48 protein-coding genes and 1 pseudogene (1 of these 49 only partly in view) are annotated in these 57671 nt (G+C 67.0%); 19 read left to right on the top strand and 30 right to left on the bottom strand.

Going from position 1 to position 57671, the window contains the following annotated elements:
- On the bottom strand, positions 1-970 hold the 5' portion of the coding sequence (locus EDF27_RS18765; RefSeq protein WP_123656424.1) for an MFS transporter. 281 nt of this gene lie to the left of the window's left edge; only the first 970 of its 1251 coding nucleotides appear in the window; its start codon is at positions 968-970; its stop codon lies off the left edge, out of view.
- A gap of 90 nt (positions 971-1060) precedes the next feature.
- Positions 1061-1717 carry a GntR family transcriptional regulator gene (locus EDF27_RS18760; protein ID WP_165931573.1) on the bottom strand — a complete coding sequence of 219 codons (657 nt, stop codon included), beginning with the start codon at positions 1715-1717 and terminating at the stop codon, positions 1061-1063.
- Between the two features lie 135 nt (positions 1718-1852).
- On the opposite strand from EDF27_RS18760, the gene EDF27_RS18755 reads away from it, so the two are divergent.
- Complete coding sequence (locus tag EDF27_RS18755) at positions 1853-3085, top strand: MFS transporter (RefSeq protein WP_123702729.1); 1233 nt, start codon at positions 1853-1855, stop codon at positions 3083-3085.
- A 7-nt stretch (positions 3086-3092) separates the two neighbouring features.
- On the opposite strand, the gene EDF27_RS18750 is transcribed toward EDF27_RS18755, so the two are convergent.
- From EDF27_RS18750 to EDF27_RS18740, 3 genes are read right to left on the bottom strand one after another with little or no spacing between them, the layout of a single operon-like run.
- Positions 3093-5135 (bottom strand): hypothetical protein, encoded by a 2043-nt coding sequence (locus tag EDF27_RS18750; protein ID WP_132050512.1) that lies wholly within the window; start codon positions 5133-5135, stop codon positions 3093-3095.
- A gap of 49 nt (positions 5136-5184) precedes the next feature.
- Positions 5185-5850: a TetR/AcrR family transcriptional regulator gene (locus EDF27_RS18745; RefSeq protein WP_132050510.1), complete on the bottom strand. Its 666-nt coding sequence runs from the start codon at positions 5848-5850 to the stop codon at positions 5185-5187.
- Positions 5847-7286, bottom strand: a complete 1440-nt coding sequence (locus EDF27_RS18740) for an MFS transporter (protein WP_123656419.1) — start codon at positions 7284-7286, stop codon at positions 5847-5849. Before EDF27_RS18740 ends, EDF27_RS18745 begins: the two co-directional genes overlap by 4 nt.
- 752 nt (positions 7287-8038) lie before the next feature.
- On the opposite strand from EDF27_RS18740, the gene EDF27_RS18735 reads away from it, so the two are divergent.
- Complete coding sequence (locus EDF27_RS18735; protein ID WP_132050508.1) at positions 8039-8218, top strand: hypothetical protein; 180 nt, start codon at positions 8039-8041, stop codon at positions 8216-8218.
- A 198-nt stretch (positions 8219-8416) separates the two neighbouring features.
- Here the strand turns inward: EDF27_RS18735 and EDF27_RS18730 are convergent, their stop codons facing one another.
- Positions 8417-12664, bottom strand: a complete 4248-nt coding sequence (locus EDF27_RS18730; protein WP_132050506.1) for an ATP-binding protein — start codon at positions 12662-12664, stop codon at positions 8417-8419.
- A 21-nt stretch (positions 12665-12685) separates the two neighbouring features.
- On the opposite strand from EDF27_RS18730, the gene EDF27_RS19880 reads away from it, so the two are divergent.
- Positions 12686-12823: a hypothetical protein gene (locus tag EDF27_RS19880; RefSeq protein WP_165931572.1), complete on the top strand. Its 138-nt coding sequence runs from the start codon at positions 12686-12688 to the stop codon at positions 12821-12823.
- Positions 12824-13430: 607 nt separating this feature from the next.
- On the opposite strand, the gene EDF27_RS18725 is transcribed toward EDF27_RS19880, so the two are convergent.
- From EDF27_RS18725 to EDF27_RS18700, 6 genes are all read right to left on the bottom strand, one after another.
- A complete protein-coding gene (locus EDF27_RS18725) occupies positions 13431-13691 on the bottom strand; it encodes a hypothetical protein (RefSeq protein ID WP_132050504.1) in 261 nt (86 codons plus the stop codon).
- Between the two features lie 96 nt (positions 13692-13787).
- Positions 13788-14048 carry a hypothetical protein gene (locus tag EDF27_RS18720; RefSeq protein WP_132050502.1) on the bottom strand — a complete coding sequence of 87 codons (261 nt, stop codon included), beginning with the start codon at positions 14046-14048 and terminating at the stop codon, positions 13788-13790.
- Positions 14049-14277: 229 nt separating this feature from the next.
- Positions 14278-14643 (bottom strand): hypothetical protein, encoded by a 366-nt coding sequence (locus tag EDF27_RS18715; RefSeq protein WP_132050500.1) that lies wholly within the window; start codon positions 14641-14643, stop codon positions 14278-14280.
- A 42-nt stretch (positions 14644-14685) separates the two neighbouring features.
- A complete protein-coding gene (locus EDF27_RS18710) occupies positions 14686-15354 on the bottom strand; it encodes a hypothetical protein (protein WP_132050498.1) in 669 nt (222 codons plus the stop codon).
- A gap of 1158 nt (positions 15355-16512) precedes the next feature.
- On the bottom strand, positions 16513-17211 hold the full coding sequence (locus EDF27_RS18705; protein WP_132050496.1) for a hypothetical protein: 699 nt from the start codon (positions 17209-17211) through the stop codon (positions 16513-16515).
- 365 nt (positions 17212-17576) lie between these two features.
- On the bottom strand, positions 17577-18101 hold the full coding sequence (locus EDF27_RS18700; protein WP_132050494.1) for a hypothetical protein: 525 nt from the start codon (positions 18099-18101) through the stop codon (positions 17577-17579).
- Between the two features lie 289 nt (positions 18102-18390).
- Between EDF27_RS18700 and EDF27_RS18695 the strand changes: the two genes are divergently transcribed.
- The 11 genes from EDF27_RS18695 to EDF27_RS18650 all read left to right on the top strand — a co-directional run bounded on the left by EDF27_RS18695 (position 18391) and on the right by EDF27_RS18650 (position 25397).
- Positions 18391-18945, top strand: a complete 555-nt coding sequence (locus tag EDF27_RS18695; RefSeq protein WP_132050492.1) for a hypothetical protein — start codon at positions 18391-18393, stop codon at positions 18943-18945.
- 172 nt (positions 18946-19117) lie between these two features.
- A complete protein-coding gene (locus EDF27_RS18690; RefSeq protein ID WP_132050490.1) occupies positions 19118-19336 on the top strand; it encodes a hypothetical protein in 219 nt (72 codons plus the stop codon).
- Entirely contained in the window at positions 19320-19943 is a 624-nt protein-coding gene (locus tag EDF27_RS18685; RefSeq protein ID WP_132050488.1) for a hypothetical protein, read from the top strand. Before EDF27_RS18690 ends, EDF27_RS18685 begins: the two co-directional genes overlap by 17 nt.
- A gap of 60 nt (positions 19944-20003) precedes the next feature.
- Entirely contained in the window at positions 20004-21023 is a 1020-nt protein-coding gene (locus EDF27_RS18680; RefSeq protein WP_132050486.1) for a hypothetical protein, read from the top strand.
- Complete coding sequence (locus EDF27_RS18675) at positions 21020-21328, top strand: hypothetical protein (RefSeq protein ID WP_132050484.1); 309 nt, start codon at positions 21020-21022, stop codon at positions 21326-21328. The genes EDF27_RS18680 and EDF27_RS18675 overlap by 4 nt, the downstream gene beginning before the upstream one ends.
- 36 nt (positions 21329-21364) lie before the next feature.
- Positions 21365-22243, top strand: a complete 879-nt coding sequence (locus EDF27_RS18670; protein WP_132050482.1) for a hypothetical protein — start codon at positions 21365-21367, stop codon at positions 22241-22243.
- The gene (locus EDF27_RS18665; RefSeq protein WP_132050480.1) at positions 22240-22491 is read left to right on the top strand and encodes a hypothetical protein; all 252 of its coding nucleotides are present in this window, start codon (positions 22240-22242) and stop codon (positions 22489-22491) included. The genes EDF27_RS18670 and EDF27_RS18665 overlap by 4 nt, the downstream gene beginning before the upstream one ends.
- Before the next feature lie 134 nt (positions 22492-22625).
- Positions 22626-23525, top strand: coding sequence for a hypothetical protein (locus EDF27_RS18660; RefSeq protein WP_132050478.1), 900 nt, complete (start codon positions 22626-22628; stop codon positions 23523-23525).
- Between the two features lie 16 nt (positions 23526-23541).
- Positions 23542-24108, top strand: coding sequence for a hypothetical protein (locus tag EDF27_RS19875; RefSeq protein WP_165931571.1), 567 nt, complete (start codon positions 23542-23544; stop codon positions 24106-24108).
- Positions 24109-24185: 77 nt separating this feature from the next.
- A complete protein-coding gene (locus EDF27_RS19870; RefSeq protein WP_165931570.1) occupies positions 24186-24746 on the top strand; it encodes an HIRAN domain-containing protein in 561 nt (186 codons plus the stop codon).
- 84 nt (positions 24747-24830) lie between these two features.
- The gene (locus EDF27_RS18650; protein ID WP_132050474.1) at positions 24831-25397 is read left to right on the top strand and encodes a hypothetical protein; all 567 of its coding nucleotides are present in this window, start codon (positions 24831-24833) and stop codon (positions 25395-25397) included.
- Between the two features lie 891 nt (positions 25398-26288).
- On the opposite strand, the gene EDF27_RS18645 is transcribed toward EDF27_RS18650, so the two are convergent.
- The 3 genes from EDF27_RS18645 to EDF27_RS18635 are packed head-to-tail and all read right to left on the bottom strand — an operon-like array spanning position 26289 to position 29223.
- Complete coding sequence (locus EDF27_RS18645; protein WP_165931569.1) at positions 26289-27473, bottom strand: MFS transporter; 1185 nt, start codon at positions 27471-27473, stop codon at positions 26289-26291.
- A 44-nt stretch (positions 27474-27517) separates the two neighbouring features.
- Entirely contained in the window at positions 27518-28561 is a 1044-nt protein-coding gene (locus tag EDF27_RS18640) for an NAD(P)-dependent oxidoreductase (protein WP_132050470.1), read from the bottom strand.
- Complete coding sequence (locus EDF27_RS18635) at positions 28483-29223, bottom strand: SDR family NAD(P)-dependent oxidoreductase (RefSeq protein WP_132050468.1); 741 nt, start codon at positions 29221-29223, stop codon at positions 28483-28485. The genes EDF27_RS18640 and EDF27_RS18635 overlap by 79 nt, the downstream gene beginning before the upstream one ends.
- Before the next feature lie 137 nt (positions 29224-29360).
- Here EDF27_RS18635 and EDF27_RS18630 point away from each other — a divergent pair.
- A pseudogene (locus EDF27_RS18630) lies at positions 29361-29921 on the top strand (helix-turn-helix domain-containing protein); the annotation flags it as partial.
- Positions 29922-29983: 62 nt separating this feature from the next.
- Positions 29984-30196, top strand: coding sequence for a hypothetical protein (locus EDF27_RS20165; RefSeq protein ID WP_347812808.1), 213 nt, complete (start codon positions 29984-29986; stop codon positions 30194-30196).
- 271 nt (positions 30197-30467) lie between these two features.
- Here the strand turns inward: EDF27_RS20165 and EDF27_RS18625 are convergent, their stop codons facing one another.
- From EDF27_RS18625 to EDF27_RS18585, 9 genes are all read right to left on the bottom strand, one after another.
- On the bottom strand, positions 30468-31067 hold the full coding sequence (locus tag EDF27_RS18625; RefSeq protein ID WP_132050466.1) for a GNAT family N-acetyltransferase: 600 nt from the start codon (positions 31065-31067) through the stop codon (positions 30468-30470).
- A 168-nt stretch (positions 31068-31235) separates the two neighbouring features.
- A complete protein-coding gene (locus tag EDF27_RS19980; protein WP_207909663.1) occupies positions 31236-31421 on the bottom strand; it encodes an SDR family oxidoreductase in 186 nt (61 codons plus the stop codon).
- Between the two features lie 61 nt (positions 31422-31482).
- The gene (locus tag EDF27_RS18615; RefSeq protein WP_207909662.1) at positions 31483-33498 is read right to left on the bottom strand and encodes a beta-galactosidase; all 2016 of its coding nucleotides are present in this window, start codon (positions 33496-33498) and stop codon (positions 31483-31485) included.
- Between the two features lie 5 nt (positions 33499-33503).
- Positions 33504-35573, bottom strand: coding sequence for a family 43 glycosylhydrolase (locus tag EDF27_RS18610; RefSeq protein WP_132050462.1), 2070 nt, complete (start codon positions 35571-35573; stop codon positions 33504-33506).
- A gap of 52 nt (positions 35574-35625) precedes the next feature.
- Positions 35626-39243, bottom strand: coding sequence for a glycosyl hydrolase 115 family protein (locus EDF27_RS18605; RefSeq protein ID WP_132050460.1), 3618 nt, complete (start codon positions 39241-39243; stop codon positions 35626-35628).
- On the bottom strand, positions 39240-41756 hold the full coding sequence (locus tag EDF27_RS18600) for an alpha-L-rhamnosidase C-terminal domain-containing protein (RefSeq protein ID WP_132050458.1): 2517 nt from the start codon (positions 41754-41756) through the stop codon (positions 39240-39242). Before EDF27_RS18600 ends, EDF27_RS18605 begins: the two co-directional genes overlap by 4 nt.
- 43 nt (positions 41757-41799) lie before the next feature.
- On the bottom strand, positions 41800-43071 hold the full coding sequence (locus EDF27_RS18595; RefSeq protein WP_132050456.1) for an ABC transporter substrate-binding protein: 1272 nt from the start codon (positions 43069-43071) through the stop codon (positions 41800-41802).
- 44 nt (positions 43072-43115) lie between these two features.
- Complete coding sequence (locus tag EDF27_RS18590; protein WP_132050454.1) at positions 43116-43937, bottom strand: carbohydrate ABC transporter permease; 822 nt, start codon at positions 43935-43937, stop codon at positions 43116-43118.
- Positions 43934-44881: a sugar ABC transporter permease gene (locus tag EDF27_RS18585; RefSeq protein ID WP_132050452.1), complete on the bottom strand. Its 948-nt coding sequence runs from the start codon at positions 44879-44881 to the stop codon at positions 43934-43936. Before EDF27_RS18585 ends, EDF27_RS18590 begins: the two co-directional genes overlap by 4 nt.
- 191 nt (positions 44882-45072) lie before the next feature.
- Between EDF27_RS18585 and EDF27_RS18580 the strand changes: the two genes are divergently transcribed.
- On the top strand, positions 45073-46101 hold the full coding sequence (locus tag EDF27_RS18580; protein ID WP_165931568.1) for a LacI family DNA-binding transcriptional regulator: 1029 nt from the start codon (positions 45073-45075) through the stop codon (positions 46099-46101).
- A gap of 253 nt (positions 46102-46354) precedes the next feature.
- Here the strand turns inward: EDF27_RS18580 and EDF27_RS18575 are convergent, their stop codons facing one another.
- The 5 genes from EDF27_RS18575 to EDF27_RS18555 all read right to left on the bottom strand — a co-directional run bounded on the left by EDF27_RS18575 (position 46355) and on the right by EDF27_RS18555 (position 54111).
- The gene (locus EDF27_RS18575) at positions 46355-46627 is read right to left on the bottom strand and encodes a hypothetical protein (protein ID WP_132050450.1); all 273 of its coding nucleotides are present in this window, start codon (positions 46625-46627) and stop codon (positions 46355-46357) included.
- A 515-nt stretch (positions 46628-47142) separates the two neighbouring features.
- Positions 47143-49482: an arylsulfatase gene (locus EDF27_RS18570; RefSeq protein ID WP_279433197.1), complete on the bottom strand. Its 2340-nt coding sequence runs from the start codon at positions 49480-49482 to the stop codon at positions 47143-47145.
- Between the two features lie 163 nt (positions 49483-49645).
- Positions 49646-50818 carry a hypothetical protein gene (locus EDF27_RS18565; RefSeq protein ID WP_132050446.1) on the bottom strand — a complete coding sequence of 391 codons (1173 nt, stop codon included), beginning with the start codon at positions 50816-50818 and terminating at the stop codon, positions 49646-49648.
- A 198-nt stretch (positions 50819-51016) separates the two neighbouring features.
- The gene (locus tag EDF27_RS18560) at positions 51017-52771 is read right to left on the bottom strand and encodes a glycoside hydrolase family 3 N-terminal domain-containing protein (RefSeq protein WP_132050444.1); all 1755 of its coding nucleotides are present in this window, start codon (positions 52769-52771) and stop codon (positions 51017-51019) included.
- Between the two features lie 77 nt (positions 52772-52848).
- Positions 52849-54111: an MFS transporter gene (locus EDF27_RS18555; protein WP_132050442.1), complete on the bottom strand. Its 1263-nt coding sequence runs from the start codon at positions 54109-54111 to the stop codon at positions 52849-52851.
- 127 nt (positions 54112-54238) lie between these two features.
- On the opposite strand from EDF27_RS18555, the gene EDF27_RS18550 reads away from it, so the two are divergent.
- Entirely contained in the window at positions 54239-55267 is a 1029-nt protein-coding gene (locus EDF27_RS18550; RefSeq protein ID WP_243698425.1) for a LacI family DNA-binding transcriptional regulator, read from the top strand.
- A gap of 783 nt (positions 55268-56050) precedes the next feature.
- On the opposite strand, the gene EDF27_RS18545 is transcribed toward EDF27_RS18550, so the two are convergent.
- The gene (locus tag EDF27_RS18545; RefSeq protein WP_132050438.1) at positions 56051-56620 is read right to left on the bottom strand and encodes a hypothetical protein; all 570 of its coding nucleotides are present in this window, start codon (positions 56618-56620) and stop codon (positions 56051-56053) included.
- A 169-nt stretch (positions 56621-56789) separates the two neighbouring features.
- On the opposite strand from EDF27_RS18545, the gene EDF27_RS18540 reads away from it, so the two are divergent.
- A complete protein-coding gene (locus EDF27_RS18540; protein WP_132050436.1) occupies positions 56790-57650 on the top strand; it encodes a hypothetical protein in 861 nt (286 codons plus the stop codon).
- The last annotated feature ends 21 nt before the right edge of the window (positions 57651-57671 follow it).

Genomic DNA, 57671 nt, shown 5'->3' with positions numbered 1-57671 from the left:
CCGCCGCGACGAGGAACGCCAGCAGGGAGTGCGAGACGCTGATGAGGAAGAACGAGCCGATGAAGAGCACCATCATCGGGACGAGCACGAGGTACCCGAAGCGGTCCGCCAGGCGGCCGGCGAGCGGCCGGGAGACGAAGAGCACGCCGGCGTAGATCGTGAAGAAGAAGGAGATGTTGCTGCCGATGCCCTGCTGGCCCGCGAAGATCGCCAGGAACGGGTTCACCAGGCTGTAGCAGGCGAACACGAAGAAGGTGATGATCGCGGCGAGCAGGACCTCCTTCGCGAAGAAGTTCTTCGGCGAGAGCTTGAACCCCTTCGGACGCTTGTACTTGAGCTTGATCTGGGTGCACATGACGACGCCGAGGCCGACGAACCCGGCGGCGATGAAGAACGCCGTGTCGTAGGAACCCGCCGCAGCGACCTTGAGCGAGATGACCGGCCCGACCATCTGCGCGATGCCGGCGCCGAGCGTGAAGAACCCGAGCCCGGTGCCGATCCGCTCCCGCGGCAACGCGTCGGCCGCCATCGCGATGAACGCCGTCGTGCTGAACGCCTGGCCGGCGCCCTGCAGCAGGCGGAAGGTGATCAGCTCCGGGACGTTGCCCGAGATGCCGAACCCGAGGAACGCGATGCCGATCGCGATGATCGCGCCGAGGACGATGAACTTCCGGTTGAAGGCGTCGAGAGCCGGTGCCGAGGCGAGCTTGAACACGATCGCCGACCAGGCGAAGGCGCTGGAGACGATGCCGACGACCGCGGCGGTCGCGCCGAGCGAGTCGGTGTACTTGCCGATGAGCACGTTCGACATCTGCAGCCCGATGGACACGAGCACGTTCGTGGCGAAGATCGCGATGAACGCACGGTTCCAGATCTTCGAGGGTTCCTGCGCCACGGAAGCGTCCGCCTCGGCCGTCGCTGCCGGGACGGGCGGCCGCCCGTGTTCGTCGTCGATGATGTCCTTCGCCATTGGAGGGAGCCTTTCGCCTGGTCGTCGTAACTCACACGAAATCGTGTGAGATCGAAGATAGGCAGGAAGACCCGAGCCGTCAAGCCGGGCTCAGGCGACGGGCGTCGGGACGTCCAGGCCGTTCAGCTTGTGCTGCCGAGCACACGTCTCGATCGCCTCGGAGCTCGCGCCGGCCTCGAGGAGGTCGAGGAGCCGCTCGTGCTCGGCGATCGAGGCGCGGTGCCGCCCGGGGACGGTGTGACTGACACTCCGGCGGATCACGTCGAAGCGCTGCAGCTCGCTCGTCAGGAGCGACGCGATGTGGGCGTCGCCGCTCCGCTCGTGGAAGAGCGCGTGGAACCGACGGTTGAGCTGGCCGAACCGGTCGAGGTCGATGACGTCGAGCGCCTCCCCCATCTCCCGGTCGAGCGCCCGAGCCGCCGCGATGTCAGCAGCGGTCAGGTTCGGCTGCGCCAGCGCGGTCGCGAACCCCTCGAGCCGGGCGATCAGTTCGAGGGTGTTCCGGTGGTCCTCCACGTCGAAGAGCGCGACCCGCGCGCCGACGTTCCGGACGACCTCGATCCACCCCTCGGCCTCGAGCCGACGGATCGCCTCACGCAGCGGGATGTTGCTCAGGCCGCTCTCGCGGACGAGCTGGTCGACGACGATCCGGTACCCGGGCACGTAGGTCCGGTCGATGATGCGACGCTTGATGAGGGCGTAGGCGAGATCCGCCTTGCTCTCGCTGTCCGGCTCGCGACTGCTCACGCGAGCACGATAGCGCAGACCCCGTCGGACACGGTGCGCAGTCGACTTGACGAGCACGACCGACGGCTTTAAGTTCATGCATTGGATCGTGCACGATCCTGACCGACGTGCACGATCCTCGACAGGGAGGTCGAGATGCAGCAGCCGGGTACCGCGCCACCACAGCGTGTGTGGACCGCGGGGTTCGCGTGCCTGTTCGCGTCGTACGCCCTCATCTCGCTCGGGCTGACGATGAGCAACGTGCTCATCGGGAAGTACACCGACTCGCTCGGTGCCACGCCGAGCGTCATCGGCATCGTGAGCAGCGCGTTCGCGGTCACCGCGATCGTGTTCAAGTGCGTGTCCGCCCCGGCGATCGACAGCTTCGACCGCAAGTACGTGCTGATGGGCGCCGCGGGCGCGATCGCCATCGCGATGTTCGGCTACGGACTGTCCGACTCCGTACCGCCGCTCATCGTCTTCCGGCTCGTCCAGGGTGCCGGTCAGGCGTTCACCGCCACGTGCTGCATCGCCTTCGCGGCCGACCTGCTCCCCCGCGAACGGCTCGGCATCGGCATCGGGGTGTTCTCGCTCGCCCCGGCGCTCGCCCAGGTGATCGGCCCGAACATCTCCCTCGGCGTCTCAGCGGCCTTCGGCTACCGGACGCTCTTCCTCGTCGCCGGGGGCGTGCTGCTCGTGGCCGCCGCGCTCGTCACCCGTGTCCGCGCGCCCTCCGTGCCGCGTCGGCCGTTCCGGATCACGCCCCGGAACGTCTTCGCGCCCGAGGTCGCCATCCCGGCGCTGTTGTTCTTCCTGCTCGTGGGGTCCTACAGCCTCGTCAACCCGTTCCTCGCGCTCTTCGCCGAACGGCAGGGGGCGGGTGCGCACATCGCGCTGTTCTTCACCGTCGACGCCCTGACCCTCTTCGTGTCACGCCCGCTCGCCGGCCGACTCGCCGACCGGTTCGGCTACGGGGTGCTCGCGGTGTTCTTCGGTCTGTTCGCCGCGTCGCTCCTGGTGATCAGCACCGCGCACACACTCCCCGTGTTCCTCCTCGCCGCCGTCCTGCTCGGCTTCGGGTACGGGTCGTGCCAGCCCCTCATCGAGGGCATGGCGATGAAGATGGTGCCGGCGGACCGCCGCGGGGCCGCGAGCTGCACCACGTTCCTCGGCAGCGACGCCGGCGACTTCGCCGGCCCGATCGCCGGCGGTGCGATCGCGCAGTCCGCCGGGTACCCGGCGATGTGGCAGACGATGACCCTCCCCCTCGTCGCGGGCGCGGTGCTCGCCGTCGTGCTGCGTCGCCCGGTGGCGCGACGGCTCGCGCGGGCGGCACGGTCCGAGGCGGACGTGGTCGCGCAGCCGGCGGAGCGGGAGTCGACCGTCTGACCCTCCGTCAGCTGACCACCACCCGCACACGATCGAGGTCCTGGACGAGCTCGTGCGCGGTGCCGGACGCCGTGGTCGGCTGCGCGGTCACCCGCGCCGTGACGAAGTACGTCCCGGGCTCGTCGAAGACGACGTGCCGCGTCGCGGTGACGCGCCGGGCCGGGGTCACCGGCTCCGCGACGTAGCCCTCGTGCTGGCCGTCGTGCCACTCGAGCGCGACGACCTCGCCGCCTGCGGTCGGAACGGTCGCCGATGCGGTGATCGCGACCGCTTCGCCGACCCGCGCGGCGAAGCGACGGGAACCGTCGGACGACAGGTCCACGACCGGCTGGACACCGGCTCGCTCGGACGCCGTCGGCGGGACGACGACCTGTCCGTCGGCGACGTCGTACCGCGTGGAGGCGGCAGGAGCGACGCCGTCCTCGACCCAGCGCGCGAGGGCTCGGAGGGCCTGCTGCAGGACACCGAGGTAGCTCACGGTGCGCGTCGGGAACTCCTGGTGCTCGTCGTCGCCGTGCAGGGCATTGTCGACGTACCAGAGCCGGAACGTGTCGTCGGCGGCGTCGCCGAGGTGCTCGACGACCCGCGAGCGGTACCAGTCCGCCTGCCACGCGAACGCCTCGCGGTCGAGCAGGCACGCGACGACGATCGTCTTGTCGCTGATCCGGCCGGTCTGCACGGTCCCGGACGCACTGGCCGCGAACAGGGGTCCGAGGAGGAAGGGCCGCTGCGGCGAGCCGGGCCGGCCGTCGGCGTCGCGGAACTGGTCCCACACGGCGTACGAGGCGTCGGGGACCTGGTGCCGGTGGTAGGTCTGCGCGGCGAGGAAGTTCGCGTTGTCGACCCGGACCCGGTCGCCGACCGCGATGCGGCCGACCGTCTCGGGGTCGTTGTCGAGGTCGATGACCGCCGCGTCGCCGGTGGTGCCGCTGAGCCGGATCCGCGCGCCGGCCGCTGCACCCGTGAGGACCTGCAGTTCCGCTCCGGCGACGTCGTGGTCGAGGGTGTGACCGAGGGCGAACGCCGCCACGTCCGTCGCGCGGACCTCGTCGTAGACCGGTTCGACCCCACCGACACCGGTGAACGCCGACCGGTCCGGGACGAGGCCCGCGGCCACGGCGTCCGCCGTGGACAGCAGGGCCGCGACCGACGTCTCCACGAGGGTGCGCTCCGCGTGGATCGGGTCGTCGGGGTCGGCGCCGAGGTAGCCGTCGACGTTCCAGAAGTCGTGGTCGAAGTACGCCGGGTCGGCCATCACGATGCCCGGGTAGAGCGCGCTGAACGCATGCGTCCCCAGGGTCTTCCACGCGAACCAGGCGCGCGGCGGGAAGCCCATCCGTGTCACCTCGGCGAGCGCCGCGGCCTGCGCCTCGGTCAGCACGTCGGCGAGCAGCGCGGCCGGTGCGCGGTCGCTGCCGGCGTCGTACGCGTCGACGATCGCCGGGAAGGCGTCGTGCAGGATCCGCTGCGCGTGCATCCGCACCGTGAAGACGTTCGGGATCGCCATCGGACTCCCGACGACGTAGGGCACGTAGCCGTCCCAGACCCCCGTCGTGTTCTCCGCGGCGCCGATCGTCCGGTACGCGCCGCCGCTGCCGCCGTACGCGTAGCCGAACGGACGGTGCGGTCCGTAGACCTCCTCGGCGACGACGCGCGAGTACCGGGCGGCCGCGGCGTTGGCCTCGTAGGCGCCGATCCGCGGGTCGACCCCGGACATCGGGTCCCCGGCGGCCTCGCCACCGCCGTTGGTCTCGACGAAGTACGCACCGCTCGCGGCAGCGAAGCCGATCTTGTCGGCCTGTCCGGACGCCTGCTGCGCGAGGTCCTCCGACAGGGGGCGCGGCGTGACGTGCTGGAAGAAGCGCCCCTGGTACTGCTCGGCGGGCGGGAAGTAGAACGAGAAGCGCGTGTCGGTCCCCGTGAAGCCGCCGTGGACGTAGCGGTGCCGGACCGGTTCGTCACGCCACTCGTCCACGTCCGTCCAGGGGCGCGCGGCGGTGTCCGCGAAGGGGATGTCGGTCGGGTCGGACACCTGCGTCGTGTCGGTCATGGTGCTCCTCCTCGCTCCACCGGGTGGGGCGACGTCGTGGGGTGGCGGGTCAGAGCCCGGCCATCGGGGTGGTCATGGTCGCGATCATCTCGGTCCAGTTCCGGCCGGTGAGCCGGCGGATGCCGTCGAGGAGCATCTCGCCGATGTCGAGGTCGGGGTCGACCGCGTTCATCGTCGCCAGTCCCTCCCAGAGGGCGAAGACCTGGCGCCCGACCGCTGCCGGGTCGAGGGACGGGTGCGCGAGGCCGCTCCGCTGCTGCTGTTCGACGACCGCGGTCCACAGCTCGATGGCCGCCGCGGTCCGGTGCGCGATGTACTCGGCCGCCGGGTGGTCCTCGGACACGGCCTGCCCCTTGATCACCTGGTAGAGGCGTCGTCGGTGCAGCTCGGTCTGGGTCCGGGCGTTCGCCACCTCGCGGAGGCCGTCGAGATCGAGGTCCGTGGCGAGGGCGCTGGCGCCGGTCGTCGGGTCCCGGTGCGCCGCGAGCGAGTCCGAGAGCTCGAGGGCGGCGATGACGAGGTGGTCCTTCGTCGGGAAGTGGTACAGCAGGGTCGCCTCGTTGGTGCCGGACCGCTCGGCGACCAGGGCCGTGGTGACCTTCTCGTGGCCGAGTTCGTCGACGATGTCGAGGACGGCACGCGCGATGGTCTCGCGGCGCTGCTGCGACCGGGCGTAGGGGCCGCGCTTGTTCCGGGTGCCTTCGGTGGTGGTCATCGCATCACCGTAGGGCCGTCACCGGTGTCGTCTCCCGATGCCGTGCCCTTCGCCGCCCGCTCGCGCTGCACCATCACCGAGGCGGTGATCGCCGGCAGGTCCCGTTCGAACCGCTGGTACCGCCAGGCGATGACCGCGGCCACGATCGACAGCGCGGCCGGCAGCCAGCTGTTCACGGCGATGATCCCGAGCGTCGCCGACGGTGTCTGCACCGCGCGGGTGCCGTCGTACCCGGCGATCGAGAGCACGATGCCGCCGATCCCCGCGGCGACGCCGACACCGAGGTTCTGCGCGAAGCTGGTGACGCCCCCGCCCACGCTCTCGAGACGTCGGTTCCCCTTCGACTCGTTGTACGTCGCGTTGTCGATCACGAGCACCGGGAGCAGGAAGGCGATCGGTGTGCTGCCCGCGGCGGTGAACAGTGCGGCGACGAGCAGCAGCGGGATGTTCGCCCCGGCGAAGGAGTACATCGCGAACCCGATGGCCCCGAGCACGGACGACACCATGATGATCGCGGAGATGGAGTACCGCTTGATGATCCGGGGGAAGAACAGCATCACGGGCAGGATGAGGATCGCCAGCGCACCGGCGATGCCCAGGAGTCCGACGTTGCCGACGACGTAGCGGTAGTAGTAGGCCAGGGCGCCGAAGTTGCCGAGCACGGCGATGACGAACTGGATCCCCGAGACGCTCCACAGGTACGGGTTGCTCTTCAGGACCGTCATGATGTCGCGGAGCGTCGCCCGCTGCGCCTCCGCCGGGTTCGGCTGGTGGGTCTCCCGCACGGTGCAGAACCGGATGAGGCCGATGAGCGCCAGCGGGACCGCGAACACCAGGATCATGTGCGACCACGCGGTCGTGGACTTGCCCGCCTGCCCCACGAGCACGGGGAAGACGATGCCAACGACGAGGCTGATCACGCCGATGACGATGCCGGACGCCGAGGATGCCTTCGTGTACGCGTCCCGGTTCGCGAAGGCCCGCGCGAGGTAGAGCGGCTGGTTCGCGAGGAAGAGCGGGGAGAAGACCGCGGTCACGAGCAGGTAGCTGACGAACACCCACGCGTACTCGGCGACCTCGCCGAGCCCGCCGGGAGTGGAGAAGAGCACCGCGGTGAAGACCCAGATCCCGATGATCGCGAGGTCGTAGGGACGTGCTTTGCCCCACCGGGTCTCCGGGGACGCGTCGACGAGCCAGCCGGCGAAGAGGACCCCGACCGCGTCGACGAGCTTGCTCGCGAGGAGGAGCCCGCCGACCACGGCGGGGGCGAGCCCGAGCGTGTCCGTGCAGTAGATCGTGAAGTACGTCAGGACGATCACGGACCCGGCCTGCGACGCGTGCGAGGACGACCACGCGAGCAGCCGGCCGAATGAGATCCGGCCCGTCGGGTCAGGGGTCGTGGTCGGCGGGGACTGGGGTTCTGACGTCGCTGTCATGAGACTCCTCCATTGGAGCACCAGGGGTTCGGGTGAGCTGATCGTAGGAGTGCCCGCATCCCGCTGTCAACGCCAATGTTGAGTTTACCCTAGGTTTCCGTCGGAGAAGAGCCGTTCCACCCCCACAAGAGGGGACGACGATGGTCCGTTTCCCAGTGCTCTTCCAAATTTGGACGCCGGGAACGCGCGAGCGGCAGACCGCCGGGCGGCAGTGGTGGCGGCGTCAGACGTCGCCGCACCCACGGCACCCCACCCCTGGAAACGACGAAGGTCCCAGCCGATCGGCTGGGACCTTCGTCGTGGTCGGGTCTTCGTGACCCTGGTGTTCGGTGGGGTGTCTTAAGAACCCGCAGAGCCTTGAGATGACGCGGCTATCGAGGTCCTTGAACGAGCCCGTATCCCCTCACGACCCCGACCGTATCCTCTGGCGCCGGCGGCGCCCTCGACTACGGGGGCTCTGACCAGGGATTTTTCTGGACCAGTTTGAGGGGTCCCAGACTGCCGCAACGTCGATCCTGATGCACCGTATGAGCCTCAACCGTGAGGGGTCGCGCCCTCTCCGCACCGGTCTGGGTCTTCAAACCGCGCCAGCCGACTACTCGTCCTCGCGTGATCAGTGTCTGCGCGAAACGGAAAGCAACGCGACCCACGCCGCCGGTGCAATTCGGGCCCCATGATCATCGACGAGATGTCTATGGCCGCAACGGTGGCAACCGGCCCCTCACGGCTCGCAGCGTCCAAGACGCCCCCTCATGGCCGAGGTCGAGTTTCCCGAAGCCCTTGAGGGGGCCCGTCACGACGACGCTCCCGCGACAGCGGGCCGCCTCATCCGGAGCACGTTCACCATGCTCGCGGTGACCGAGGCGCGAGTGGTCTACACCTCGAACCGGCGGAGCTGGACGGCCGACCTGCGTCAGATGGCCACGGTGTAGCTCACTCGCGAGGGGCACGAGGCACGATCCGGATCACGTCGCCCCCCTGCTTAGAGGCGATTAGCGCGAAGTGGGGCGCGGCGAGTGATTCGTTCTCGAGACGGAACGCATGCGCTGTGCACGCTCGCCGCACCGAAGCGTCGACGCGAGGCACTGCCCGGAACGGTGGTCCGACCGAGCGCGTCGAACACTTCCCTGTCACGCTCGGTCTACGCTCTCGATCGCTCGGTCGACGCCGTATCCGCCGAGTTCCACGAGCCTGTCCAGGATGTCGAGCAAGCTAGATACTCGCTTCGCGTCGGTCGCCTGCGCCAGTCCCCGCACGACGAGGTCCGCGATGTAGTGCGCATCGGCGGCCGCTCCGGTTCGGATGTCGGAGACTTCCTGCCGATGCGCGTCGAGGAAGGCGTGCGCGGCTCTGTCGACCAAGTCATCGACCTTGTCTTTCGAGTTCTGCAGCACGATTAGCAGCTGCGGCGTTGCGTGGATGTAGCTCGGCGAAGCAATGAGACCCTGCAGCAGTTCCCGCAGCGGTTCCAGGGGTTTGTCCCGCAGCTCATGCGCGATCTCGGCGACAGCCTTCCTGACTTGCTCTTCCGGGTCGTGAGCGAGCCTTGCCAATGCTGCAATCAGGGGGGCCGAATCGGCAGCGCGCGACACGCGGGCTGCGCACAGTGATGCTGCTCCGGCGCGGACTTCCGGCGCGGAGTCGAAGATGCGCTGCATCAGTCGGGGGCGTTCCCACTCTGTCGCTGCGAACGCTCCGAGCATCCCTCCCGAGTGCCGAGTGTCAGGATCGGTCGAGCTGATCATTCGATCGATCACCGGGTCGATGAGTTCAGGGTCGACGTTGCCGATGTAGTTCATGAGCCGCTGAACCGGTCCTGTCGCCAGAACGATGTCGTCTGTTTCGATAAGAGCGCTGAACGCCGCGTAAGCGGCGGCCCGATCGTGGCGCAGACACGCCGCGATCGTGTGTGCCACACACGTGCGAACTCCGAGATCGGGGTCGCGAGCGAGGGTTTTCAGATGGGGAGTGACGACTGCGGTGCGGGAACCGTCGAGATCGTGGACGAGGAGGTCGCCGAGGGACTCTGCGAGACTTCCCCGCGCGGTGTTGATGCCATGGTTTAGAAGCCCGCGGAGCGACCGTTCATCACTGGACAGCTGGGTGAGCTGATCTGTTTCAACAGCGCGCTGACAGAGAATCTCAACGATGTCCAGTGGGGTGTCTTCGAGCAGATTTCGGACGGACCATCCGAGCCAACGATCGTTGTCGGCAAGTTCGAGTCTCGCTATGTGCCGGATGGTCTCGAATACGGCGCTGGCTGTGCCGGACGCGATGTTGGCGTCACCCAGCCCAAGCAGGACCGCGCTCGGGTACGCGGCGTTTGTCGTCGGTCCGAAGGACTTCGCGAGTTGGCAGAAGCGGATCGGGTCCGCGGTGGTCCGCTGTCTGAGCACTTGGGCGAGTTCTGCCGCGCCTCCGACGGACGGTTCGGGTCCGTCTCGCTCGTCATTGTCGTATTTTGCGATGGCTTGCAGCCACTGCTGATCGGACATGTGTTGGGCCGCAGAGTTGTCGATGGGCGACCCGACCGAATAGCTGGTGATTCCGGTCGCCGGTTCTGGTTCGAGGCGCTTGAACTTGCGTCGGTACTCAGCGAGTCTACGTTTGCCGGTGGACGAGAGCCGCTGCGCGTCCAGTGCCGTTAGGAACTTGAAGGCCGTATAACCGAAAGAATGGCCGTGTTCGTGTGGATCTCGCAGATCACGCAGCAAGTCCTCGAGCGCCATGTGTGTGCTGTCCGATACGAGGGGCGCGATTGAGCGGACAAGCTCTCGTGACAGCCAGTGGCTATCCGAGGCGTAGCCAACCTGTAGTCGGTTTCCCCCTTCGAGGACCAGCTGAGCCGCCCAGTCGACGAACGGTTCGGGCGATGAGGTGAGCGTCCGAAAGAGCAGCGCCTGTGCCGCGTGATGCTCGTCGTCTGCTAGCGCTTGCAAGACAGTTCGGACGGTGCCTGGCTGGGTCCGGGCCAAGGACACGAGCGCCTTCGCGGCGGACTCGTAGAGCACATCGTCGATGTCATCGCTTCGCGATTCTGGCCAGCGGAACCCGTAGTGGTGATCGTAACGAAGGTGTTCTGGCGGGCCGTCTAACTCGGTTGTGCGCATGACGAGCAGGAGAATCGGAATGATCGCAACGACGAACGCTTCCGGCTCAGACTCACTCGACGTTTGGATGAGTTGACTGAAGCTATAGTCTCGAGTTTTGAGGAAACGGATTTCTCCGTTCTCGCAGGGGTCCAGCGCGTGGGGGTGATCACCAAGAGCGGTACGGACGATTTCAATGGCCCAAAGCGGCTCCTGGGTTGCAAGATCATGCATCGGCAGCCAGAAGTCAGCTGACTCCGGGTTCGTTGTCCCGGTTCGCACAGCATCGAGAATGAGTTCGAAGATCGGTCGGTTCAGATGGAGTTCCGTGCGCTGCGCGACCCATGACAACCATCGTGCGAATTCAGGGGCTTGGCGACGGTCGTGAAGGACCCTCGCGACCGCTGCGCCACGTTCAGGCCCAGCAGCGGCTAGCCAAGTTGCGCCTCGATCCCTATTCGTTTGGATATCGCTGTCGATCCACTCGGTGATGAGACCACGATCGAGGAGCAGGCCGAACCAACTGGGACGAGTGATTTGCCGCCAGAGGTGCGGAGCGAGGTTTGGCTGATCGACGACCAGGTCCAGGAAGAGGTCGAGGTCTGGTGAAGTCGGTGTCTGGATGCTCGCGAACACCGAGACGATGGTTTCCTTGATGTGGAACCGGATGCGTGGTGAAGTCGCAGCATCTCGGATCTCCCTGTGGAACCGTTCTTGATCGAGATCGCGCAGGAGTTCGAGGATCTGGCGGACCTGCGCACGCCGGAAGAGTTCTTGTTCCTGCTCGGTCAAGAAGTCGATGAGCTTCTTTCCTCGATTGAGCCATTGCCTCGCGAAGGTGTAGTCGAAGAACGTCTCGTGAAAGAATGATACGTGGCCGTCGTCGATGGCGATGAGCTGCTCGGATGCGAGCACCTCCGCATCGTGTCGATAACCGCGGTAGTCAACTGTCTCGATCGGAATCGAGAGCGTTTGTCGGTCGCTAGCCGCACTCGCGATGAGGCTGAGCGTCTCCTCGAATCGAACTTCCGGATGGTGGGTGCGAGCGGCGCGCTGCTTCCAGTTCCAGAACGCGTCGAACAGCGAGCGTCGGGACGCGAACTCAAGAGCTTCGGATCGCGCCGCCACAGCTCGGAGAAGGACGAGGTTCAGGGGCGACTTCAGCAGCGAGACTTGTGCAGGAGACAGCGAAGCGGCGTCAAGCCCCAGCGCACCGACAGCTTTGAGCACGACTTCGTCGGACAGGGGGTCGACCGCTATCCGCCGAGCATCCTTGTCCTCGACGAGCTTGCGAATGCGATGGTCGTTCTCCACATCAAAAAGCCGACAGGCAAGCACCACGTGCATGTTTGAAGCCGAATGGGCTTCTTCGACCAGTTCAGCGACTACGTCGAAACTTTCCGAAAGTCGCCCTGAAGCGAGCGACACAGCATCGATCTGGTCGATGATCAACACTGACGGCCGGTCACCCGCAGCCATTCGGAGAGCGACTACGGGCGACATCGACAGTCCCAGGTCGCGACCGAGGCCGACAGTCGATGTAAGCCTATCGAGTCGATCAAGGCGAAAGGCGAGGACCTCCAATCCCTCGTCGTCACACTGACGCACCACCGCTTCTACAACGGATGACTTCCCTCCGCCCGCACTCCCCACGACGATCGTCAGTCGCGACGTTTCGAGCGAGTTGCGAAGCTGCGTTTCCTCTTCGCGGATGATCCTGGGCGTCAGTAGCTCGCGCTCAACACCCATCAGCCAACGCGACGTTGCAGATTTGACTTCGTCGTATGCGGTGCGCGATGCCGCAGCATTGAGGGGCTCAATGCCATGCTGGGCGAGGGCCCGAAGTAGCTCGCGCCGCCCGAGTCGCACGTGAAGGCTGTCGATCAGCACAGACCCGATGACGATAGGAATGACGGACTGCTCCGCGCCTTCGAGCAATGTGGCAGCAATGATAGCGTTAGTTGCCGATAAGCGATCCTCGTCCTGAACCTCGAAACGCATACCGCGGAGCATCTGCCATGCTCGAACCGCCGTCCCGAAGACTCTCGGCGCGGCGAGTTCATCGAACGTCGGAGTTAGTTCCTTGGTGAGTTGCCGTGTGAGGAACTCGCTGACGTTCGCAGACTGCCGCGACCACTCGCAGAGCACACGGAGCTGACTCGCCGGCGTCATCGAGCTGAATACGTACCGTCGACCGGCCTCGATGTGGCGGGCAGCTGAGTCAAAAATGCCCAGGCGTTGTAGCGCGGAAACCGTCCACCTGTCGCTAGCACTCTTCTGCCGCTTCACCTGAGTGACGGTCGTTACCCCGTGCTCATCTACGAGCGTGAACTCGGAGCCATCGGCAAGTTCAGGGTCAAGGTCCTCAAGAGTGATGTGTCGCCGTTCGTCTTGAAGACACCTCAGCGCCTCGTGGACCGCGAGAGCGAGTTCATACCGATTTCCTAACTTGTCCGCGGTTCCACCACCAGCGCCAACCTGGCGGCCAATCGACGCCCTACCCTCACCTTGTGTCACGGCTCCCAGTCTCTCCTCTCTTGGACCGCGCGTAGCACTGGCCTCGCGTCGAAGTTGAGGACGTCGGGCTTCGCCGCGAGGCTCGCCCCGCAGATCTGTTCAGAGTCTGGTGGATGCGACCGACACTGGGACAGCCCCAGATTTGGAAGCTCGTGGCCTCTGAGAATCTGGTCATCGCTCGAGCGATGTCGATCCGCCATCGTCGATGCGGACGCTCCAATCGACAGAACGGCCCGGTCATCGCGGCCCTGTGCCGGCGGCGCCCCTTGTGTCCACCCGCACACAGCTACAGCAGGGCTTTCTGCCGTGGGATGACCGCTGCGGCGTGCTTCGCCGCGGACGCCGATGACTCACGATTTCTGTGGGAGTGGGTAACCAGCCCTGCCAACAGCCGCTCCGCCCTTCTCTGCGCCAAATCTGAGTGTAAATCCTTCTTGTTTGTTGACGGGGATTGAGGCAACGCCCTCCGACGCAAGCGCCGACACGAGCTGGTCCGCGGTCTCACGGTCGGCACGGGAGCCAATCATGCCCTACCGCTTCACGTTCGCTGCAGGGCCGCAACCAGCGAATAGAGCCGCAGCGCAGCGACATCCGGACGAGCTGCTAGAGCGAAGGAGCTTTTTGCTCCTTCTTTGACCGCTGCGACGAATGGGTGTTGCAAGAATCCAAGCACCCGTGAGATCTCGTCCTCGGTAGTTTCGAGGTCGTCGCGGACGGTCCGGTAGACATCTCGCGCGGTGATGTACTCCGCGTGATCGCGCTCCATCTCTACGCGGAGCTCTCGGAGGATGCTCGTCAAGAGGTCGCGCTCGCGTTGCTTCGCCCGGCGGCGCTCTCCAACCTTCGACGCTCCATCCACTGGCACGAGGTCGGCCAGGTCCTGTGCAGGGAAGGTCTACATGGTCGAGAACCATCTGCGCAGCTTCTTGGTGGTGAGAAAGACGACGCCGGCAGCGGTGCCGCGCTTCAGGAGGCGGCCGGACTTCTCGAATCCCGGTCCGACCACGAGAATGCGCTTAGCTGCGTGTTGCTCTGCGTGCTCGCGGAGCGTTTCGAGGTCAACGGAGTCCTCGCGAAGTTGGCCGCCGGCCGCGGTCTTCGCGTCAATGACGCAGACGCCGAGGACTTCGATCCCGCTCCGGATCGTTGCCAGCACGTCTGTGCGCCGATGATGTCGGTCACGAGATCAAATCTGCACCGCACCTCCGACACTGAGTCTGGGTCGTCAGAATGAGGTGGCTGACTGCTGCCGGCCTAAGACTCGCGACGCGTTGAAACACGTCGAAGCCCTCCCGATTTGGGAGGGCTTCGGTGTGTGGGCTATCGCGTCTGCGACGGGGTGGTGCGGATTGGGCACCGGTTGGCTCGGAGGGCGTTGGCCGGGCTCAGGGCGTTCGCCGTGGAGGAGCAGTGGGCTTGTGCCTCGTCGGAGTGGTCCCGCCCCAACCGGGGACGTGCGTGGCGTCGACCGCGACGGCGACGTCGTTGGGCATGGCAGGCGCGGAGAAGCGCCCCTCTCGTTGGAGGGCGGGCGGCGATGCTGCGCCGGCGATGAGTGTGGGACGTTCGGCGAGATGGTCGACACGGTGCCACTCGGCGAGGGTGATCAGAATCTCCCGCCTGATGGTCTGAGAGCGGACAGCTGCGCCGTTGACTCGGTTTACCTCGCGGGAGCATGCCGGCGACGTCGCCTGCTTGCAGCTGTTGCTGACGGGGGTATTGGCGTTGTCGCTATCGTCTTCGTTGATCATGGTTGTTCCTTCGTGATTGTCATTGAGGTGGAAGTTGTAGCGCTATCGGGTGGCGACGGAGCTAGCCGGGGCCGCGTCTCGCGGCCGGCCGATGGTCCGGTCTTCGCCTTCCACGCCCCGCCTCGGGAACCACCGGTAGCCGTATGCTGCGGTCCGGTTGCGCGATCGGCCGGCGGACTGGGAGGAGTCAGGTTCGCGGAACGTGGCGAGGTCTTCCCACCCGCCGCTGCCGCAGAGGCGGAGGGCGTGCTCGAGCTGGAACCCGTTGAGGAGGCCGGCTCGGAGAAGCGCGAGCATCCCACGCTTCTCCGCATGATCCATCGGACTGTTCGTGGTGTGCCAGTGCTGGTTACGGAGCGCGTCGACGGTGACGCCGAGCTGATGGGCCGCCATGTGCTCATCGGCGAGAAACATCAAATCGGCCGCGGCGAGACGAGCGTTGTACGTCTCGGAGATCGGCTCGACGCTCGCCACAAACTTCGGCAGCGGCATCGCCCGGTAAGTGTGCAGGAAGGACCACAGGTCGCGCAGCACAACGGTGCTCATCGTCGCGGCGCGATGCTGCTTGCGGGCGTTGGGCTGCTCGTGGAGCTCGACGTACTTGTCGATGAGGTTCCGCGGAATCATGTCGGCGTACGCGTCAAGCGGGCGGAGTTCGGGCAGGGTGTGGCGGTGGGCTCGGCGGTTGGTGCAAGCAGTGATGACGGTCATGGTCTTCTTCCTTCTAAAGCGTGGCTGGTGTTCAGGGGCGCCGTGATATTGGGGCGAGCACGGCTGGTGTCCCGCATCGGCGACCTCTCAACGTGGATCTACTGCGGTGCGCGGATGGCAGTCGTGCTCGCCCTGTTCGTTGGGCTTGGTGTCTCTATGCCGGCTGGTTTCGACCGGCTGGGAGTGAAGCCGGACTGGGCGGTGGGCGAGCACTTTCCCGCATGCTGTCCGAGGACCGGACTGCCGCGGGTTCGGTCTCACCGACCCGGTGGTGGGCTTCGTGGTTTCTATGCCGCGTCGGTTTTGGCGGCTGTGTGGTTTGCCGTTGAGGGGCGCGCGAGGGTGAGCCGGCACGGTTCCTGTCGCAGCCCGCTGTGAGGTAGACCCGTCGATGCAGGATTCGTTCTGACGCTCTCGCCCGCCGTTTCTCGGGCTTCGCGGTCTCTATGCCGCGTCGTTGGAGGCGGCTGGGAGAACGGCGGTCAGGGGTGCTGGACGGTGGTGGCGCGGAACTCGGTGAGGTCCTTCCAAGACGCGCCCCACCGGTCCGTCGCGGCAGCGACCTTTCAAGCGACCCTCGGACTGGTCTGTGCCCCGGGTGCGACCACGTCGCCGGATCTCCCCGTCTAAATCGGCAAGGCCGAAGCAAGCGTCGCCTCGCGCGATCTTCAGAACCACTTCGAGTCGTCTTGTCGCCGCTCGGCGCTCGCGATGGCTCCGATCATGAGGGGGCCGATGGTTCCGCCGATGATGTCGGTCACGTGCGTAATCAGCAGGACACCTCCGACATTCGTTCTCGGTTGCAGTTGACGGCGCAAGGCGGAGTCTTCACGGGCTGAGAGCCCCCTGGAGCATCGAGCACGAAGAAGCCCTCCCCGGACCGAGGAGGGCTTCTTGGTGTTGGCGTTTAGCTGAGCAGCGCGTTGTTGGTTGGCAGGGGGCACGGCACGGCCCGTGTGGAGCCGGTGGCGGTCTGGGTGGGGTCCGTGCGCTTGTACGAACGGCGCCCTCGCCGGTCGGCGTCCCTTCATCAGGAGGAGGAGAGCTCGGTCGCCGCGACCGTGGGGATGGTTTGCAAAGCCGCCGCGCGCTCGTAGAAGCCGTCGAACTGCTTCTGCGTCGGGGTGGTTGATGCGGATGTCGCTTGACGTTGTGGGCTTAGGCGGCTCGACCGGGGGCGGATACGGTTCGCTTCTTGGCCGTTGCAGGGTCGCGGGGCCAACCGAGGGTGAAGTTCTCGTTTTCGACGTCGTGCACTCGGAACCGGCGGTAGTCGGGCGCTGCGCTTCGGTTGCCCGGACGGCGGGCTGACTGCGGTGCGTCGGGCTCGCGGAATGTGGCGAGGTCCTCCCACGCGGTGCTACCCCAGCGGCGGATGGCGCGCTCGAGCAGGTGGCCGGTGAGGAGGCCGGCGCGGAGGAGCGCGAGCGTTTCGCGCTTCTCAGTCCGGTCCATCGCGTTGTTCGTGGTGTGCCAGTGCTGGTCGCGCAGTGCTTCCACGGTGATGTTGAGCTGGCGGGCAGTGACGACTTCGTCGGCGAGGAGCATCGCTTCTGCAGCAGCCGCGCGCGCCTTGTACACCGCGTTGAACGCGTCGAAATTCTCACTCGTCACCGGGAATCGGAACGCGATCGGGACCGGGCGGTAGGTGCGGACGAAGGCGAACAGGTCCCGCAGCGGCACCGTGGTGTTCGTGGTGGTGCGGTACTGCTTGCGGGCGTCCGGCTGTTCGTGGAGTTCGACGAACTTGTCGATGAGGTTGCGAGGGATGGTGTCGGCGTGCGCGTAGACGGAGCGGAGCTCGGTCAGGGTGTGGCGGTGGGCGCGTCGGTTGGTGCAGTCGGTGATCGTGGTCATGGTCTTCTTTCGTGATGTGGACGGCGGATGGTCCGCCTGCGTGTTGCCTTTGTGAAGCGGGCGAGCAGTGTTTCGTGGGTCCCGCACCTCGGACCTCTTGACACGGGTCTCGTTGATGCGCGGATTACGAAGGGTTGTGCTTGCCTGCCCGGTGGGGGGCTTCGTGGTTTCTATGCCGCGTCGGTTTTGGCGGCTGTGTGGTTTGCCGTTGAGGTGCGGGCGAGAGTGAGCCGGCACGGTTCCTGCCGCAGCCCCCTGTGAGGTAGGCCCGTCGATGCAGGATTCGTTCTGACGCTCTCGCCCGCCGTTTTTCGGGCTTCGTGGTCTCTATGCCGCGTCGTTGGGGGCGGCTGGGAGAAGGGCAGTCAGGGGTGCTGGACGGTGGTGGCGCGGAACTCGGTGAGGTTCTTCCACGACGCGCCCCACCGGTCCGTGGCGGCAGCGGCCTCGTCTGGGGTCGCGGTCCCGGCGCGGAGGCGGGCGAGGAGGGTGCGGCCGGAACGCTGCACCGCGAGGTCCGACCCCCAGTGCAGGAGCCGCAGCTCTGCGACGGTGTCGAGACCGCTCTCCGAGGTCGCGTCGGCCTCGTCGCGGTCGTACGCGGCCGTGATTCGCTTCAGCGCGTACTCGACGAAGGGGCCGTCGTTCCGGAGGCGGAGGATGAGACCCATCTGGAGAGCGAAGTCCTCCGGCTCCCAGAGGATGGGCCGGACGCCGTGCTTCGCCTCGAACGACGCTTCGGTGACCGCGCTGCTGCGGAGCCGGATGTAGAGCTCGGCGATGCCCTGTCCACTGAGGTCGAGGTCGTCGACGATGCGGTCGATCTGCTGGTGCTCGGCCTCGGAGAGCAGCGGATTGGTTCGGACGGAGGACGGGCGGGAGTTGATCATGGGGATCGCTTTCTGGGAGGGCTGTGTCGCTTGGGCTGCGGCACTGCGGTGATCGTGACACCGCCTCTATTCCGGCAGGCCGCTGCCTGGCGGGATCCCTGATCTGAGATCCGGACGATCCTCGCTCCCGACGATCACCCTTGGCTTCCGTCGCCGCTCCCCCGCGATGCGTTCGCGTCTCCCGTCCATGACCGCCAGCGCGGCCCAATTCGGATGCACTGGCAACGGAACTCCCAGCCGACCGGTCCGTCCTCGCATAGAGCGACTCCTGCGCTTAAGGAGACCGCTCATGGACCACATCACAGCCACCCTCGCCGCACGATGCGACGCGTTCATCACCGCCGCCACCGAAGCCCACCACGGCCACTACGACTACTCCCGCGTCCCGGAGCAGTTCGTCAACGTCAAACAGAAGGTCGAAATCGGCTGCCCCGTCCACGGGTTCTTCACCCAAGCGCCACAGGACCACAAGCCACGGACCGTGCGCGGCAAAATCAGACCCGGACACGGCTGCCCGGACTGCTCGTCCCGCCGCGGCGGCGCGGACGTTCGGTTCGACTTCTTCCTCGCCCACGCCCGAACGGTGCACGGCAACCGATACCGCTACGACAACGTCACCTACGTCGGAGCACGCACCCCCATCACCGTGGTTTGCCGGGAGCACGGCCCGTATCCGGTCCGCCCGAAGAACCACCTCGAAGGAGAACACTGCCCGTCGTGCGGGACCCGACAGCGAGCGAAATCGATGCGCGACGTGCACGGGCCGACCGAGTTCGGGGACCCACGACGCAAGAAGTACCTCAAGAAGGCTGCAGCGAAGAAAGCACGGGAAGCAGCGAGGTGAGCCACGTCCCACATTTCCTGTTCCTGGCCTCAACCGTCGTCAAATCCTGCCTGGAACGGCCGATCCTCCTTAGGTTGCTGCCCATGCCTCCAGCAGACGCACCCGCATCTCCCCCGTCGCCACGTCCCGTGCTGCGCCGCCGGGGCCAGGGCATCGATACGGCTGCGTACCGGTGACGGCGGAAGAGCACCTGTGGGTCTCGGTCGACGAGTTCGTCGCCGAGCCGGTGCGGTGGTTTCTCGACGTCATCGAGGGGCACGTCATCGTCATCACCCGAGACGGAGCGCCCTTCGCCGCGCTCCGACCAGCGCCCACCGAACCCGCGACTCGTTCCCCGCATACCCGTGCCGACAACGACGATGAGGAGACACCGCATGACCCGCAGCACTGATGGCGAAGCCCCCGTGGATGGGGTGTCTGACCCGCAGAGCCCCGATGATCGCCGGGCGCGGCAGATCGCCGCCACCCGGGGCTTGGCAAGGATCCCTTTCACGTCCGTCCGCGGCGGTGCCCCGCTGGGCATGGAGGAGCTCTACGTCGAGGTTCGGGAAGATCAAGCGCTGATCCCGGGACTGAGAATGGGCGTCGGCGCCCTCATCGTCCAGCAATGGGACCCCGCCTACACCGCAACCGGATGGACCCTCTACGGCGCCGACCTCACCCTCGACATGGGCCACCCCTTCGGGTCCCTGTTCTACCGCAACGACGACGACGGCCGCGTGGTCCGGGTCGGCGTGCAGTGGCATCCGCCGGTGCAGCAGCTCGAGTTCCCCGCTCTGCATCCGTCGCAACCGGAGCTCAGCAGCGACTGCAACGAAGCGGAGGTCGACGCGGTCGTCCTCGACGCTCGCAGCCGCATCGGAGCGCTCGTCGCTGCCAATGCTCAGATCGGGTCATGGGTAGCCACCGAGGAGAGCGAGGACGCCATCCTCGCCGCGGCGGGCCTCGGCTTAGAGCGCCTGTCGGAGGACGACCCACGGCTGGCGGACGATGCTTGACCGGGAAGGGCCGCCGCTGGAACCGGTGCCGGCTCAGCTGGCCACATGCTCTCTGGTGAGGTGCGGGTGATGATGGGGCGGCAGTGGGTGCAGGACATCCGACACGAGCAGACGATTCTGTCGTTGCCGTTCGGGCTCGGGTGGACGATCGACATCACTCAGACGCTGACCGCCTTGGCCGCGGCCGGCATGCCCGCCACGGTTGAGGCGTTTGACCGGCTCCGGTTCGAGGACGGCCGGACCGGGTTCCTGTCGACACCAGACCCAACGACCACCATCACTGACGGCACACCGGACAGTCGCGACGCAGATCTGATCGTCCTGCCTGGCGGTTCGGAAGGTGGTGTGTTGTCCCTGGCCCGGCGGTACCGGGACCTGGTGGTGGTGAATGGGAAACGGCAACGCGTGTGGGCGGACGGCCGGCAGGTGTCCGGGTCGTCGATGCAGCGGGACGCGACGCCGGGCTGGCGGAACGTGTTCGCCATCGCCCGCACCATCACCGTCGACGGCGGCAGCACCAACGACGTCACAGACCGCACTGGACTGCCGGTGGAGCAGGTTCGCGCAGCGCTCGTGGCGCTCGGCGAGCACGTGGTCCACACGCCCCTCGGATGGGAAGCCACGGACCGATCGGCCCTCGCGGACTGGGTCCTTGCGGCGTATCCGGGTGCGGGCGGGATCCGGACCTGTTGGAAGCGCGCCGCGACCCTCGACGAGCAGGCGGATGAACTGATCGGACTGGGTGGGGTGATGTCGGACCGGTGGGCGGCGCACCAGTCATGGGCTGAGGTGGCGCCGAACCGGTTGACGGCGTTCTTCGCCACCCATCCCGACATGGCCGCACTTGGCTACGAACCCGCCGGCGTGGACGAAGCGACGGTGAAGGTCCTGATCCCGCAGGACACGTCGCTCCTGTCGCCGCCGAACCTTGGCTGCTGCACGGATGAGTTCATCACCGCGTCGGTGATTTGGCAGGACGGGTACACGGACGCGCACACGGATGCGGTGAACGCGCTGCGGCAGCTGCTGCACTTCCGCGCCGACACCGCCCACGACCTCCGCTGGATGCACGTCCCATGACCGACGAAGCGAACCCGAGCCATCCCGTGGGGTTGCAGTTGGTGTCTCTGACGTTGGCGTTCGACGACGTCCGGTTCTTTGGCGCCGCCATCTTCTCCGACGCGAACGATCCGGATGGGCCGTGGGCGACCGTTCTCATCGATCACGCGGACGAGGAGCCCTGGTTCCGCCTCACCACCACCGATCCGACCGGGGGCGACGTGTCGGTTGCGGCGATGGCGGAAACGGAGCGCCTGATGCGGTTCGTCCTCACTGAGCAGCCAGAACGCATCGGACGAACCCGACCCACCCCACCGGCGAGCTGACCCGCACCCCGGTAACGCTCGCTCACTTACGACTTCTTGGAGGTACTGCTGATGATGCGTCTGGTTTCCCTGCACCTTTCGAACGACCGGATCCTTTGGGGGCATGTCCTCCTGGAGGACACCGACGACCCGGCAGCGTCGATGGCGCGGATCATGATCGAACACAGCGAGAAGGAGCCCGGTTACGAGCTCGTTGATCGGAATCGGCGTCGTCTCACCGACCTGACCGTCCCCGCGACCAGGGAGGCGGACCGCATCGTTCAGACCCTCCTCATCCCCGCCTCCGTGGTCGCGAAGCGGGAGAAGACGGTCCGGGAAGTTATCCACTCCGGCTACTTGGAAGGGTTCCCGGATGACATGCCGTGGCAGGGCCAGTTGTGGATGTACGCCCGGGGTGAGGTCAGCATCGACCAGCTCCGGGCTTACACCGACAAAGGCCGACAAATCCCCCGTGAACCCGGCGCCGCTCCTGCTGATGGTGCTGACGTCCCCGAGGAGTGGTGGCAGGCTACGCAGGCGCGCATCCGCCGGCACCTGCTGGACACGACCCTCACCGATGCGGAAGCCGCCGCAGCGTTGCAGGTCAGTGTCGATGAGGTTGGTGAACTGTTCGGGTCGAACCGGCTGACGAGCTTCGACCTCGACGGTGAAGAACGCATCCCCGACTGGCAACTCGTCCAACCCGCCCTGCCCGAGTTCGGCGACCCGGCCGTGCTGCTGCCTGGCCTTGACGTGCTGTTCGCGGCTGCACCGCAGCGACTCCTCGACGCGGCAGCGATGACGGAGTTCATGACCACAGCCCGGCAGTTCCTCAGCGTCGACGAGGTGCCCCTGACACCGTTGGCCTGGATGCAGCAGGGCCGGCCCCTCGCCACCGTGATCGCCTTGTTCCGGGGACGGCGGTGGCGGTGGTGACCGCCCGGCCGGAGCTGTTCCTGCTCACTGTCGCGTTCGACATGGCCGGCACGCACGGGCACATGTACTTCCGTGACCCACCGGACTCGGAGCTCCGGCAGGTCCTCGTCAGTAGCACCGACAGCGACGGCGGCTACCGCTGCGAACCCGCACACGGTGACACTCGCGACGGGTGGGAGCCGTTCCTCACTGAAGCAGGCTGGATCATCGCCCTCATCCGACCCGACACCCCGGAGGAGCGCCGCTGATGGGGCCCGCGCTGCAATGGGTCGCCGACGCGTACGCGGGGCGTCCGCAGATCACGCTCCCGTATGGGCTCGGCGAGACCGCGGACCTCACCGACGTCCTCGCTGTCCTCAAACTCGCCGGCCTGCACGCGGTCGTGGAGTCCCACGACAGGATCCGCCTCGCCGACGGACGCCGAGCGCGCCTTCACACCGCCACGAAGAACCCCCGCACCGAACCGCAGGACGACTCTGAGCTGATCCTGCTGGTACCGCGGGTGCTGTCACCGTCGCTGATCGCGCTCGCGGAACAGAACGCGAACGTCCTCCTCGTCGACGTCGAGCGGCGGCGCGTTTGGGCGGACGGGAAGCAGCGGTTGGGTAGCTGGGATCGGTGGAAGGACGCCGCCCCGATCTACATCACGTTCGCTGTGGCACGGATGCTCGCCGTGAACGGGGCCACCTTCGACGAACTTGTCGAACGTGGCGGATTCACGCCAGGGCAAGTCGATGACGCACTCGCGCGACTCGGCAAACGCGTGCACCGCACCAGCATCGGATGGGAATCCCGTCAGGTCGGCGGCCTCGTGGACTTTTTGATCGCGTGCTATCCCGGGGTGGGTGGAATCCGCGCGAGATGGCGGTCAGCGTTGCCGATTCAGCATCAAGCAGAAGTTCTGATCGGTGCGGGCTGCCTGATGTCGGGCAGGTGGGCAACCGAACGCGACGCATCCCGGTTCCGGCCCGACCACGTTCCGCCGCCGTTCCGCCTCGTCGCCTATGCCTCGGCCGAGATCGACATGCCCGGACTCGGCTTCGAACCCGAAGACCACGACTACGCCGGCACCGAAGTCATCCTTCCCGCCGACCCCACCATCTTCCCCACCGCGAAGGCAGCCGGGTACAGCAACCACACGGACGACTTCATCACCGCCAACACACTCCTCCGCGCCGACACCCGCAACGACGACGACAACAAAGCCCTCCACGACATCCGCAACCGGCTCCAGTTCCTCGCCGACACCGTCTACGACCTCCGCTGGAATCTTCCATCGTGACCAACACCAAACCGAGATGAGGATCGACAACACGCTGGCAGCGTCAGGAGCCCTCGAGCTCCTGCCCTCCCTACTGCTGGCCCCGGACGCGGAGGCCGAGGAAGAGCTCTGGTACCGCGACAACGACACCCGCACCGCATGGGAACCGCTCGACAACCTGCAGCAGGCGAAGGACATCATCCGTGCACGCACCCCGCAGAACCCGTGGGCGGCGATCATGCGCACCTTCGACCTCGCCGACGTCGGCACGTTCGGCAGCGTGAACACCTTCGAAGTCCTCGGCTGGGCAGACCGCGTGTACGTCTGCGGCGATGTCTCCAGAGTCGGTTACCAGTGGCGGTGGTCGTGCTGGCCCGTCACCGCACGACCAGACGGTGGCGCCAGGACCCGAGTCGGGCCGCGCTGGTACCAGGCCGACGTATACGAGGCGCAGGTAGTCACGGTCAACGACGCCATCGCTCAGCTCGTTCCAGCACTGCATGCGGTCCCCGAGGCCCCGAATCAGGCGCCCGGGTTCCTGTGGCTGCCGCGAGAACTGGACGTGGCGTTGAATCAACACTTGCGGACACCGATCGACGGGTAGCCGCTTGGGGCAACCGGGGAGACGTGCCCTCGAGTGGGGCATTGCAGCCGAGTCGAAAGCGTCCGTACGCTTCGATCGTGGCTGCCTTGCTCGTCGTCCTCTGCGCATTGGTGATCGCGTACTTCGCCGTCCGCGCGCTCCGGCACCAATCGAAACGGGCTCCGCGTTCATCCACCCCGCCGGACACGAACTCGCAGCCAGCGAAGCCGGAGGTCGCGACCGCTGCGACTGCTGCACCGCTGCAAGCGGCAGCACAAGAACGTCGAGAGCATCACCCCGACTTCAGCGACGCCGAGGACCTCACATTGCTGGCCGCTTCCCGGTTCCGAGTCAAGGGTACCTTCGCCTACGTGCCGGACCGGGACCGCCACTCGGTCGGCGGGCACGAGTACTGGCTCGCGCGCGAACCACGGAACCGACATGACAAGAACGCCGTCGCCGTCTGGGACGCCACACGAAAAGTCGGCCACATCTCCGCAGCCAAGGCACGCCTGTTCGCCCCAGAACTTGACCGCATCGGCGCGGCAGCGTTCCGCGTCCGCGGCGAACCACCAACCGACCGGATCTCGCTCTTCGTTCACCTGCCGAACATCGCCGGCGTCCGCGGCCACCCACCCGTCAGACGGGAATCCCCCTGACCAGGGGCGCCCTGCAAACTCGATCCGCCACCCTCCGCAAGGGACCGCTTGACGGGCACTGGACTTCGCCGCATAGCTCCCCATATGACTGACAACCCGCTCGAGAACTTGAGCTCCAACGCGGAGACCGCAGCCAAGCCCCTCACTCTGACCGGCGCCGCAGAACTCCTCGCACAGATGACCGTCGGTAGCGTCCTCGTGGTCAGCGAGACTCGCGACAACGCTCGCTTCGTCCTCCTCCGCACGGAGCACCATGGACGTCCGCGCTGGTGGAGTGCCCCGCTCCACCCCGCCCACTTCGTCAGCGACGCAATGTTCGACATCGCCGACCTCCTCGGACACTCCGCCGCCCACGCGGTGCTCGTCCGCACAGACTCCGACCGTTCGTTCGATCTCCCCGACAACGCACTCGACGGCCCATACAGCTACACCACCCGAGTGCCCACCTGGCGTGGTGAGCTGCTCCTCGACCTCGGCCGCGCAGCGCCAGATGGAACGGTCATCGCCATCTACGCCGACGGGCAACCCTTCGCCGTCGTGAAACCGGGGCGAGATTCATGGAGCGTGGCCTCGGAGGGCTCGACCGCCCTACTCACCGTCCAGGCGCGGCAAGCTCTTGTCGGGCATCGCTGCACGCTGTTCAGAGCTTGACGGTATGGATGAGCTCGACCGCTCCTCAGCTCTATGGCGCAGCCCACTCGCCAAACCCACGCCGCGAGCTTCGTCTCGCCCCGGCCCGCTTCCACCAGACCGCATCACGAGTCATGCTCCGAGCAACCGCATCATCGCGGCGGATGAGCCGATCCGGCAGCTGGAACCAGGCGTACACCGGCATCGGCTGCTCAAGCTCCCGCACGTCCGCGCCGCGTGCCGATTCCTCCAGCGAGAACGGCTGCGGCGGCACCCAACGATTCGAACGACGACGACCCACGAAACGGATCGTACGAAGAGGCACCGACGCTCGAGGCGCGGCCGTATGACGCACCCGCAATGAGATTCGTTCCGGACCACCTATGTGCGACGGAGATGCTCGCCGCCGCGTACGTCGATTCGTCACAGCAACCTGAGGAAGCGACGCGACCAGTCAAGGACCGCTCATCGGACGGAGCGAGAGCGAGGGGTGGTGAGTCCCTCGCTCCCCTTCCCACCGCGCTGATCGACAGTGGTGAGGTGTACTCCCTCTTGCCTCCTTGTTGTTGTTGTCGCCGTCGTACAGTGAGCTGGTGGATGCTCGGGCGACGTCCGGGTGCACAGACCTCCCTGGACATGGGTTGGTGCGTTGGACGGCCCAAGAACTGACGCTTCCCGATGGCAGCGTGTTCGCGACCGTGCTCGAAACGGCGATGGCAGTGACGGTGCGCCCCTGAGCGAGGCAGGTCGGGACTAGCTCGTCTTCTGGGAAAGCCAGAGCGCATAGCCGCATCCCGGCGTCGGAACGTGGTCGCGGCAAGAGGTCGCCCCTTGGGACACTGCAGACAGTGCCGGGCGCGGAGGACCGTAATCGTCGATGCTTGGTGGTGCCGACTTGCGTGCTCTCGATGCTCAGCGCGGAGCGGCAGGTGCTCCGTTGGGTGCTGCGCTGGGCAGTATGGGTCGGGTACGCAACGCGACGGCGAATGCGATTGCGGACAGGATCATGATGAGGATGAGGTAGGCGATGGCGGTGGGCAGGAGCCCAGCGAGCGTGGTGCTCACCCCGGCGGCTACGGCTGGGATGCCCACTGCGAGGTATGCGACGACGTAGATGCTGGACACCATTCCGGCGCGGGATCGGGCGTAGGCGAGTCGGACCAGTGCTCGGTAGAGGCCGAGGTATGCCAGCCCCCACCCGACGCCGGCGATACCGCTGCCGATGAAGAGCAGCACTGGCGCTGACAGGCATATGGAGAGCAGTGCTGTGGCTGTTCCGGTGAGGAGGATGCCGAGCCCGAGCCTGGACAGCACTGCCACTGGTGCGGCGCGCAGTGGGATGGAAGCGAGACTGCCGGTGCCGGTGAGGAGCGCGACGATCACCGTGTCGAGAACGGTGTTTCCCGAGTTCGTCATGGTTGCGCTGAGCTTGGGCCCCAGCGCCAGGTAGAAGGCGCTGAGCGCCCACACTGCGACGAACCCGGGGACCGCGGCGAAGAACGCGCTCCTGGCCGGTGCCGGGACGGACACTGTGGGCCGCAGGCTTCGCAGCGCCCCGGGTCGGCGTTCCGTGCTTTCGGGCAGGCAGAGCACTCCGATGGTGGCCGCGGTGAGGAGGACGATGAGGACTGCCCAGATCAGGTGTGTGGGGGCGGGCCCGTACTGGACGAGCGCGGCGGCACCGAGGGAACCAGTAGCCATCGCCAAACCCGGCACGATCGTGCTGGCAAGAGCGGCGCGCCCACTGCCCGGGGCTTCGACGTCCAGGAGTGCGGAGGTTGCGGCTGCGGTGGCGGCGCCGGCGCCGAGGCCTTGCAGGAGTCGGGCGATCAGGATGCCGGTCACGCCATGGGCGGTGAGGAACGTGATCATCGAGGCGATGGTGATCAGCAGCGCCGCGATGGTGATGGGGCGGCGTCCGATGTGGTCGGAGAGGCGCCCGAACACCAGCAGCGCTCCGAGGAGGGCGATGGCGTAGACGGCGAAGACCACTGTGAGGAGCGCGGAGGTGAAGTGCCACTCCTGCTGGTACACGGCGTAGAGCGGCGACGGCGCGGTCGAGCCGAGCAGCACCACCGCAAGGGCGGCGGCGTACACGGTGAACACTCTGCCGTTGGGTCTGCTGCTGCGGTAGCCGGCGCTCATCCCAACCGTCCGGCGGATTCTCCGAGGCGACGGGCGCCATCCGCCCCGTCAGCGACGATGCCTTCCACAGACGCAGGGTCCGCTTCGCTGTCCCGCATAGCGTCGGCGAAGATGTGCATGTCGAGCAGGCACACCTCGGAGAGGTGCTCGGCGGTTTCGGGGGTGATCATCGTGCCGAGCAGCTCGAGCGCGCGACTTCCGGCGCTGCCGAGTCGGAGGGCGCTGACAAGTGCTGGAACGTCGGTGCCGATGGTCGACGCGACGGCCAGGATGTCAGCGATGGCGTGCTGGTTCATCAGCATCAGCGCGTTGTTGAACAGTTTCGCCTGCTGTCCGGACCCGGCCGGTCCGAGGTGCAGGACATGTGCCGAGAACGCGTCGAACACTGGACGCGTTGAGTCGAACACGACCCTGTTGCCCCCGACGATCGTGGTGAGGGTCCGGTCGGCTGCGGCGGGACGGCCGCCGGAGACGGGCGCGTCGAGGACTTCGATGGCGTGCTGGGCGCCGAGCGCTGCGAGTTCGCGGGCGGTGGCCGGGGTGCCGGTGCCGTGGTTGACGAACACGGCGCCCTGGTGCATCGCGGGGATGGCGGTTCGTGCAATGTCGAGGACGGCGTCGTCGGTGGAAACGCAGATGGCGAGCACGTCGACAGCGGCGGCGAGCTCAGCGACGGAATCCTGTCTCGTGAAGCGGAACGGGACGTGCTCGAGGGTTTCCGGGCGGCGTGCCCAAAGGTGCAGGGGGAATCTGGCTGCTGCGATGGCAGCGGACATTGGCAGGCCCTGGTCTCCGAGTCCGACGAACCCGACGGCGGGGGTCGTGGCAGCGGTGTGCAACAGTGTTGTCCTTTCGAGACAGTACCCCGCGCGCTGCGCGGCGGAGCGGCAGTGCGCGGAACCAGCGGACGCTGGGGCGCAGCCGGTTCCGGCGTGCCCCAGCGTCATGGATTGCGGGCGGATCAGCGTCCGGGGAGGGTGGTGAGTGACTGCGAACGCTGCTCGAGCATTGCGGCGTAGTTGCCGTCGCGCTCGGCCCATCGCAGTGCCTGTGCACGCTCGACGACGATCTCGTTCGGGGTCGGGGTCTGGGTCAGCAGGCCGAGGACCTCGTCGAGGAACGCATCCAGCGGCAACGCGTTCGGGTTCACCTTCTCCTGCCCCGCGGTGGCGACCGCCGGCGGGACGAGCTCGGTGACGCCGACGCCGGTGCCTGCGAGGTGCTGGCGGAAGGACTCGCTGTATGCGTGCACGGCGGCCTTGGTCGCACCGTAGGTTGCCATGAGGGGGAATGGCATGAACGCGATGCCGGAGTTGACGGTGATGAAGTCACCGTGACCCTGGCCGATGAGGTGCGGGGTGAACGCGTCGAGGACGCGGATGGTGCCGAGCAGGTTGATGTTGATCGTGGTCTCCGCCTGCGCGAAGTGCGCCGGGTCGCGGAGGTCCTCGAAGATCATCACGCCCGACATCGTCACGACCAGGTCGAGGTTCGGGTGCGCCGCGAGCACTTCGTCGCGGGCTCGGGTGATCGAGTCGGGGTCGGTGACGTCGATGGTGACGGTTTCGAGGTCGTCGACCTGGCTGGTGTTGCGGCCGCCGACGATCACGGTGGATCCGGCGTCAGCGAAACGGCGTGCGAGTCCTCGGCCGATGCCGGAGGTGCCTCCGACAATGAGGACGGTGCGGTTGTTGATGTCCATGTCAGCTTCCTGTTCCTGTGTGATGACGGATACGAGATGATCGTGCCGAGAACGCAGCGGCCGTGGCAGTGCCCCCGTGATCCAGGGGTGTGGCAGGGCACCCCTTCTGTGCTGCGCCGGTCAGTACCGTGATCGTCATGGACGACTTGAACGCGACGAACCAGCTCGGTGAGTACCTGCAGGCGCGACGCAATCTGGTCACCCCGCAGCAGGTCGGGCTTCCGGCGGGGAAGAACCGGCGGGTGACCGGGCTCCGACGTGAGGAAGTCGCACTGCTCGCGGGTGTCAGTCTCGACTACTACCTGCGGCTCGAACGTGGCCGTGACAGCAATCCGTCGCCGCAGGTGTTGGAATCGCTGGCGCGAGTGTTCCAACTCGATGACATCGAGACGGAGTACCTCCTCGGTCTCGGAACGCACCGCCCGCGGCCGCGGCGTCGCCGTACCGTGGAGCGCGTGCCGGCGCGGCTGCACCAGCTCCTGACCGCGCTTGAGATCCCGGCGTTCGTCGAAGGCCGCTACTTCGACGTCCTCGCATCGAACGAGATCGCGAGAGCCTTCTCGCCCCGCCTGGCACCGGGCCAGAACCGGCTCCGGTCGCTGCTGCTCGATGCCGAAGAGCGCGAGTTCCAGGACGACTGGGAGAACGCAGTCGTCGACGCGATCGCATCGTTCCGGCACCTGATCGGCGATGACATCACCGACACCCGTGCAGTGGAGATCGTCGGGGAACTCTCGTTGGCCAGTGCCCGGTCCGATCAATCTGGGCACGCCAGGATGTACGGCAACTCGCCGGGAACTCCGCCGTCATCCATCACCCGACCGTGGGAACGATGCAGATGCACCGGGAGAAGTTCCCCGTCGGTGGGCTGCTTCTGGTCGTCTACTACCCGGACGCGGACAGCGACAGCGCCGACAAGATCCGCCTCCTCGTGTCCCTCGCCGCCGACCGCAGCAGCGAACCCGCGCGCTGAAACCGCCGAGCACAGCCCTGGCTGCTGCTGGAAGGCCGACTCCCGCTGGACTCGGTCCGTCCGCACCCCCCGCAGCACACTGTCGAGCATCCGGTCACCGGAGACGTGAGCCTCGTCTCCGGCGGACAGCGCTAGCGGGTCGCGTCGGCGCCGCCGTCCGAGAGAGCCTGAACTCGGTATGGCAAATCGGTTCCTCGACGATGCTCTGCGCCGGTGATCGCGGCAGAGCATCGTCGAAATGCGAGGCCGACAAACGAACCTCCGCCGCGCTTCACACCGTGGTCCGACTAGCGGCCGCCGAGACGGTCTTCCGCATCACCGTCTTGCTCTTCCCGATGTGGCGCTCGAATGTGAAACCGGCTTGTTCGAACATCGCCCTGGTGCCGTTGTGCAGGAACGACGACGACGTGCGCTTGCCGGGCGCGAGCTCGTTCGGGAACGATACGACCTCGCCGCCACCGGCCTCCGCGATCAACGCGAGTGCACCGTCCAGCGCCTCACGAGCGACACCGGACCGACGGTGGTCGCGGTCCACGAAGAAGCAGGTGATCCGCCACGGCGGTGGTGCGGGTTCGCCAGCGTCGTACTGCTTGCGGTGGTAGATGTTCGGAAGCTCCACCGGGCTGCCGAACTGGCACCACGCGATCGCGTCATCGCCGTCGAACACCGGCGCGGCGTGCGCGATCCCTTCGCCGACGAGGCGTTCCTTGAAGGTCGCTCGGTCGTGCTCGCTCTTGACCGTGGCATCGGTGTCGCCGTGGAAGTAGGAGCAGTAGCACCCACCCCAGACCCCGTTGTGCTTCGCCGCGAGGGCTCTCCACGCGGGGAAGGTCTCCGTCGTGAGGGACTTGATCACATGCTTCGCTGTCATGTCCTGCCACCAGTTCTGTCAAGATTTTCCACGCGGCTTCGGTACCTACGCGACGCCGGGCCACACGGTGTCGGAGCCTGCGGAAATGACGGCAGCGCTACTTCCCGGAAGCGTAACTGGGCGCGACCTAAAGCGCACGGTTCGCTCTTCGCAATTGCTCGTACCGTCTCAATCAGGATCAACAGCTACAGGGTTGGCGGCGTTGTTCGCGTCGATGATGCCCGGGGTCTTTTTCTCCCACTCGTCCATCATCTCCGTCGTGGTCCCGCCGGGCGTCATGCCGTTCACACGGGTCCCCTCCGCTGCCCAGGTGACAGCTACGGTCTCTGTGACGCTGTTCAGTGCACGCTTCATCGCCCATACGCCGGCAGGGGCGGTACGGCGCGGCGGCTGCCGATACTAGACGTGTTGATGATCACGCCCCCTCCGGACTTCCGCATGAGTGCGGCTTCGGCGACCATGGCGACCCGGTGGGCGCGGAAGTTGACGGAGAACTGCCGTGACGGCGGACCATCGCATTGAACGGGTCGACGGTGACGCCGTCGACCGTCACGGCACGGGCCGTGTGGTTCAGCAGGAACTCGACCGGTCCGCGGCGGACGCGTTCGGTCCCCTCGGGTAGCGGCGGCCACGGAACCGAAACCGCAGCGTGCTCCAGGACAGCCTTGACCAAAGTGTCGAGGTCGGACGGTGCGGTCGCCACGTACCAGGCGCTGCCGCCAGCGGCGCCCGGCCGACGGGTGATGGCCGGCAGCCCGTCGAGGAATCCGCCCGCGAACGTGCTGAGCACCTCGGCGTCGTGCACCCGGACGACCTCACCCCACTCGGTCGCCTCGCCGCCGGCGAGTCCGTCGATCCTGAACGCCGGGAGCGTCCCGCCCGCCGGTGCCGCCGCCGGTGCGAACTCCTCGACGTGCACCCCGAGGACCCGCTGGAGCGCGCCGAGGTACCCGTCTAGGACGGCGCGGAGTCGCTCGTCGAGGATGCCCGTCTGGTATCCGACGACGAGTTCCCCGCCGTCGTCGACGAACGACGCGAGGTTCTGCTGCGCGGCCGCGGGCAGCACCTGTACGGCCGGCGCCACGACCACCCGGTATCCGCCGAGGTCGCCGCTGGGCGAGACGAAGTCTACGAGTACGCCACGTCGCCACAGCACGGTGTACCAGCGTCGGACGATCGCAGCGTAGTCGAGCTGTGCGGGCGTCGCCTGCTGCTCGATTGCCCACCAGCTGTCCCAGTCGAGGACGATCGCGACGTCCGCCGTGAGCGTCGTCCCGACCACGTCCGCCAGGTCCGCGAGGTCGGCACCGAGCTCCACGGTCTCGCGGAACACCCGGGTGTCCGTGCCGGCGTGCGGCACCATCGCAGAGTGAAACTTCTCCGCTCCCGCCCGGGACTGCCGCCACTGGAATTGCATCACGCCGTCGGCCCCACGGGCCACCGCCTGGAGCGACAGCGTGCGGTGCCATCCGGCCGGGACGACCGCGTTCTGGGGCCGCCAGTTCACGGCGCTCGTGGCCTGTTCCATGAGGATCCACGGCTTCCCGGCGCCGAGCGACCGCATCAGGTCGCGGGTGAGCGCGGCCCGGACATGGGCGTCGGGTTCGGCCGGGTCGACGTAGTGGTCGTCGGAGACGAAGTCGACCTCACGCGCCCACGCCCAGTAGTCGGACGGCTTATAGAGCCCCATGAAGTTGGTCGTCACGGGGACGCCGGGACTGACTTCGCGGAGGATCGCGGCCTCGGCCCGGAGGACGCCGAGCCACGCGTCCGACGAGAACCGGTCCCAGTCCAGCAGCTGCGTCGGGTTCAGGAAGGTCGGCGCCGCTCGCGGTGGGACGACCTCCTGCCAGTCCGAGTAGGCCTGTGACCAGAAGCTGGTGCCCCACGCCTCGTTGAGGGTGTCGAGGTCGCCGTAGCGGTCCTGGAGCCAGGTCCGGAACGCCTTGGCGGACTCATCCGAGTGGTCGTACGGCACGTGACACGCGAGCTCGTTATTCACGTGCCAGGCGACAAGTGCTGGGTGGTCGCGGTACCGCTCGGCGATCGCCCGCACCAACCGGTCCGCGTACCGACGGTAGGTCGCGGAGCTCGGCGAGTACTGCTGTCGGCTGCCGACTGACAGCGTGACGCCGTCCGCGGTGACGGGCAAAACGTCGGGGTGGGCCGTCGTCAGCCAGGGCGGCGGCGAGGCGGTGGCGGTCGCGAGGTCGACCCCGATGCCGCCCGCGTGCAGCCGGCCGAGCACGTCGTCGAGCCAGTCGAAGGCGAAATACCCGTCGCGCGGCTCGAGCTTCGCCCACGAGAACACGCCGACAGTCGCGACCGTCACCCCGGCCCGCTGCATGAGACGGACGTCCTCGTCCCAGACGTCGCTCGGCCACTGTTCCGGGTTGTAGTCGCCGCCGTACCAGATCCTGTCGGTCGTCACGGCCCTCATCCTTCCGTGCGCACAAGGCGGATCGAGTCGAACAGCAGCGCGTTCGCCGATCCCGTGCCACCGGCCTCGAAGCGGATGGTCATCGCTCCGGCGGGCAGACGGATGCCGTCGAGCGTGCGGTCGGTCCAACCCGCGGCACCGTCGGCCAGGTCGAGCGAGTACTCGGTTCCGTCCGCGCCGGTGACACGGACGCGGGCGTGGTCGAGCGTGCCGGTCACCTGCGACGTGAACGTCAGCCGGTAGTCACCGGCGGGCACCGAGTCCGTCTGGCTCAGCGCGCCCGAGAACGGTGCGGCGCTGCGGAGCTTGCCGGACCACCGGGAGTTGTCGGCGCCAGGGGTGCTGTTGGTGACGAATGCAGCGTTGGTCGTGCCGGGGTCCGCGGTCGTCGTCCAGCCGGTAATGGACGGGACGGACACCCGGTCGGCGTCGAAGTCGGGGTTGCGGACGACGTTGTTGCCGGCTCCAACCTGCCACGCGCCGGTGGTGGCGTTCAGGCCCCACTCGCTGAACGAGTTGAAGTGCGGTGTGCCGTCGGCGTCGATGGTGAGTGGCTCCCACACGTTGTAGCCGAGTCCGTTCCACGCGAAGTCGGACCAGCGGTCTCCGGCGTAAACCACGGTGTCCTGCGTCGTGCCGTGCACCGTGACGAAGAAGCCACTCTGGCTGACGTGGCTGTAGTCCTGTTGGGAGCCGTCGAGCACGGCGTCGGCGGTGTACGGGCCAGTGATGCTGTCACCGACGGAGCGGATGATGTGCGTGGTCGATGCGTTCCAGCCGTGCAGGTCAGAGCTGGCGACGTAGTAGTGACCGTTCGCCTTGAACATCGTGTTGCCCTCCCGCCCGGCCGGGACCGAACCGATCTGAGTGCCGGCGCCGATGCTCAACGAGTCGGCGTCCGAGATCTTGCTGACGAACTGGGTCTCACGTCCGGACGGCTTTGAGTACACCAGGTAGTCGCTTCCGTCGTCGTCGGTGAACACGGTCTGGTCGCCGGTGCTCTGGTAAGCGATGCCCTGGATGCCGATCTGGATCGCCGCGTAATGGAAGTCGCCCGTCGGCGAGTCGCTCTGCAGGAACAACTCGGCGCTGTCCGTCCCCTTCACGCCGTACTTGTTCCCCATCTGGGAGATGATCGTGTACTTGCCGGTGTGCTCGTTGTAGGTCACCCCGAGTCGGCCAAGCCAGGAGGTATCTCCGAGGTCGTCCATCTTCGAGAACGAGTTCGGTGTCGGGTCCTGCTCGTTCGAGATGTACACCGGAGTCTCGGGCGTCGCCACCTCGTTCTCGAACTTCCAGTGCACGAGGTCCTGGGAGGAGTACACCGTGATCGCATCGAACACGGTATCGGCGTTGAGGTTCGTGGGGTTCTCGTAGTACTTGACGGCACCGGTGTACTTCACCCCATACCAGTAGTAGGTGTCGCCGAAGCGGAACACCCCGCCGCCTTGGGAGTAGATCGGGTTGCCGTCGGTGTCCTTCCAGAACTCGTCGTTGCGGATCGTGCCGAGCGTGCCCTGGTCGATGGTCGCGAGACGGCCAGCGGCGGCGAGGAGCTCGTCCTTGGCCGCGACGACGGCCCTCGCGCTCGGGCCGACGGCCTTCAGCAGGCTCCGGGCGTGGTGGAGCGCGAGGGTGAAGGGCCGCCAACTCTCGGGCGTGTGGTCCGACTGCTGGCGTGCGCCGTAGGTCACGACGTCCTGCCGTAGACCGGAGACATCGACGAGCGATTGCTTCGCCGCACGCAGGCGGTCGTACGCGGCCGTCCGGGTGGCCGCGTCAGCATCGCTCGCCGCGATGGCCGCGGCGGTGGTCCGCACCGGTGCGAACTTCCGCCACGAGGCGATCGTGAAGTCGCCGGCATCGAGCGCCGCGACTGAGGCGGAGAGCTGGCCGAGGTCGTCGCGGACGCGGTCCGGAGCGGGTGCGGTCGTGGTGCTGTCGGTGCTGGACGCCGGCACCGTCGTATCCGCGGCTGCGGACAACGCCGGTGCGGCGATCGTGATGCCGGTAATGAGTGCCGTGACGAGCACGACCCTGTGCGCTGCTGTTCGTCGGAGATGCATCGGAGGTTCCCTTTCTCAGGCGTCGTCGTCGACGCGGGGTTCGGATGGTCGGTCAGGTCGACGGCCAGGCACGATCAGCCGGCGTCGGACGGTCGTCGGTGGTCAGGAGGAGCCGGTCGACCCGGAGGCCGCCCTTGCGCGCGAGGACCGACACCGTGTGGCGGCCGGCGGAGAGCGTGAGGTCGGTGATCTCCACCCACACCCACGTCCCGGCGATGCCGAACGCGAACATGTCGCCACCGCTGAATTGGTCGGACACCGGGAGTGGCGTCCCATCCACCGCGAGGTGGAATGAGTCGTCAGTGTCGGCGTCGAACGCCACCAGCGCCCAGGTGCGGAACCGGCCGTCGTGCTCGACCACCACGTCGACGTGGATCCCCGGTGCCGTCGAGGGGTCGTCCCACCGGCGGCCGGGCGCGTCAACGTGCAGCGCGAGGCGGGCGGGGCCGCCCGGGCGCGCCTGCGTGACGGTCCAGCGAGCGCCACCGTCGAGCTCCGGGGTGGTCCACGCGGCGCTGGACCGGCCCAGTGCCCAGGCGAGGTCGATGGCGATTTCCCCGTCGGTCTCGCGAACGGGCCCGGTGGGGAGCGACGCGAGACGGTCGATCGCACGGCCGTCCTCGTCGAACGCCGACGGCGCGAAGCGCCCCTGCCCCCGCGTGGTTACGTTCCGCGTGAAGGTGGTCTCAGCCGACCAGTACGACCGCGGGACGTGCACGAGTGTTGGTCCCGGGACGTTGTCCGCACAAAGCAGGCCCGCTCGGACCCCCACCCGCTCAGCCACCCGGGGGTCGAACTCGTCGGGAGCGGGGTCCGCGGGGACGGAGACGGCGGTCCGCGTGGGTGACGTGGGAGCCCCGAGCGCGGGCCGCGGGCGGTTGTCGGTGGAGACGACGAGACGCGCGAACACGAAGCCCGGGTCGATCGCGTGCACCAGCAGGACGTGATCCCCCGCAGACAGGAACGGGAGCCGAAGGGACAGGCGCTCCACCTGCTCGACGACCATCGTCTCCCAGGTACCCCGGTACTCGTCGGTGGTCGGCGACTCGATCACCATGATGGGACGGTCGTCCACCTGCACACCCACACGGATGCGGCCGGTCGCCTCCAGGCTCGGGAGCCGATGGAGGTCGAGCCGGTGGGCTCCCGCCGTCGTCAGGACGAACCGGTACAGCGCCGGTTGCCCAGCGTTCAGCACGGAGCCGGCAGCGGTGGCCTCGAGCGGGTCGCCTCCGGCCAGACCGGGGCGGGTGAGCGCACGCCAACCGGGTCCGATCTGTGCGGCCGCGGCGGGGATCGACACGACACCGTCCGTCTCGATGTGCACCCCGTCGTCGAGTGCCGAGCTCTCCGGGTGGACGTCGAGGACCACGTCGACCCGGACCACCGATCCCGAGTCGCGGTCGGTGACCGTGAGCGTTCCGGTGCGCGGACCGTCGGCGTCCGCCGACCGGACGTCGACGGCGATGCGTTGTTCGGTCCGGACACGTCCGGACGACACGGCGACTTCGATCCACGGATCGGCCTCGATCGTGAAGGGGATCTCGCCGCTGCCGGTGGTAAACACCTCGATCCACTTCGGCGAGCGTGCGTGCGACGCGAACCGCAGGGGCTGCGGGCCGGCGCCGGGCTCCTGCCCCCACACGACCACGCCGAGTCCGGGGCCCCCGACGACGAGCGACGGTGTCGCCGGCGGGAACTGGGCGATCGCCGGCGGCGGGAAGTCGTCGGGCGTCATGATGCCCTCCCATTTTCCGTCGGCCGCCGACGCGTTGTACGCCCGGATGGCTCGGCGGCGCAGCAGGTCGAACCGGTTCGCCTGGTCGACGGCGTGGTCGGCGGCCTGCGCCTTCCCCTGGGCGGATGCTGCCGTGCTGCGGTCGGCGAAGTAGTGCTGCGCGCTGGTGAGGTAGGTCGCCGCCACCCGAATGCCGATCAGCTGGAGGAAGGAGCCCCGCTCGGCGGCGGGCAGGTCCGCCATCGTCGCGCAAGCGGTCGTATACGCATCATGGAGGACACGGAGCCGGCGTGCTGCCTCGTCACCGTGGCAAGTCTGCGAGAACGCCCGGCTCGCCAGGTGTTCGACCCGCCGGACGTGGCTCGCCTCCGCCCAGGTCTCGAGCACCGGTGCCAAACGAGTCCCGAGTCCGCCGGTGAAGGTGCCGTCGATCCACGTCGCGAGATACTCCGTCGTATCCGCGGTCGACGTCTCGCGACCGGCCTCCCAGGCGCTGCGGAGGAAAAACTCGGCGTCCAGTTCGAGCGGCTTAAGCGAACCGACGTTGTTGACCCACAGCGTGCGGATTCCCCGGTCCCACGCCTTGCGCAGCTCGTGCCGCATCTGCGCCAGGGGCTGCGAGGAGATCCAGAGGTAGCTCCGCGACGGCGGCGACCAGTACGAGGAATGGAAGTAGAGACCGTGACCGCCCGGGCGGCGCAGTTCGTCCGCGTCCGGGAACCGTCTAATGTGCCCGAAGCTGTCGTCGGACCAGATGATCGTCACGTCCTCCGGCACCTCAAGGCCGGCGTCGTACAGGTCGAGGACCTCCTTGTACGGCACGAAGGTCTGCACCGGTCGCGCGCCCTCCGGCAGGCTCTCGGTCAGGAGCCGTCGCTGATCGCGGATGACGGTGCTCAGGAGGTCAACACGGGCGCGGGCACGCTCGTTGTCGGTGAGGTCCGCCTCGTCGATGGCGCGGGTGGCGAACCCGGAGTCGTGGACGCCACGCATACCCAGTGTCCAGGTGACGTCATGGCCACGGTTCTGCTCCACGCTCCCACGCCAGTACTCCTGCAGCGCGGATCGGTTGCCGTCGGGGATCGAGTAGTCGTACTCCACGGATGTTCGGTCGTTCGTCTCCTGCCACGCCTCCCACTCGTGCTGGTTGCTCCGGAGGAGCATGTCGCAGTGGCTGGTGCCGACGACGATCCCCATCGCGTCGGCGAGGTGACCGTTGCGAGCGTCGGCGTTGAAGGCGTTGACGTGCATCGCGGGCCAGATGTAGTTCGCGCGCAGCCGCAGCAGCAACTCGAAGACACGCTCGTAGGTCTCCGGTCCGATGGTGCCGTCTGCTGTGTGCGCCCGGGCCCAAGCATCGAGTTCCTCTTCGTCGTTGAGGAAGAGACCGCGGTACCGCACGGAGGGGTGGTCGGCGACGAGAGAGCCGACCGCGACCGTCACGTGGTCGCGTCGCCGGTCGGGGACGTCCGCCCACCAGTGCCACGGTGAGACCCCGGCCGCCTCGGCGAGAGCGTAGACGCCGTAGATCGTGCCACGTCGGTCCGTCCCGATGATCCAGAGGCGACCGGCTACCTCGCGCAGGACGTACCCTTCCCAGTGGAGTACCCCGGAGTTGTCGACGAGTCCGTCGAGGGTCAAGTCGCCGGAGGCCAGTGCCCGGTCGATGATCGCGCTCGACCCGACCGTTCCGACGATGATCTGGGCGTCGTCGGTGTCCGTCGAGGCGACGGTGTCCCCACCGGTGACGGAGCGGAGGTCGGCGTGCAGATCGCCGACCGCGCGGAGGACGGCGCGGTCTTCGGTGTCTGCGACCGCGATGGCGGTGATCGTACCGCGCTCCGCGATGGTCGCTCCCCCGTGCCGGTCCGCGAGGAGCGTCAGCACGGTGCTTGTTTCCGCCCGGGTCGGTGTGGTCCGCTGGTCGGTCATCGGATCGTCACGCGGTGGGAACCGGCGCGGAGGTGGATCTCTCCGTCGTCGGCGGAGACTCCGGTGTTCGAGGTATCCGATTCGTTGGCGCCGGAGAGGCTTGCGAAGCGTCCTCGATGTGGCGTGGGGACTACAACCGTCCCGTCGGTCGGGGCGGTGACGGTCATGACAAGGCCGTCGCCGTCTCGCTCCCACGCCGCCTCAATCGGCCCGTGCGGGGTCGGTACGCTCCCCTCGGCCCAGTCGAGGTCCCCGGGCTGAGGTGCGAACCGCCACCGGGCGAAGCCTGGAGCGGTCGGGCTGATGCCGAGCACGTGCGCCGTCAGGGCGGCGGTCGCTCCAGCGCCCCATCCGTGGGCGAGGCTGGTCTTCGCGCCGAACCCGGGCGATCCGTCCGGGGCGATGAGCTCCCAGGTCGTCCCGACCGCGTGTACGTCGGCGGTAACCATGTGTCCCCACAGCCGCCGGAGGAGCGCGAACGCGTCTTCGGTTGCTCCCACCTGGAAGAGGGCGCGGAGGTGCGAGTCCGCCACGTACGGGCTGACCGCGTGGCGGAACCCGGTGTCGGCGGAGAACGGAGACGGACCGTACGGCGTCTGGGGCAACGCGGACGCGAGCGCGGTGAGCACGGCAGTGCCGTCGCCGTCCGGGACCACTCCCGTCGCGACGGCGAGCGCGGTCCCGTCCTGTGCGACGCTGTCCGGCAGGACGTCGGAGAGCCGGTAGCGGTTCCGCTCGGCGTCGTACAGGTGTTCGTTGATCGCGGTGCGGAGCGCGGCCGCCTCGGCGCGGAGTCGCGTGGCTTCCGTCGTCTCGCCGATCGCGTCAGCGAGGTCCGCCGCGTTCTGAAGCGTGGCGTGGAACGCGGCGTTGTACGCGGTCACGGCTCCGATCTTCGGGCCGTCGTACCAGTCCCAATCGAGGCCGTTCACCTCGTCGGTGACAATCAGCCCGCGGTCGTCGAGGAGCGTGCGGTCGAAGTCGAGCTCGCGGAGGACGCTCGGCCACTGCGCCTCGGCGAAGGCCCGGTCGCCGGTGTACCGGTGGTACAGCGCGATGTTCGTGACCTGGTGCATCGAGTAGACGGCCGAGTACGTCTGTCCGGCGCGGGGCGCCTCGGCGACGGGCATGATCGGGGGGACCCGGGCGGCCGACTGTCCGGAGGCCTCCTGGTAGCCGTTGAGGTACTCGAGCGATCCGCGGACGTACGGCTCCGCCGCCGTTGTGGCGAACACGGTCGGGATCTGCACGATGAGGTCACCGCTCCAGACCGTCCGGTCCCGCTTCCCGCCGTCGAGAATGAGCGGCAGCGGATCCGGGTGACCGATCGCAGGGCCCACGAACGCGCCGAGGTCCTCGGCGTCGTCGAGGTCGAGGTCGACGGAACGGTCTCCAGACGGTCCGTCGCCGCTTACGTGCAGATGGCGGAAGCGAGCCCGATCGAGCCATGCCACCCGGAAGCCCACGGTGCCCGTGGCGTACTGCGGAGCGTCCGCCACCTCGGCGAGGTCGATCTCGATCGGTACGGCACCGCCGACGGACACGCGGACGACCGAGCCGGCGAGCTCGGTGCGGACGGGGAGCCAGTCGGAGGTCGTGCCCACGGACTCGATCCGCGTGGTGGTAATCGGGAACAGCCGACGGTCGAGGTCCTGCGCACGATCGTTGATGCTGTCGTCGAAGTGCCAGATGCGCACGAGCACGTCCGCCCGTCGGTCCGGATCGACCTCAGCAGTGAGGAGGTAGCCCGCCGTGCCCGACGGCGTCGCCCGGACGATCCAGCCGGCAGCCCCGGAGAGGAGGTGGACGTCGAACTCGACGGTGCCGTCGGCGAGGTCGACGCCGTCGAGGACGGCCAGGGTCCCGCCGTCCGCGTCGAGCGCTCCATCGTGCACGATCCACGGCTCCGGCAGCGTTGCGGGCGGCAGGGAGTTGATTTGCACCGTGTACGACCCCTCAAACCAGATCCGGTTGAAGAGTTCCGAGCTGGACAGGAACCAGCCAGGGTGCTCCTCCGGTCCAGGTCGGAAGGCGCTGAACTGCGTCCATAGCGCACGGATCGTGACCGTGCCCGGCGTGGTGAGGGCGATCCGTTGATAACGCTGCCCGCCCTGGATGCGTCCCGTGCTAGTGGTTCCGGGGCCGTTGACGACGAGTTCCTCCCACCGGTGCCGATTGCCGCTCTCGTTGTGGCTGCCCTCGAGATCGCCGTCGGGGCCGGTCCACGCCGCGCTCTCGCTGAAACTGACCAGGAGCTGCGCGCCGGGTGTCCCGTCGAGGTCGTACCACGGCACCCCCGCGATGTTCCGGCCGTGGTCGAGGACCACGACCGCGTCTGGACCGTCCGTTCCACGCGTCAGCGTGATGGGTCCGGACGCGTCGCGGACGTCGACGTCGCCCGAGGTTTGCAGCACCCCGGTGGGGACGACCCGGTCGCTGTCAGGTCCGAGGAGGTGGTGCCGCCATTGGCCACGGAGAGGTCGGGGCGGGGCGGTCAGCTGCGGCTTGGTCATGCTCGGCTTTCGGATCGTGGTGTGCGGGTCGCGTCGGCGGCGGTCAGCTGCCCTGGGTGTACAGGTCGTCGAGCTTCGCGAGCATGTCTTTCACCGTGCCGGTGCCGCTGAAGAGCGCCTGGATGCCAGTCGGCAGTTCTGCGCCGAGTGCTGCGGTCGGCCAGTTGCGGTCGGGCCAGGTGGTGGTCTTGTCCTCGGTTACGAACTGCTGGACGACTTTGTTGACCTGCGAGTCCTGCTTGGTCGTTCCGGGCATCGCCGCCGCGTCCCCCCAGGTGTTGGAGAATCCGATCTGCGCCTTCGGTGTGGCGAGGTAGGTGAGGAACTTCTCGGCCAGGGCCTTGTTGTTGGTCTTCGCGTTGATACCGAAGCCCAGGCTCGAGGTGCCGAGGTAGGTGTCGGAGGGCGTGTTCGTCGCCGGGAAGGCGGCGTAGTCAAGGGTGAGGTCTGAGGGGCCTCCCGCCTTGATTGCTGCGGTTTCGCTGGAGACGGTCACGGTCGCGAGGGTGGTGCCCTTCCGGATTGCGTCCTGCACGGACGAGTACGGCGTGCCATTCGGCGAGGAGTTGAAGCAGCCCGCCTGCTCCATCTGCATGTACATGTTCAGCGCTTTCTTCCACGCGGAGTCGCTGAACGTGGCCTTGCCCGCGTCCTGCTTCGCGGTGAAGTCGGGATCGGGTCCGTAGACGAGCGATGCTGTGAGGGCGTAGGGGATGAGCTGGTCGGTCCAGGTATCGGACAGGCCGAGGCCGTACGCCACGTTCCCCTTCGCCTTCGCGCCGCGGCAGAAGTCAAGGACGCCGTCCCAGGTCGTGGGCACGGTGAGGCCGGCTGCCTCGACGGCGCCGTGGTTGTAGACGCCACCGATCGACGACAGGGTCACCGGGACAGCCATGAGCTGTCCCTTGCTGTTGGACAGCTGCTCCTTTTGGGTGTCGGAGACGTCTTTCGCCCAGCTCTGGTCGTTGAGGTTCGCGTAGTAGCCCTTGTCGCCGGCGCCGCGGGCGCTGATGTTGTTGCCGCCGCCTGCGGGTACGGCGAGCAGGTCGGGGGCGTTCCCGGCGGTGAGCTGTGCGCCGATTACGGTCCGGTAGTTCTGCGAGTAGTCCTTGACGACCACATTCACGCCGGGGTTTGCCTTCTCGAAGGCGCCCTTCACGGCGTTGATGGCCTTGTTCTGACCGTTGGTGGCGACGGTGAGCGTGTTCGAGTCCGCGGCGCTCGAACCGCTGGAGCAGCCGGTCAGGCCGAGGGCGACGAGTGCGGTTGCCATAGAGATCGCGGCGATCCCCCGGATGGTTGTCTTCGTTGACATGGTCGTGCCTTTCGGGATGGGTAGTGCGTCTGCGGTGCGGGCGTTCAGCCCTTGAGGCCTGATGCGAAGCCGCGCATGATGAAGCGCTGCATCAGGAAGTAGGCGATCAAGATCGGGATGACCGAGACGATCAGGGCCGAGAACACGAGCGGCCAGTTGGAGCTGAACTCGCCGACGAACGTGTAGACCGCGAGCGGCGCGGTGCGGCTGCTCCCGCCGGTCAGGTAGAGGAGCGGGTGGAGGAAGTCGTTCCAGATGGAGAGGGACGACAAGATGCCGACGGTCCCGGTGACGGGACGGACGAGCGGGAACACGACCGACCAGAACATCCGCCAGGGTGAGGCGCCGTCGATGGTCGCTGCTTCTTCGTAGTCCGGCGCGAGTTCACGGAGGAATGCCGTGTAGAGGAAGATCGCGAACGGCAGGCTGGCCGCCGTGTCGATCAGGATTACCGCGACGGGGTTACCGACGAGGCCGAGCTTGCTGAACGTCAGGTACAGCGGCACGAGTGCGAGCTGCCCGGGGAACAGGAACCCTGTGAGGAAGAGGTAGAACATCCCCTTGGACCACCGTTCGGTGCGGCGCGCGAGGGTGTACCCGGCCGTCGCGGAGACCAGGATCACGAGGGCTACCGAGACGCCCGTGATGACGAGGCTCGTGACGAGCGCGGGCCCCATCTGCGATTGGGTGAACGCCGTGGCGAGGTTGGAGAACTCCAACGGCCAGGTGAACCCGAGGAAGCCGGTCGTGCCGTTTGGGTCGCGGAGCGCGACGGAAACGAGCACGAGGAACGGGATCATGAAGAGGGCTGCGACCGCGATGAGCACGATCTCGATGACGAGCGACCGTCCGGTGTAGCGGTTCATGCGTCGTCCTTCCGCTGGGTGAGGCGGTACTGGAAGAACCCGATGACGCCGACGATGATCGTCAAGACGACGCCCTGGGCGAGGGCGATTGGGTACTGCTGGAACTGGAACGCGGTCTGGTACACGATCGTCGCCATCGTGTCGCTGGCGCCGGACGGACCCCCGGCGGTCATCGAGAACACCGTGTCGAACTGTTTGAGGTTGCCGATCACCGTCAGCAGGACGTTGATGACGATCGAGCCGCGAATGAGCGGGAGGGTGATCGACGAGAACCGGCGGAAGGACCCGGCACCGTCGAGCGCCGACGCCTCGATCAGTTCTTCGGGCACGCCCTGAAGACCGGCCATGTAGATGACCATCGAGTAGCCGGCACCCTGCCAGATGATCGCGGCACACACCGAGTACAGAGCGAGGTGCGGGTTACCGAGCCAGTCCTGCTGGAGGTTGCCGAGTCCGAGCGCCGACAGCGTCGAGTTCAGCGAGCCCTCCGGCGTGAGCAGGTACTTCCAGAGGTAGCCGCAGACGATGGGGGTCAGGACCACCGGGAAGAAGAACACGAGCCGCAGCACGTACTTGCTCTTGACGTTCGAGTTGACGCCGAGTGCGAGTAAGAGCCCGATGACGTTCTGCGCGACGGTCACGACGGCGGTGAGGACGAACGTGTTGATGATCGCCCGCGCCGAGTTGCCGGTCGAGAAGAGCTGGGTGAAGTTCTGCAGACCGACGAAGTCCGCGATGGCGCTGAAGCCGTCCCAGTTCGTGAATGAGTAGCCGAAGCCCTGCAGGTTGGGGTAGATCACGACCGCAACGAACACCGCGAGTGCTGGGACTGCGAACCAGAGCGGCGGCTTCACCTTCAACCGCGAACCGCCGGTACGTCGCGGCGCAGGCGCTGCAACGACCGAGGTGCCGGCGATGGGCGACGCATCCTGTTGCACGGTCATGCGACCGGCTTCCTTCGTGCGTTTAGTGCAGCCATAGCACTCATCTCCCTTGATGACGGCGATCGGACCGGAGTCCAAGTGATCGATCACTCGCAAGTGATCGATCACTATGATGGGTGATCGATCACTTTTGTGCAAGAGTGGATCTTGCAGGGACGCATCGGACGTCCAGAGAGCGAGCGGCACGCGCCATGAACACCACCCCGTCGCCCGCCAAGCGGGCGACCATCTGGGAGGTCGCAGCGCGTGCGGGCGTCTCCGGGCAGACGGTGTCGCGGTATCTCCGGCACGACGGCCAGGGCATGCGCGAGCTCACTCGGTCCAGGATTGAGGCCGCGATTGCGGAACTTGACTACCAGCCGAACCTCGCTGCGCGGGCGATGCGCACCCGGCGGACCGGCCGTGTCGCCGTTCTACTGCCGAATGGAGAGGCGACGAGCGCAATGCGAATGTTGCTCGGGGCGAGCGAAGCCGCGCGGGCGGAGGGACGACAGGCGGACGCTGTGACCATGGACGGCACCGCCGAGGAGCGCGCCACTCGCGCGCGCGAACTCGCGGAGTCCGGGCTGTTCGAGGGCATGCTGATTTTGACAGCTCTGCCCCCAGGAAGTGTGCCAACGACGCCAGGGATTCCGACCGTCGTATCCCCCGACTACGACGACGAACTCCACACTATTGGCGAACTCGCGGATGCCGCACCGATTGGGGCGCTCGTTGAGGGGCTCGCAGCCCTCGGCCACAGAGATTTCGTGCACATCGCAGGCGACCGACGGTACGCGGCTGCTCGCGATCGCGAACGCGTTTACCTTGAGTCCGTCCGTCGGCTGGGCCTGACCTCTCACGAGGTGTTGGGGGGTTTGGACTGGGATCCCGAGACCGGACGCCGTGCCGTGCTCGCCCTCGACGAAGACTCCCCAGTGACCGCAGTGGTCGCCGCTAACGATCTGATGGCCGCCGGTGCGGTTCACGGTGCGGTCGAACGCGGGTGGTCGATTCCCGGCCGGCTCAGCGTCACTGGATGGGACAATAACCCGCTTGGGGCATGGCTGTCGCCGGCGCTGACCACGGTCGATGTCGACTACGAATCCCTCGGGCAGCGTGCCATGGGTCGGTTACTCGACGCACTCCGCGGTGCCGCGCCGACAGCGCTGGACGGCACGGTCGCCGCTCCTGTCTGGCGCGACACCACCGGGCCGGCAGTAGGTCGAACGGACCACTGACGGTCACAGCCCCCATGGGTCATCGAACACCGCTGTTGATGACCTCCGACATCGCCCGCAGCGAAGTGATGCCTACGGATCCGGCTCGGCTTGAACGGGCAGCTACCCTCGCCACGCTGCGGGCTAGGACGCATCCTTACCGGGTAGATGCGCCTTGGGCGGGTTCCCGTGGGTGCTACCGCCCCTCAGCGCCCGGTCATTGTCTCGATGGACGATCGTCAACCGAACGATGTGCAGGGCCGGAGGTGCCCCGCTACGTCGTGAGGATCCAGAGGAATCCGAGTACGGCGAGGACCACACCCCCGATACAGCCGGCGACCCCGATGAGAGTGGCGATCTGAGCGAACGTGCGAGCAGCCCCTTCGGCGTAGAACCGGTCCTGAGCCGCGGAGGCCAGGAGCGTGGCCGCGACGGCGACCGGCAGCGAGGTGATCCACGTGAGGCTCAGAAGCGCAGTGGCACCCACGACTTCCGGGGCTCGGGCTCGAAGCACCCCTCGGCCGTCTGCCGGGAACGCGGCGTCCATTCGGGCAAAGTGCAGGTATACGACCACACACAAGAGAGCACACGCAGCCAAGAGCACGAGAGCAGCGCCCGGCAGGGCCCAAACGATCACTCGTTCCCGCATCCCACCCCTCACGCCTTCAGCCTGCCAGACCGGTTAGGGCGAATCATGGCAGAGAGGGCGAGGAGCTGCGTGCCGAATGCGTCCGGTAATCGACCGGCTATCGGACGCGTTCCGTGGCGGACGAACCATTACGACGCGCGACAGCTAGGTTGCCGGTATGAGTCGACCGAATGCGCTATGGCTGGTGTTCCTGTTGCTCGGGCTCGTGTTCGGGGCAGTCTCAGTCGTGCTCCTCGCGAGCAGCACCCCTGGGGTGTTCGGGTGGATCACTCTCGGCTGCGCCTTGGTCATCCTGGTGAGCGCCTCAGTCGGGTACCGACGTTCTCGCCTTCGACCCTGATCGTTAGCCGATCCTCCAGCGGACAAGCATCTGGAGGGATCGTGCTCAGCAACCTTCTGAGTGGCACTGGCTGTCACTGCCGGGTGGTGATGATGCGCATGCGTTCTTCCGGGCTGATCAGGTGGTCGGCGTCGTTGGCGTCGTCGCCGAGGTCGATCTGGACGCGGTCGATGCTCCCGGTGAACACGCTCCCGCGGCTGTCGTAGTCGTCGCTGACCGGTGTGCCGGTGTCGGATCCGACGTCCATCGTCTCGTCGCCGGAGAACGCCAGCGGCACCGTGGCGTCGATGCGGCCCGAGGCGATCTGCGCGCCGTCGAGGTACAGGTCGACGGTCGCGCCCTTGCCGAGCCCACCGCCGTCGTAGGTGAACTCAACGCGAACTTGGTGCGGTCCCGGGCTGACGGTGGTGTCGGAGCGGACGGTGGTGCGCTGCATGCCGAACAGGTTGTAGCAGTACGCGGGACGACCGTCGTGGAAGTACATGCTCCACCCGCCGAACGCACCACCCTGGGCGATCACGACTCCCTCTGCACCCGTCGCCGGCACGATTACATCGGCGGTGACCGCGTGGGACTTGTTCTTGACGTTCAGCACGACGTTCTCGGTGAGCCGGCCCATGCCTCCGAAGAGCACCTGCCGGTTGCCGTGGATGAGGGTCGGCCGGCCGGCGAGGTCGGAGTTGAACCGCTCGATGCGTCGGTCGTCGAGGGGGAACACCTTGTACTTCGACGCCTCGAGTAGGAACTTCCGTTGGAGGTGCGCCAACCGTTCGGGATCGGTCGCGGCGAGGTCGTGCGCCTGCGTCCAGTCGTCAGGGCCGTAGAGTTCCCACACGTCGTCGTCGATCGGCGGCAAGGGTTTCCCCTGGTCCCAGGGAACCGAGTGCCGGGTCACCGCGGTCCATCCCTGGTGGTAGATGCCTCGGTTGACGAACATCTCGAAGTACTGCGTCCGGCGCCGCTCCACTGCCTGGTCGTCGTCGAACGTATACGCCATGCTGACGCCCTCATAAGGATGCTGCTGCACGCCGTGCACGAAGGTCGGCTCGGGGATCCCCGCCATCTCGAGGACGGTCGGGGCGACGTCGATGACGTGGTGGAACTGGTGACGGACCTCACCGGCCGCCGCGATGCCGTGCGGCCATCGCACGATGGTGCCGGTCCGCGTCCCGCCCCAGTGCGACGCGACTTGCTTGGTCCACTGGTAGGGGGTGTTCATCGCGTGTGCCCACCCCACCGCGTAGTGGTTGTACGCCGCCGGGGTGCCGAAGTCCTCGATCCGCTCGGCCATGAACTCCGGTGTCTGCATGGCGGTGGCGCCGTTGAGGTTGATCAGCTCGTTGAAGCAGCCGTTCACGTCCCCCTCCGCCGAAGCGCCATTGTCCCCGACGATCACGTACACGAGGGTGTCATCGAGCACGTCGAGCTCCGCAAGGGCGTCGACGAGCCGTCCGACGTGGTGGTCGGTGTGCTCCAGGAAGCCCGCGTAGACCTCCATCTGCCGCGCGAGGACCGGCTTGAGGTCGTCGGGCATCTCGTCCCAGCTCGGGATCTGCTCGTGCCGTGCGGTGAGGTCGGCGGTGCCCGGCACCACTCCGAGTTCCTGCTGCCGGGCGAAGGTGCGTTCCCGGAGCTTGTCCCACCCGTCATCGAACTGACCCCGGTACTTCTCCGACCACTCCTTCGGCACGTGGTGGGGTGCGTGCGTCGCGCCGGGAGCGAAGTACGCGAAGAACGGTTTCGTCGGCATCAACGCCTTCTGCTGCCGCACCCAGTCGATCGCGCGATCGGTGAGGTCCTCGGTGAGGTGGTAGCCCTCTTCGGGTGTCCGGTCCGGCTCGACCGGCGTGGTGTTGTGGTAGAGCGCCGGCGCGTACTGGTTGGTCTCGCCGCCGATGAACCCGTAGAAGTACTCGAAGCCGCCGCCACCCGACGGCCAGCTGTCGAAGGGGCCCATCGGACTCGTCTGCCACACGGGGACCTCATGGCACTTGCCGAACTGTGCGGTCGAGTACCCGTTGAGCTTCAGGGTCTCCGCCAACGGCGCGCAGTCGTTCGGCCGGACCGAACTGTAGCCGGGAGCCGAGGTCGCGATCTCGGTGATCCCGCCCATCCCGACCGTGTGGTGGTTCCGCCCGGACAGCAGCGCCGCCCGCGTCGGCGAGCACAGCGCCGTCGTGTGGAACCGCGTGTACCGGAGACCCTCCGACGCCAGGCGCTCGAACGTCGGGGTGGCGATGGGACCGCCGAACGCGCTCGACGCGCCGAAACCGCAGTCGTCGATCAACACGATGAGCACGTTCGGTGCCCCTTCCGGGGGCAGCAGCGGTTCGATCGGTGGGAACGCGGTATCGGGGTCCTTCGCGTCATACGTCGCCGGAAAGTCCGGTGTGCTCGCGGGAATCGGAAGCACCTGCCGCTGCGGGAATCCAGTCATCGGTAACCTCCATGCTCGATCAAGAGCGGCACGAGCCGACCTACGGCCAGGATGAGGCCGGACCACCAGAGCGGACTCACCCAGTACGGGCGAATCGAGCGCGAGACGCACCCGACGCAGCCGCCCGATAGCCGATCGGCTATTGAGGCACTTGCGTCCGGCGGTCGATGAGCAGGTAGGTGAGCGTTGCGAGGGCCAGAGCGGCCGCGATTGCGAACATCGTGCGGCCGCCGAGGCCGAGGATGGTGCCCGCGATACCGGTGCCGACTGAGGAGCACGCAACCTTGATACCGGCCATGCTGACGAAGATCTGCGCTTCCGCGCCGGGTGGTGAGAACGCTGCCCGAGCGGCGAGGCTCGCAGTGAAGAGAACCCCGGTCGCGACGCCGAGGAGCGCGAAAGCAGCAGCACCGACGGGGACGGAGAAGATCGTCAGTCCGAGCGTGAACCCGACAGCGACGGCGATGACGCCCCAGCGGATGAGCCGGTCTGCCTGCCCGCGGAGCGGTAGGACGATCAGCACCAAGGACACTGCGAGATTCCCCGCACCGTAGGCGGAGGTGAGCACAGCTGACGAGGCGGTGGACGCGTCGAGAGAGTCGACCGTGCCGACAGCGAGAAGCGGGACAGCGCCGAGGGGGACTGCTGTCACGGCGGTGGCGATCGTTGTCCGTCGCAGCCCCGGTAATTGCAGGAGCATCCCGAGAGCAGCGCGCAGTCCTACCGATGCTGTCGCTTCGCCGTCGGCGGGCTGCTGGGTTGCGCGGGGAAGAGCCAGCACGACGAACCCTCCGACGACTGCGGCGCCGGCCGCGGTGAGGACCGCAGCAGCGGGGCCGCTAGCGGTGGCCATGATGGCGATGACGGCGGGGCCCGCCGTGGCGGAGACACCGTAGGTGAAGGCGTCCATCCCCTGTGCACGTCGCCGTGCGAGCTCGTCGGTGCCGACGATCGCCGCGAGCTGACTGCTGAGACCACCGGTGAGGAGGGGCCCGGCCAAGCCCGCGATCAAGAGGCCGCCGGCAGCACCCATGAGCGTGATCGGGAGCAGGAAGATCGCACCTGCGAGGGCGAACCCGTAGACGAGTCCCGCACCGGCGAGGACAAGCTTCTTGGACCTGGCGCGGTCGAGGAGCTGCGCGGCGACCGGCCCCGCGAGGTGGGGCAGGGTGATGCAGGCGGCGAGAAGGCCGGTGGCATCGCCGGCACCAGCCGGACGGGCAGCAAGGACCACACCGATGATCGCGGCCGCATCGGCACCGCGGAGCAGGCAGGCCGCGATGAAGTAGACGACCAACCCCCGTGCTCGCACACCCACCCCTCGTGAGCGTCGACGCTACTGCGCCTCGCCGCGGAGCGCTCAGACGGTCCCGGTAGCCGATCGTTTACCGGACACGCAAGAAGGACTCCAACCCGTGAGAGTTGGAGTCCTTCTTGTTTTGCATGACTCAGCTGTTGCTCGGCAATGGCGCGCCGTCGGTGGGAGCGCGATCGGTGGAGGATCCGTGCTTCAGGCTTCCTGGCGGCTGTCCGCGACTGCGCGTCGCCGAATTCCGCTGCCGGTGCGGAACCGAGGCTCGGAGGTATCGAAGGGAACGTCCTCACGCGACGCTTCGACCGCGGCCATGGTCGATGGGATGTCGAATGGCAGCTGCCCGGTGAGCGCCGACCTGCCCGAGAACGCGTCAAGGACGACGCGGTCGCTAGCGCCGAACTCCCCGATGACTGTGGCGCCGAGGTCGATGAGCGGTCCGACGATCGCTGGCCGTTCGAGGAAGACTGAAACGAACACCGGTGCGTGTTCTGCGTACGCCTGCAAGCGTTCGATGGTTTCCGTCGAGAACGCCAGGGTTCCGCCGTGGAAGTACTCGGCGACGAGCGAGCCTCGGCCTGGTTCGAAGGGTGCGTCGAGTCGCACCACTACCGCGTCTGCCGTGGTCGGGTCGGTCGTCGTGGGGTGACCATCGGAGTCTTCGAAGCCCTCGAGGAAGAGTGTCGCGTCGTTGGACAGGATTCCGGCGGTGTCGGAGAGCAGCACGAGGGAGTCTCGCTGTGCGGTGACGCCTCGTTCGAAGTACACGGGTGCGCCGCAGGTCTCTCGGGCGTGCTCAATGTTGACCTGGCGCTGTTCGAAGAGGCCCAGGCGGAATTTCTCGCGCAGGATGCGCCGGACGGACTCATCGATGCGGGACTCCGGGACGAGCCCGGACTCGACGAGTTCCTCGATGATGGCCGTATTGCGGTCCCCGCCGAACTGGTCGACACCCACGCCGATCGCGATCCGGGCGCGCTCGGCGGGTGTGCGATCTTCCAGGCCCCAGCCGTTGGGTCCGAATAGGTAGTCACCGACCATGTCGCTTTCGAGCAGGTTCCAGTCGGTGACGACGATGCCGTTGAAGCCGAGGCGACGGCGCAGGATGTCCTGCACGACGGGCGCGTTGAACGCGAAGCCGACCTCTTCCCACTCGGTGCCGACGGGCTTGCCGTAGTACGTCATGACCTGGGTCGCCCCGGCCGCGAACGCGCGTTCGAAGGGACGGATGTGGAGTTCCTGCTGACCGCCGGGGTAAACCTGCTCGGGGTATCGGGCGTCGTGTGCGTCGTCGCCGCGCAGTTGCGGGCCACCGCCTGGGAAGTGCTTCACGACGGCTGCTACTGACTGCGATCCGAGTTCAGGTCCGCCGCGGAGGGCTTCGATGAATGCGGCGGTGAGTTCGGCGACGCGTTCGGGGTCTTCACCGAACGTGCCGGCGCCGCGTGACCAGCGGGGTTCGGTGAAGATATCCGCCATCGGGCCGAGGTACACCCGGATCCCCATCGCGAGGAACTCGGCACGGATCGTTTCGCCGTAGGCGCGCACCGCGTCTGTTCCTGGGATGGCCGCGATGCCGGTGGTTTCTGGCCATCGAGACAGACTGCCCAGCGACTGGCCGGTGAAGGGATTACTGCGGAACCCGTGCCGCGGATCGGATGACAGCGTCACCGGGATCCCGAGGCGCGTGCTGGCAGCAAGGTCTTGCAGGGTGTTGTGCCAGGCGGCGACGGTTGCGCTGTCGTCGCCGCCAAAGACGTTGAAGTGGCTGATTTCCCGCGTGACGACGTCGCGCTGAGCTGCGGCCTCGGCGTCGTGTGTCGACAGGTCCGCTCCGGGCGGCTCGGTCGAGGGGTGGAACATCAGGCCAGCTTTCTCGGCGACGCTCATTCGAGGGAGCAGGTCGTCTACGCGGCGCTCGATGGGCTGCGTCGGGTCAAGGTAGCTGAGCACGGGAGGTCCTTTCAGGGCTGCGGGGGTGCTGTGAATGTGTGTTCGGTCGGCTGTGGCCGACGAAAAAGGAAGTGGGTTTAGCGGGTGGATCGAATCCTGAACAGCGGGAGCGTGCCGAGGAGGGCGAGGACGCCGCCGAAGAGGACGAGAGCGACGTAGTTCGATTCCCCTCCGCCGATGGCGAGCACGAGCGGTGCGATGAACGGGATGACGGAGAACGGCAGTGTGATCGCGATGTTGATCACCCCGAGATTGCGTGCCGCGTCGGTGGTCTCCTTCATCGTCTTGATTCCGAACGCGATGTAGGTCCCGAGCAACACGCCCGAACCGACTCCGGACACCAGCGAAGCGCCGACGAGGAACTGCACCGAGCTGGAAGCGGTCGCGATGATGACCATTCCGATGGCGCTGACGACCGCGCCGAACGCGAGTACTGGCTTCCGGCGGCCGAGGCGGTCGCCGACGATGCCGGCGATCGGGCCGGACACGAAGGCGAGGACACCGGGGATCACGTACGAGAGGGTGATGACGTCGTTGAGCTGGCCCTTCGGCACGGCGACCATGTCCTGCAGCAGGTAGACCGTGTACGTCGACACGACGCCCCACGCCCCGAACATGAAGAACAGCGCCAGCAGGAGCCAGGAGAACTCCGGCTCCTTGCGGGGGTTGATGAAGAACGATCCGAAGAGTTCCTTCACGCCGAACGCGGGGAGCGGTTCGGCAGCGGGAGCGTCGTCACGGAACACCGCTACCAGTGCTGCGGCGAGGACCAGGGCTACGGCGACTGGGAGCCCAATTTGCGCAAGGATGCTGGTGGGGAATGCCTGGATGAAGAAGATCCCGACCACCAGTGACGCCGCCGAGGCTGCTCCGGACAGCGATCCGATGATGCCTTGTTGGGACTCGGGGACGCGGTCGGCGACGATCGCGAGGACGGCGGCGATCGCGGCATTCACGAACGCTTGCATCAGCACCCAGCCGACGAGCAGCAATGCGAAGCTGTTCGAGAGCCCGATGACGGCGGCGCCGACGACGGTGCCGAGCATGCCGATGACGATCCAGGGTCGGCGCCGGCCGAACCGGCTCCGTGTGCGGTCGGATAGACGGCCGAAGAACGGGTTCGCGAGTAGCGCCGTCAGAGTTCCGACGCCGGCAGCGATGGAGTAGCTCGTTGCCTTTCCTGCTGGGTCGATCTCGGAGATGCGCAGCGCGAGCGTCACGGAGGCGGGCAGGTTGATCGCCATCCAGATGCCGAACATCGCGAGCGCGTAGATCACGATGAACGCGGCGCCGACCGGCTTGGCGGCAGTGTGGTCCGTGGTGGCCGGTTGCGTGGTCATAGGGCTTCCTCGTCGTTGAGTGTGTTGGCTGGAATCGTTACCGGGAACGTTTCCGGTAACGATTCCGGTAGAGTAACACCGACGGGCAGGCTGTCAACTCGGAGGGGGCAAGACGATGACGAGACGCGTGACGCTGGCGGAAGTGGCGCGCTCGGCGGGCGTTGGCATCGCAACGGTGTCGCGCGCGCTTGGCGGCAACGCGGATGTCAGCGAGGACACTCGGGCGCGGGTTCGTGCAGTCGCCGATGAACTCGGTTACCGACCCTCGGTCGCAGCCAGAGCACTCCGCCGCGGAGGACACCGCGCGTTCAGCGTGATCGTGCCGAATGACCAGTGGGGATGGTGGGAACCCGTCGTCCGTGCTTGCATTACTGCAGCGGGCGAGGCCGGGTACCAGGTGCTCATCCACCCCATCCCCACCTCCAACGAGGGCCTCACTGACGTCATCGAAACCCTGGTTGATGTTCCAACCGAGGGCGTAATCGTCATCAGCGTCCCCGACCAGAAACCCGTCCGGGAAGCGTGCGACCGCATCGGAATCCCAGCCGTCGCCCTCGACGACACGAGCACGACCATCCACATGCCGTGCATCTCGGCCGCAAACCTCGATGGCGCTCACCAAGTGACGCAGCACCTGCTCGACCTCGGCCGCTCCCGGATCGCGTTTCTCGCACCGCGGCTAGCGATCGGCAGGACGGAGGACCCGCTGTTCCTCCGCGACCGTCTCGCGGGCTACCGGCAGGCCCTCGAGGCTTCAGGGATCACGGTCGACCCGAACCTGATCATCGAAACCAATGCGCAGGAATCCGACAGCCGATGCCCTGAGCTCGCCGACCTGTTGGAACAGGACGTCCCGGTTGACGCAGTCTTCTGCGCCTATGACCAGCTCGCCCCGAGCGCCCTTCGAGAGATCGCTCATCACGGCCTCCGCACCCCTGAGGACATCGCCGTAGCCGGTTTCGACGATGAACGCGCAGCGCTGCTCGTCACACCCCAGCTCACGACAGCACGACAGCCGTACGCCGAGATGGGTCGCAAGGCCGCCGAACTACTACTCGACAATCTCGCGGGCGACTCACCCCCGGTCGAACGGTACGAATTCCCGACGAGTCTGGTCGTGCGTGACTCGACCGTTTCCACGCCCGGAGCGTTCTGACCAGAGGCTTTCCACGCTGGAACGGGAGTCTCGATAGCCGGTCGTCCACAGGCACACGGCTGGCGGCGACAACCACGACAACTTGCCCGTGTCCTGCTTGACCTGGGGATTCCCGTATGACTGTCCCGCAAAAATGCCCGGTGAAGGGGCGCTAAACGCAACACCGTTCACGCACCCGCGCAAGGGCGCGGCACTTCCAGTCGGATGACGCCAGCGGGGGCAGATCGCTGCGCGTCCCGCTCGAGCACGACCCCTCAGAACGCCATGTCCACGCGACAACAACCTAGCGCGCACGGCACGCTGCTCCTGACTCGCCGGGAGACGACCCCTGACTGAGGCAGCACCGAGGAACGCGCTCCGGCGACAAGTTGTGCGCGAAGGAGACAAGTTGTGTGCGCGGCGACAACAACCGGGGCTGTTCGAAAGCCCGGCGAACCACGAGAACATGACGTGGAACGCCACCGTGATGGTGTCCGTCCTCATCGAGGAAGACTGCAGCAGCGCCAACGCCAGCGATTCCGCCGCGCCGTCGCCCGGGAAGCCGCTGCCATCTGCGTGCTGACGAGGCACGGGGTGATGAGCGGCGGAGGCTTCGCAGGACGCTGCCGGGCTATCTGTCCCGCTAGCGCTTTGCGCAACACCGCGGTCCGCTTCCTGACAGAACGCGTGAACTACTGACAACAACCCTTGCCGCTCGACACCGGGAGCCGGGAGCCGGGACGAGCTTTCTCGTGCCGTTCCCTTAAGGAAGAGCGCTCGTTCCACCGAGCTGTACGAAGGCCGCTATAGGACACGGTACTTGGCTCGGCGGAGTGCTCGTTCTCGCCTTGTGGAAAGCGCTCCGGTCTTCGCAAGCGCTCGTTGGTGGGCAACCCAACGTGCAATGGAAACTTCGACGGGGTCAGACGAACGGCGACGAGGCGGCCGTTCTTCGTCCTCCCAGAACAGCTGGTGAGCTTCGAGCCATGACTGCCAAGCCGCATCCCGCGGATCCCAGAGAAATCCGGGCAGCGTTTCTAGCCGAACGCGCTGATACTCGGTCATACCCGCTCTCGTCGACGGTCGGCGCTGGTACGCGAGCCGGTCGACCAGGCGCTGCTCTTCCGTTTTCGGTCGTGGACGAATCGCGCTAGCGAACGGCAACCGACCGGTCTTGGCAACAAAATCATCTACATCGTGCACCATCGTCACCCATCGTTCGACGGTGAGTGTGGGCATCGGATCCTCGCCTACGTCGGCGAGGTAGAAGTCGAGGCTCCGGCGTTCATCGCGGGTGAGCTGACTGGCGGGGGTGTTTGCGATCGTTGCCCAGCGCTCGTGGAGACGAAGGAGTCGGGGGTTCTTGGTCGGCATGGCGGTCCTCTCCGAGACCGCAGGTCGGCCTCGGCACCGCTATGCGCGGATCAGCGACGTTGTTGGGAGCCACGCTGTGCGTCGAGCGGGTTGAGGCCAGAAACGGGACGACTTCGAGTCGGCGGATCACTACCGTTTCGACGTCCCCGCTCCACTGAGAGGTTCGCTCGTGCCCTTCCCTTTAAGACCCACCGCCACGTACACGCCGCTGCTCGCGTTGCCGTGGTGGGACACCATCGGTCCGTTCCTCACCTCGCTCGTCGACGACGTCGCGGCCGCTCTCGACGTGAGTCCGCGGAGCCTGTACCCGTTCGTCACACCTTTTGTGCTCTGGTGCTGGCAAACGAAGGGGCTGGATCTCGACCGGGCGAAGATGTTCCGGCGGAGCAGGATCGAGAGCTTCGTCATCAACGGCATGACCGGCATGAGCCGGGGAACGAAGAACACGCTCCGCGGGAAGCTCTTACGAGTCAGCGAAGTCGTCGCACCTGTCATGGAGCCGGCACCGCTCAACGGAATAGGCCGGTCGACGCCGACTCCGCCGTACGACTCTAAGCAGCGCGCGGAGTTGTACTCGTGGTCACGCACCCGCGGAACGTCCGCTGCGCGACGAGATGCTGCGGTGTTGCTTGCGCTCGGGCTCGGTGCTGGCCTTGCGACACGTGAGCTCCTCGACGTGCACCGCAGAGATGTCAGTATGGACGGCGCTTCCGTTCGCGTCCGTGACGCACGTCGTCGCTCCGTGCCGGTCGAAGAAGGATGGCGACCAGTGCTCCGGCAGCAACTCGCCGACTTGGCACCGGATGACTGGGCGTTCCGCCCAGGCCGCTCCGGCACGAGCTCCGGTCAGGTTGCCGACTTCGTTCGCCGTACCGCCACCGACCTCGACATCCGCCCGGCGCGGATGCGCTCGACCTGGCTGTGCTGGCGACTCGAACGCAACACTCCCGTCGACACGCTGCTCGCCGAATCCGGGCTTCACACCTACGCGTCGCTCGACCGTTACCGCGTCTTCCTTCCGCTCCCCTAGCGAACCTGGGTCGGGACCCAA

It is taken from the genome of Curtobacterium sp. PhB136 (assembly GCF_004346855.1).
Classification (GTDB): domain Bacteria; phylum Actinomycetota; class Actinomycetes; order Actinomycetales; family Microbacteriaceae; genus Curtobacterium.
This window is presented reverse-complemented; position numbering and strand designations above follow the sequence as displayed.

Bases quoted from the DNA above. Each gene is read 5' to 3' on its own strand.
- EDF27_RS18700 (WP_132050494.1), bottom strand. From the start codon at position 18,101: ATGATCAACTCCCGCCCGTCCTCCGTCCGAACCAATCCGCTGCTCTCC.
- EDF27_RS18755 (WP_123702729.1), top strand. From the start codon at position 1,853: ATGCAGCAGCCGGGTACCGCGCCACCACAGCGTGTGTGGACCGCGGGG.
- EDF27_RS18635 (WP_132050468.1), bottom strand. From the start codon at position 29,223: ATGGACATCAACAACCGCACCGTCCTCATTGTCGGAGGCACCTCCGGC.
- EDF27_RS18685 (WP_132050488.1), top strand. From the start codon at position 19,320: ATGACCCGCAGCACTGATGGCGAAGCCCCCGTGGATGGGGTGTCTGAC.
- EDF27_RS19980 (WP_207909663.1), bottom strand. From the start codon at position 31,421: ATGAAGCGTGCACTGAACAGCGTCACAGAGACCGTAGCTGTCACCTGG.
- EDF27_RS18705 (WP_132050496.1), bottom strand. From the start codon at position 17,211: ATGACCACGATCACCGACTGCACCAACCGACGCGCCCACCGCCACACC.
- EDF27_RS18695 (WP_132050492.1), top strand. From the start codon at position 18,391: ATGGACCACATCACAGCCACCCTCGCCGCACGATGCGACGCGTTCATC.
- EDF27_RS18575 (WP_132050450.1), bottom strand. From the start codon at position 46,627: ATGGACGCCGCGTTCCCGGCAGACGGCCGAGGGGTGCTTCGAGCCCGA.
- EDF27_RS18585 (WP_132050452.1), bottom strand. From the start codon at position 44,881: ATGACCGTGCAACAGGATGCGTCGCCCATCGCCGGCACCTCGGTCGTT.
- EDF27_RS18715 (WP_132050500.1), bottom strand. From the start codon at position 14,643: ATGATCAACGAAGACGATAGCGACAACGCCAATACCCCCGTCAGCAAC.
- EDF27_RS18625 (WP_132050466.1), bottom strand. From the start codon at position 31,067: ATGACAGCGAAGCATGTGATCAAGTCCCTCACGACGGAGACCTTCCCC.
- EDF27_RS18750 (WP_132050512.1), bottom strand. From the start codon at position 5,135: ATGACCGACACGACGCAGGTGTCCGACCCGACCGACATCCCCTTCGCG.
- EDF27_RS18640 (WP_132050470.1), bottom strand. From the start codon at position 28,561: ATGGGCCGAGCGCGACGGCAACTACGCCGCAATGCTCGAGCAGCGTTC.
- EDF27_RS18590 (WP_132050454.1), bottom strand. From the start codon at position 43,937: ATGAACCGCTACACCGGACGGTCGCTCGTCATCGAGATCGTGCTCATC.
- EDF27_RS18545 (WP_132050438.1), bottom strand. From the start codon at position 56,620: ATGCCGACCAAGAACCCCCGACTCCTTCGTCTCCACGAGCGCTGGGCA.
- EDF27_RS18735 (WP_132050508.1), top strand. From the start codon at position 8,039: ATGGCCGAGGTCGAGTTTCCCGAAGCCCTTGAGGGGGCCCGTCACGAC.
- EDF27_RS18580 (WP_165931568.1), top strand. From the start codon at position 45,073: ATGAACACCACCCCGTCGCCCGCCAAGCGGGCGACCATCTGGGAGGTC.
- EDF27_RS19875 (WP_165931571.1), top strand. From the start codon at position 23,542: ATGAGGATCGACAACACGCTGGCAGCGTCAGGAGCCCTCGAGCTCCTG.
- EDF27_RS18675 (WP_132050484.1), top strand. From the start codon at position 21,020: ATGACCGACGAAGCGAACCCGAGCCATCCCGTGGGGTTGCAGTTGGTG.
- EDF27_RS18710 (WP_132050498.1), bottom strand. From the start codon at position 15,354: ATGACCGTCATCACTGCTTGCACCAACCGCCGAGCCCACCGCCACACC.
- EDF27_RS18740 (WP_123656419.1), bottom strand. From the start codon at position 7,286: ATGACAGCGACGTCAGAACCCCAGTCCCCGCCGACCACGACCCCTGAC.
- EDF27_RS18555 (WP_132050442.1), bottom strand. From the start codon at position 54,111: ATGACCACGCAACCGGCCACCACGGACCACACTGCCGCCAAGCCGGTC.
- EDF27_RS18650 (WP_132050474.1), top strand. From the start codon at position 24,831: ATGACTGACAACCCGCTCGAGAACTTGAGCTCCAACGCGGAGACCGCA.
- EDF27_RS18600 (WP_132050458.1), bottom strand. From the start codon at position 41,756: ATGACCAAGCCGCAGCTGACCGCCCCGCCCCGACCTCTCCGTGGCCAA.
- EDF27_RS18605 (WP_132050460.1), bottom strand. From the start codon at position 39,243: ATGACCGACCAGCGGACCACACCGACCCGGGCGGAAACAAGCACCGTG.
- EDF27_RS18610 (WP_132050462.1), bottom strand. From the start codon at position 35,573: ATGCATCTCCGACGAACAGCAGCGCACAGGGTCGTGCTCGTCACGGCA.
- EDF27_RS18595 (WP_132050456.1), bottom strand. From the start codon at position 43,071: ATGTCAACGAAGACAACCATCCGGGGGATCGCCGCGATCTCTATGGCA.
- EDF27_RS18745 (WP_132050510.1), bottom strand. From the start codon at position 5,850: ATGACCACCACCGAAGGCACCCGGAACAAGCGCGGCCCCTACGCCCGG.